Here is a 56,068-nt window from a genome sequence, read left to right on the forward strand (position 1 = left end):
CCAAGGTCGTCCAGAACAAGAAGTTCCACATCGACGCCACCCAGGACAACCCGCCGTCCTGGGGTCTGGACCGGATCGACCAGGCCGAGACCGCCGGTGACGGCGCGTACACCTACCCGGACGCCGCCGGCGGGGACGTCACCGCGTACGTCATCGACACCGGTGTCCGCGTCACCCACAAGGACTTCGAGGGCCGCGCCACTTCGGGCTTCGACGCCATTGACAACGACGACGACGCCGACGACGGCAACGGACACGGCACCCACGTGGCCGGAACCATCGCGGGCGCGTCCCACGGGGTGGCCAAGAAGGCGAAGATCGTGGCCGTCCGCGTCCTGGACGACGCGGGTTCGGGCACCACCGAGCAGGTCGTCGCGGGCATCGACTGGGTCACCGCGAACCACGAAGGCCCGTCCGTCGCCAACATGAGCCTCGGTGGATCCGCGGACCCGGCCCTCGACGCCGCCGTACAGAAGGCCATCGCCTCCGGCGTCACCTTCGCGGTCGCCGCGGGCAACGAGTCGAGCGACGCGGGCGAGGGCTCGCCCTCCCGCGTCCCCGAGGCCATCACCGTCGCCTCGTCCACGGTGGACGACGAGCAGTCGTCGTTCTCCAACTTCGGGTCGGTCGTGGACATCTACGCCCCCGGTTCCGACATCACGTCGGACTGGAACGACAGCGACGACGGCACGAACACCATCTCGGGCACGTCCATGGCGACGCCGCACGTCGTCGGCGCCGCCGCCGTCTACCTCGGCGGACACCCGGACGCCACGCCCGAGGAGGTCGCCACGGCGCTGACCGACGGAGCCACCCCGGACGCCATCTCCAACGCGACCGAGGGCACGGCGAACAAGCTCCTGAAGATCGTGGAATAGGCCGGGCAGGCCTGGTAGGACTGCAGGAGGCCGCCGCGCCCTCCCCCACGGGGCGCGGCGGCCGTTGCCGGTGGAAGATCTAGGGTGGGGGCATGAGCACGATGTACGCGGCGCTGCTGCGCGGGGTCAACGTCAGCGGTCACCGGCGGGTTCCCATGGCGGAACTCCGCACGCTGCTCGGGGAGCTGGGGCACGAGGACGTCGCCACCCATCTGCAGAGCGGCAACGCCGTGTTCCGCAGTGCGTCGGGCGACGAGAGCGCCCTGGCCGCCGAGCTGGAGCGGGGGATCGAGGAACGGTTCGGCTTTCCGGTCGACTGTCTCGTCCGCTCGGGCGCCTATCTCGCGGGCGTGGCCGACGCCTGTCCCTTTCCGGCAGCCGAGCTCGAGGCGAAGCAGCTGCACGTCACCTACTTCGACCAGGCCGTGGACGCCGCGCGGTTCGCCTCGCTCGACGCCGACGCCTTCCGCCCCGAAGAGTTCCGGCTGGGGAACCGCGCCCTCTATCTGTACGCGCCCGACGGGCTCGGGCGCTCCAAGCTCGCCGTGGCGCTCGGACGGCCCGCCTTCACCCGTGGCCTCGTCGCCACGAGCCGTAACTGGAACACCGTGGTCAAGCTTGTGGAGATGACGCGTGACTGAGTACTCGCCCGCCGTGGCCACAGCCATCGAGGGCGAGCTCCGCCTCCTCGACCCCGTGGTGCGGGCCTCCGCCGATGTGCTGGCCACGCTGCTGCACCCGGACTTCCGGGAGATCGGCACCAGCGGCCGCCTCTGGCAGCGGGACACGATCATCGCCATGCTCACGCAGACGGACGCGGGCCCGGGTGCTCCGCCTCCCGTCCCGCTCACCGCAACACGGATGCGGGGGGACCAGCTCGCACCGGACCTGGTGCACCTCACCTTCGACACGGAGTCCCAGGGCCTGCGGTCCCACCGCAGTTCACTGTGGCGGCTGACGGGGGACGGCTGGCTGCTCTACTTCCACCAGGCGACGCCCTTCATCGACGATCCGTTCGCCGAGGTCTGAGCCGGCGCTTCCCGCCGGTTCCCACACACCCCCCGCAGCACACGCCCGGGCGGCCCCGCAAGAGTGCCGCGCCGGTCTGATCTGTGCCCGGCGCCCGGCCGGTTTTCGCCGGAGGGGCTGATTCCGGCCACCTGGAGCCGCCGGGCAAAACGCCGGTAAGCCACCCGAACGGGCCGCGCCCCGACGGGCCCGGTCCGGGCTGCGGAGAACCGCGCCGCCGCGCTTTCCGGGCGGGGGTGGTGTGTGTGAACGCGATGCGCGTAGACAGCGGCCGACGTCCGCTCCCCGTTGCGGGCTTTGCTGCAATTCGCTGCCCTCCTCCGTTCGGTGAGCGGACGCCGTTGTTCGGAGGTCATCCGCACGCATATCGGAGTTCAGGGTCCGTTCTCCGTCCCGGTCCGGAAGAAGTCCTTGTCACCGGTTCAAGCGGAGTCAAGGATTCGAGGCGTGCGGTTGGCAGGTCCACGACTAGAACCCACTGGTCGCGGACAGCCGCATACTCCGGCCCGCCCACCCAGCGGACCGGACACCCCCCAATGACGGAGGATCCTGTGACCTTCAAGCGCTTCGCCCCCCTCTCCTCGATCTCCAGACGCGCCCGTCTCATCGCCGCGACCTCAGGTCTGGTCACCGCCGTGGCGCTCGCGGCGCCCACCGCGGTCGCCCAGGCGGCACCGGACACCACCGTGACGAAGGCCGAGCTGGCCGACGCCAGTTCCGCCGTACGCGGTGCCGACATCGCGGGCACCGCCTGGTACACCGAGGCGAGCACCGGCAAGGTCGTCGTGACCGTCGACAGCACGGTCACCGCCGCCGAGATCGCCACGATCAAGAAGTCGGTCACCGACTCGGGCGCGAAGGCCGACATCAACCGCACGGAGGGCACGTTCAACAAGCTCATCGCGGGCGGCCAGGCGATCTACGCCGGCGGCGGACGCTGCTCACTCGGCTTCAACGTCCGCAGCGGCAGCACCTACTACGCGCTGACCGCCGGTCACTGCACCGAGATAGGCAGCACCTGGTACACCAACTCCGGCCAGACCACCACCCTCGGCACGAGGGCGGGCTCCAGCTTCCCGGGCAACGACTACGGTCTGATCCGCCACTCCAGCTCCGCCGCGGCGGACGGCCGGGTCTACCTCTACAACGGCAGCTACCAGGACATCACCTCCGCCGCCACCCCCAGCGTCGGCCAGTCCGTCAAGCGCAGCGGTTCCACCACCGGCGTCCACAGCGGCACCGTCACCGGCCTCAACGCGACGGTGAACTACGGCGGCGGTGACATCGTCTACGGCCTGATCCAGACCAACGTCTGCGCCGAGCCCGGCGACAGCGGCGGCTCGCTCTTCTCGGGCACCACGGCCCTGGGCCTCACCTCCGGCGGCAGCGGCAACTGCTCCTCCGGCGGCACCACGTTCTTCCAGCCGGTCACCGAGGCGCTGAGCGCCTACGGCGTCAGCGTCTTCTAGACCTCACGCACCGCACCACCTGCCGACGGGCCGCGCTCACCGAGCGCGGCCCGTTGTCGTGGCCGCTTCCCGTGCGGGCGGGCGCTGTGCCAGGCTCGCAGGCATGCGTTACATCATCGTGGGAACCGGCGCCGTCGGCGGCGCCATAGGCGGACGGCTGGCGGAAGCGGGCCACGAGGTGGTGCTCGTCGCGCGCGGAGCGCAGTACGAGGCCCTGCGTGAGGACGGGCTGCGCCTCACCACGCCCGAGGGCACCCGCACCCACCGCCTCCCCGTCGTCGACGGCCCGGAGGCACTGGACCTCGCCCCGGACGACGTCCTCGTCCTCGCCGTCAAGACCCAGGACAGCGTCGCCGCCCTCGACGCCTGGAGCGTACGGCCCGTGGCGGGCGGCGGAACCGCGGGGGAGCGGCTCCCCCTGATCTGCGCGCAGAACGGCGTCGAGAGCGAGCGCCTGGCCCTGCGCCGGTTCCACCGCGTCTACGGCTGCTGCGTCTACCTCCCCGCGAGCTTCGTGGAACCGGGCAGGGTCCTCGCCGCCGGAGCCCCGCTCACCGGCATCCTCCACCTCGGCCGGTATCCGTCCGGCGACGACGGCACGGCGCGCGCCGTCTCCGCGGACTGGGAGAAGGCGAAGCTGGAGGCCCCCGTCGTCCCCGACGTGATGCGCTGGAAGTACGCGAAGCTGCTCTCCAACCTCGCCAACGCGATCGAGGCGGTCACCGGTGTACTCGACGGTCCCGACGGATTCGCCCTCTTCGACCGGGCCCGGGCGGAAGGGCGGGCGGTGCTCACGGCGGCCGGCATCGAGGCGACGGGAAGCGCGGAGCAGGAGGAGGCCCGCGGCGGCAGGATCCGCTTCGACCCGTTCGACGGGGCCGAGCGCGGCGGCGGCTCGTCCTGGCAGAGTCTCAGCCGGGGCACGGGCACCATCGAGGCCGACTACCTCAACGGCGAGATCGTCCTGCTCGGCCGGATGCACGGTATCCCGACACCGGTCAACGAGGTGCTGCGTCGCACCGCGAACTCCTTCGCCCGGGAGCGGCGCGCCGCCGGCTCGATGACGGTCGCCGAACTCACCGCCCTGGTGGACGCGGCCTCCTGAGCCCCGAGGGCGCTGTCGCATTTCTTCAAGACCCGGCCGCCGGGCGGAACGCACGATGGGCGCATGCAGAACGCGTACACACACATGGCCGAATGCGCCACGGAGTCCGCCCGGGTCGCCCGGGGCATCGAGGCCACGCTGCCGCTCTCCTCCACGACCCCCTGCCACGGCTGGGACCTGCGGGAACTGATCAACCACTGGGTGCTCTACAGCGCGTACGGCCTGGAGCACCGGGCCCTGCGCACCCCCATCCCCGACGAGCTGACGGCCCGTGACTTCACGGCCGACCCCGGCTGGCCCGAGCGGTACGCGGCCCAGCTGGAACGCGCGGTCGCCGCCTGGTCCGACCCGGCGGCCCGGGAGGGCACCGTCGACACCGGGCACGGCTCCACCCCCGCCGAGGAGATGGCCGCGATGCTCCTCATGGAGATGGTGCTGCACGGCTGGGACGTGGCCCGGGCCACCGGACAGGAGTTCCGGCTCTCCGGACCGGCGGCGGCCTGCCTCCTCGGAACGGTCGAGGGGACGGCCGCGCTCTACCGGCAGTACGAGGGATTCGCCGCTGAGGTCACCCCGCCCGGCGCCGCCTCCGACTTCGAGCGCGCTCTCGGACTCAGCGGCCGCGATCCGCGCGGGGCCGCCGTGGTCTGATGCGTCACGTGGCACCGGTGGCCCAGCGGAATGCCGTCCGAATGGCCCAGAACCGTGGGCCGCGGTCTCCCTAGGCTCCTCGCATGAGCACTCACGTGAACGAGACAGCGGGCAGGACGGCGGTCGACTTCTACTTCGACCCCGCCTGCCCGTTCGCCTGGATCGCCTCCCGATGGATGCTGGAGGTGGAGCGCGAGCGCGACATCGAGCTCCGATTCCACGTCATGAGCCTCCATCTGCACAACACCGGTAACGAACTCCCTGCTTGGTACCGGGAGCTGGTCGACCGGTCGATCGGCCCCGTCCGGGTCGCCGCCGCGACGGCGGCGGACCACGGGCCCGGCGTCCTCAGGGAGCTCTACACCGCCCTGGGCACCCGCATCCACCAGGGGAAGAACGAGGACTTCGACGCCGTCGTCGCCGAATCCCTCGCCGAACTGGGCCTGCCCCCCGCCCTGGCGGAGGCCGCGCACACCGACACGTACGACGAGGCCGTTCGGCGTAGCCACGACCGGGGGAAGGACCCCGCTGCCGGTTCCTACGTCGGCACTCCCACGATCCACGTCGACGGCACCGTCTGGTTCGGCCCGGTGCTCAACTCCGTCCCACGCGGCGAGGTGGCGGCACGGCTGTTCGACAGCTTTCGCGTCCTCGCCGGTCACCCCGACTTCTTCGAGCTGAAGCGCGAGCGGACGGGCAGTCTCGATCTCGGGTGAGTCCTGGCCGTACTCCTTGGACCAGCCCTGCGGGAAGCGACAGGGCCGTCGGCCTCGCCGGGGCACCCGGCCCTCATGACGGAGGTTCCACCGACACGGTGGGCTCCAGCCGGACCACGATGCCCTTGGCGGTCGGCTGGTTGCTGGTCACGGCCACGCTGTCCAGCGGCAACAGGACATTGGTCTCCGGGTAGTAGGCGGCGGCGCATCCGGCCGACGTCGGGTAGGGCACCACCTTGAAGTCCTCCGCCCGGCGCAGGACATCATCGGCCCACACGCTCACCAGGTCGACACGCTGACCTTCCGTCAGGCCGAGCCGGTCCATGTCGTGCGGGTTCACCATGACCACCCGGCGGCTTCCGTGGATGCCCCGGTAGCGGTCGTTCTCCGTGTAGGGGATGGTGTTCCACTGGTCGTGGGAGCGCAGGCTCTGCAGCAGCAGATGGCCCTCGGGGGCGTGCGACATCTCCCAGGCGTTGCAACTGAACAGGGCCTTGCCGACGGGGGTGGGGTAGATCCCTTCGTTGACGGGATTGGGCAGCCTGATGCCACCGGGGCGGATCACGCGGCGGTTGAAGTGGTGCAGCCCTGGCACGACGTGGGAGATGCGGTCACGGATGGTCCCGTAGTCGGCCTCGAACTGCTCCCACGGAATTCCGCCCTTGCCGTCGAGGGTCCGGACGGCGAGCCGGGCCAGGATGGCGACCTCGCTGAGCAAAAGCTTGGAGGCCGGCTTCAGGCGCCCGTGGGAGGTGTGCACCTCGCTCATGGAGTTCTCCACGGTGACGAACTGCTCACCCGTCGCCTGGGTGTCCAATTCGGTACGGCCGAGGGTGGGCAGAATGAGAGCGGTCCGGCCGCAGACGGTGTGGGACCTGTTGAGCTTCGTGGAGATGTGGGCGGTGAAGCCGCATCGCCGCATGGCGTTCTCGGTGTAGGTGCTGTCCGGAGCGGCTCGGACGAAGTTGCCGGCGACGCCGAGGAAGACCTTGATACGGCCTTCCTGCATGGCCCTGATCGAGTTCACCGAGTCGAGTCCGTGGGCGCGGGGCGGTTCGAAGCCGAACTCCTGCTCCAGCGCGTCCAGGAACGAGTCGGGCATCTGCTCCCAGATTCCCATCGTCCGGTCGCCCTGCACGTTGCTGTGCCCCCGGACCGGGCAGGTGCCGGCTCCGGCCTTGCCCAGGTTGCCGCGCAGAAGCAGGAAGTTCACGATCTCCCTGACGGTGGGGACACCGTGCTTCTGCTGCGTGACCCCCATGGCCCAGCAGACGATGACACGTTCGCTGCGCAGGACCTCGTCGCGGACAGCCTCGATCTCCTCGCGAGTGAGATCCGTGGCGGTGAGGATGTCCTCCCAGGCGACGGTCCGGGCGTGCCGGGCGAACTCCTCGAATCCGCTGGTGTTCGAGCTGATGAATTCATGGTCGAGCACGGTGCCCGGCCGTTCGTCCTCCGCTTCGAGCAGAAGCCGGTTCAGGCCCTGGAACATCGCGAGGTCGCCGCCGCTGCGGATGTGAAGGAAACGATCGGCGATCTGGACGCCGTCGCCGATGACGCCACGGGCCTTCTGAGGGTTCTTGAACCGCAGCAGTCCGGCTTCCGGCAGGGTGTTCACCGCGATGACGCGGGCGCCGTTTCCCTTGGCCTCCTCCAGCGCGGAGAGCTGCCGCGGATGGTTGGTGCCGGGATTCTGTCCCACCAGGAAGATCAGATCGGCATGGTGGATGTCCTCGAGGCTCACCGAGCCTTTGCCCGTGCCCAGGGTCTCGTGCAGAGCGAAGCCACTGGACTCATGGCACATGTTGCTGCAGTCGGGCAGATTGTTGGTGCCGAAGGCCCTGGCGAAGAGCTGCAGGAGGAACGCGGCCTCGTTGCTCACCCGGCCCGACGTGTAGAAGACCGCCTCATCCGGCGAGTCCAGTGCCTTCAGTTCCTCGGCGAGCAGCCCCAGGGCGTCGTGCCAGCTGATCGGCTCGTAGTGGTCCGAACCGTCCCGCTTGACCATCGGCTCGGTGAGCCGGCCCTGCTGGTTGAGCCACAGATCGGACCGCTTCCCCAGTTCGGAGACCGAGTGCCTGCGGAAGAAGTCGGCGGTGATGCGGCGAGTCGTGGCCTCGTCGTTGATGTGCTTGGCGCCGTTCTCGCAGTACTCGTTGAGGTGCCGATGCCCCGGGGAGGGGTCCGCCCAGGCGCAACCGGGGCAGTCGATGCCACCCACCTGGTTCATGGTCAGCAGCGTCGTGCCTGTCCGCCGGACCGATGTCTCCTCCAGGGAGTACTCCAGGGCGTGCGTCACCGCGGGCACTCCGGCCGCCCACCTCTTGGGCGGAGTCACGCTGAGTTCGTCATCCGGTTCACGGCTCGGGGGCTTCTTCATCGGGCGTCTCTCGCTCTCTTGCGCTGAAGGGAGGCGGGTCAGCCGACAGGCCAGTGGGCAACCCGGCTTCTGGGCGGTTCCGGCTCCATCGGCTGGACGTGGCCGTTGCGGATGGAGCCTCGCCAGGCACCGCCCTCCTGGCCCAGCCCCTCGATGAATTCCTTGAAATGCGCGAGTTCGGACCGGACCACGCGATGCGTGAACCTGCCGAAGAGGTCTGCGACTTTGTGCTGCTTCACTCTTATGCGTACGGAGATCTCGGTACGGTCCGGCCCCGTCGTACGGAATGACACCTCACCCTGATGGCCGGAGCGCCCCCCGAGGCTTCGCCACACCACATGCGAGTCGGGAACCTGCTCCACGATCTCCGCCGCGAACTCGCGTCGCACCGGGCCGAAGCCGATCACCCAGTTGGTGAGATTCGGCCGGATCTGCTCGACCTTCTTCACCGTGGACATGAATCGCGGGAAGCTTTTGAACTGCGTCCACTGGTTGTAGGCGGTGCGAACCGGCACCGCGACTTCAATTGTTTCTTCAACGATATTCATGTCCCACCTGTCTTGCCGCGCGGCCGCTCCGGGTGTCACCGATTCCGTCCACGGCGAAGCCGCTTCCGCGCACGCCTCGTCAATTCCGTTCCGAGCCCCTGTCGTCGTTCGAGGCGCTCCGATCCGCGGTCCGGTGCACCTGACGTCGATCCTCCTCCACGCGCTCTTCGAGCTCCTCCTTGTCCGGGCGCCTGGGCATGCCGCGGCCGTGCCCGGAGTCGGGGTCGCCTTCAACTGCTCCGTTTGACTTGTGGTGATGTGTCATCGGGTTCTCCTCGTGGCGTCGCGAGCACCTTGCATGGGCATGAGGCCGGGCAAGGAAATATTCACCGACCACCGGCGGAGTCGCTGACTCCCCGGGTTCCGCCCCCCGCAGGCACAACGCGGGACAGGGATACAGACAGTCAAACCTGCCGCATATCGCGCCGCAAGTGGCGGAGCCGGTGTCAGGGCCCGGCCGGGTACTTCCTTGCCGGAAAGCACTCATTTCTTGCGAATGTATTTATCGGCGGGCGGCACCGGATCATTCATCCTTCCGCCCTCACGACGGGAGCAGGAATGGTCGGCGGCCCCGAACCCATCAGCGCCGGCGCCCGTGAGGCGTTCGAGCGAGAACTGGCCGGTCTGCGCGTCGAACGCGAAAGAGCCGCCACCACTCTGCGAGGCGGTGAGGAGGTGGGTGACCGGGGCGACGAGGCCGACGAGCTGGAACGCGCCACGGAGCTCCAGCACCTGGACACCCGCATCGCCGAGATCGACGGGCGGCTCCAGGAGGCCGCCGTGGCGGGGCCTCCCCGGACCGGGACGGCCGGCGTGGGCAGTACCGTCACGGTGCGGTTCGCGGACGATGCCGCAGAGGCGACCGTCCAGATCCGCGAGGTCGCCGAGAATCTGGACCGGACCATGGTCACCGCGGACAGCCCGCTCGGGCACGCGCTCCTCGGCCACCGGGCGGGCGACTCCGTCACCTACGACGCCCCCGAGGGGCCAACGAGCGCGCTCGTGCCCTCCGCCGGCGTCGAGGGCGACGAGCCATAGCCGCACGCCGTACGCAGCGCGGCCCCGTCGGCGGTCCTGACCGGCCCACGGGACCGCGCTGCGTGTCAGCCCGTGACGATCCCGGTCACGAGGTTGATGGTGGTGGCCAGGATGCTGGCGCCGAAGACATAGGACAGCAGGCAGTGCCGGAGGGCGACCGCGCGAATCGTGGACGTGGAGACATTGGTGTCGGAGACCTGATAGGTCATGCCGAGGTTGTAACTGAAGTAGAGGAAGTCGCTGTACCGCGGCGGTTCGTCGGTGTTGAAGTCGATCCCGCCTTCGGGAGACCGGTAATAGATGTACGCGTAGCGGGTGGCGTACATCAGATGCAGCGCCGCCCAGGCTGTGAACACACCGCAGAGCGCCGTCGCGGCAGCGGCGTGGCTCAGGTCCGTATCGCTGACGAGGAGCAGCACCACGATGCCGACCAGGCCGCACGAGGCGGACCCGACGACGGCGAGTTCCTCGGTGACGGGACGGAACTCCTCGCGTCGGGCGTTGTGGTGTGTGGTGGCGGCGTTCATGGGCCACAGAACGATCCATCCCGCGACGACGAAGATCGTCTCCGCTGCGGCGATGCCGACGAGGATGCCCAGCGGCGTATTGGTCAGACCGCTGACGATCGCCCCGGCAACCGCTCCGAGGATCGACGCGCCGGTGAGCCGGGGAACGGCGGAAAGTAGCAACTTGCGGATCATGGGGACCTCGAAGTGGTGCCTCGGCTGCACAGAAAGGGGCCCTGGCCTCCCCGTCTTTTCAGCGTATCCGCGCTCGGGCCGGGCGGCAGTCCGGTGGGTCGTGAAGTCACCGCCGTCGGACGAGGCGCTCCAGGAGCAGGTAGGCACGCTGTTCGGCCGTGGCGAGCTCGGTGGGATCGATCTCCGCCGGCCAGAGCTCTCCCGCCGCGGCGTCGTCCGCCTCGCGCAGCTCCACCACCGCTGCCGCCAGACGCGCCTGGACGACCGGGAACGATGGTTCGGAACGGGAGTCCAGCGCACGCTCCGCGCACCCGGACGCCGCCGTGCACGCGGCCAGCGCACGCTCCGCCCGTACCGCGGCCCGGTCATGGACCACCAGGAGCGCACAGCCCAGCGCGATGACGATCCCGAGAGCGCTGCTCAGTGCCCGGTCCTGGACGAGGGCCGCCGCTGACGAGGGATCCTCCAGATCGGACAGCAGCAGCGCCAGAGGGGTGAGGAAGACGACGCCGAGACCGTAGTTGCGGGCCACGACGTACTCCAGGAGGAACTCCAGAAGAACGATCACGAGAACGAGCACCACCGGATTGGGGCGCGCGGCCAGCACTCCGAGAGCGAGGGCGAGCCCGGCCGCGGTGCCCAAGGTGCGCTGTACGGCGCGCTGTGCCGCCGTACGCACGTTGACCGAGTGCAGCACCGCTGCGGCGGAGATCGCCGCCCAGTAGCCGTGGCCGAGGCCCAGCAGAAGGGCCGTGCCTCCGGCCAGCCCGGTGCCGAGGGTCATCCGGAGTGCGGGAACGAGCAGGACCGAAGCGTGATCCGGGCGTCCGTGGAGCCGACCCGTCACCAGCTCCGTCGCGCGCAGCCCGGCGCCGCGCCAGGTCGTGCGGTCGGCCCGGGGCTGCTCGGGCCCGAGGGCGGGGACCGTGCCGGCCCGGACGGCCGCGGAGGGCGGCGACAGCTCGGGCAGCGGTCGTGGAGGCCCGGGACGGTGGTTCACGAGCAGGCGGCCCTGGCGGCGGAGGTGCCGTGCCAGCTCGGTGGGGTCCTTCGGCGGCCGGCGGGTGGAACCCGTCAGCAAGGACCAGCAGAGGTCGGTCAGGCGCACGCAGACGTCGTCCCGGCCGTCCCGTCCGGAAGCCGTCGGAGGCATGACACCCAGCGTGCGGTACGCCTGGAGAACGGCGGCGGTCGCCCGGTGCCGGACGAGGCCGCCTCCGTCCCCCGACCCGATCGCCTCCAGCAGGCCGGCGAGCTCGCGCAGAGCCGCGGCCACCGCGAGACGCTCCGGGCGGTCCGGGTGCACGAACCAGCCCGATACGGCCAGCACCCAGGCCACAGCCGCACCCGACGCGGCCAGGGCGGTCTGCGGCAGGACGTCGGACGGAGCCGGTGAACCGTTGGCCGCCACGGCGAAGGAGAGGAGCTGCAGCACCGCACCCAGCCCGCTCAGACGTGCCGCGTCGCAGGCGAGCTTTGCGATCCCCGCCACCGCGGCCGTGGCCACGACCACCGAGGCGGCGGCCGCCCCGTCCCGTGGCCACGCCCACGCGGCGAGAGCCGACCCGCAGCCCACAGCCGCCGTCATGGCCACCGCGACCACGGCCAGCACGCGGGCACGGCGCTTGTACGGCAGGTTGCGGCCGAACGTGGTCGTGAAGGAACCCAGCATCGCGTAGACGGCCAGATCGGCCCGCCCGGCCAGTGCGATCGGCAGCGCGGGCAGCGCCATGGCGAGTGCGGCACGCAGGGCGAAGGAGACGGCACCGTCCACGCTCTGCAGGGCGAGCGCGCCACGCGGGGAGAGAGCCCTCCGCAGGTGGCCTGCCGGGCGCCGCCGGCCACTCCTGGTGACAACAGGAATCGGAAGACGAAAACGGCGCATACGCGGTATATATCGCATATTGACTGGTTCCGTCTTCGGCCGGGTCATCGGACGGCCCACGCCGAGAGGCCCTAGGCGCTCAACGCCCCGCCCACCGGAACGAGTGCCTCGTCGTACCGGTTCAGCAGCAGCCGGGCCAGCGCGGGGGACGGCCCGAGGACGTCGGCCAGCACATCCGCCCCGGCCTCCTCCGCCCCCGCCGCGATGCGGTCGGGGAGACGGCCGGGGGCGATGACGTACGGCGCGACCGCGACCCGCCTTACGCCGTCGGCCCGCAGGGCGCGTACGACGTCGGCGGTGCGGGAGGAGCCCCCGGCAACTGCAGCGGAGGCGAACGCAGGCCGCACGGCGCACCAACCGGTGTGCCGCAGCTCCCGCGCGATTTCAGCGATCACTGCGATCGCCTCCGGGTCTGTGGAGCCCGCCGAGGCCAGGACCAGCCCGGTCGAGCTCTTCTCGCCGGGGGAGACCCCGGCCTCGTACAGCCTCTGTTCCAGTGCCGCGTTCAGCAGCGGGGACGGGCCGAGGACCTCGGCCTGGCCGATCCGCAGCCGCGGCAGTCGTGCGCGGGCCTCGCGCAGCACCGAGGGGATGTCCGACTTGGCGTGGAAGGCCCGGGTCAGCAGCAGGGGGAGCGCGACGACCTCGCCCGCCCCCTCCGCGGCCAGGCGCTCCAGCACCCTGGGCACGGACGGGGCGTTGAACTCCAGGAAGCCCGTCTCCACACGCAGCCCGGGCCGCAGCGACCGCACCCGCGCGGTGAGCGCGTGGACGGTCGCCGCGTGCCGCGGGTCGCGGCTGCCGTGGGCGATGACGAGCAGGACGGGGGAGGACATGAGAACTCAGCTCTTCACGAGGAGACCGCGGCTGCGCAGCACCCGCCGCTCCAGCGGGCTGAAGATCAGCAGGTCGATGGCGATGCCGACGAACAAGATCAGGAGGATCGCCAGGAAGATCCCCGGCATGTCGAAGTTGTTCCGGCCGTTCTCCAGCAACTGGCCGAGCCCCAGGCCCAGGTCGGGCGAGGACGCGATGATCTCGGCGGCCATGAGCGAGCGCCAGGAGAACGCCCAGCCCTGCTTGAGCCCCGCCAGATAGCCGGGCAGCGCGGCCGGCAGGACGATGTGGATCGTCCCGCGCAGTCCGGTGGCACCGATCGTGCGGCCCGCGCGCAGGAACAGCGGCGGCACCTGGTCGACACCGGAGACCAGACCGTTGGCGACGGACGGCACCGCGCCGAGCAGGATCACCGCGTACATCGTCTTGTCGTCGAGGCCGAGCCAGATGATGGCCGGCGCCACCCATGCCACGGACGGCAGGGACTGCAGCCCGGAGAGGATCGGGCCGATCGCCGCCCGGACCACCTTCACCCGTGCGACCAGCAGACCCAGCGGGGTGCCGATCGCGACAGCCATCACGAAGCCGAGCAGACCGCGCGACACACTGGTCCAGATGACCTCCAGCAGGGTGCCCTGCATCCACATGTCGGTCAGGCTGTCCCAGACGGCCGCGGGCGGCGGGAGCTTGTAGTCGTCGGTGACCTTCGCCCAGACCAGCAGCTGCCAGACGAGGACCACCAGGACGACCGCGACGACCGGCGGCAGGACCTTGTTGAGCAGGATCTCGCGGGTCGGCGTCCTGCGTACCTGTACGGCGTCGAGGGCGTCCAGGCCCGCCTCGAGACCCGCCAGGTCGTCGGCCTTCGTTTCAGTGCTGGCCATGTCGGCGGATCTCCCCACGCAGTTGTTCGGTGATCTCGACGGACAGCTCCGCCACGGCGGTGTCCTCGATACGGCGAGGCTGCTCGATGTCGACCGTCCACTCCCGGGCGATCCGGCCGGGGCGCGACGACAGCAGGATGACGCGCTGGGCGAGCCGCACCGCCTCCCGCACGTTGTGGGTGACGAAGAGGACGGAGGCGTTCGTCTCGCGCCAGATCCGGGTCAGTTCGTCGTGCAGCACATCGCGGGTGATGGCGTCGAGCGCGGCGAACGGCTCGTCCATCAGCAGCAGCTGGCTGTCCTGGGCGAGCGCCCGGGCCATCGCCACGCGCTGGCGCATCCCGCCCGAGAGCTCGTGCACCCGCTTCCCGTACGCCCCACCGAGGCGTACGAGTTCGAGCAGCCGCTCCGCCTCCGGCCGGCGGTCCGACTTCGGTACCCCGCGCAGCCGCAGGGCGAGTTCGATGTTCTTGCCCGCGGTCAGCCACGGGAAGAGGGCGTGCTCCTGGAACATCAGGGCCGGCCGCCCGCCGGGGGTCTCGATGGACCCCGCGGTCGGGCGGTCGAGTCCGGCCACCAGGTTGAGCAGGGTCGATTTGCCGCACCCGGATGCTCCCAGGAGGGTGACGAACTCGCCGGGAGCGACATCGAGCGTGATGTCGTCCAGGACGAGCTGCTGCCCCGTGGGCCCGGCGAAGGACTTGGACACGTTCGTGATGCGAGCGGCGTGCTCGACCGCTGCACGGTCCTCGGCCTTGGTGAGGGTGGTGGTCGCCATGGTCGTCACCTCCTGGGAGTCGTGATCCTGATGCGGTCGGGCTTACTTGACGCCGAGACCGGCGTCGGCGACCTCGGGCTGCCCCGCGGCCTTGAGGATCTTGTTCAGCGGCTTCAGGTCGTAGATGCCGTTGAGGTCGGGCTTCTCCAGCAGGCCGGCCTTGACCGCGTGGTCCGCCTGCGCCTCGAGCGTGGCGGCCAGCGGGTCGTCGGTGATCTGGATGGACTTCCAGGCCGGGTCGAGGACCTCGGCGGGCAGGGCCTTGCCGCTCAGCTCCTTGAGCGCCGCGTTGGCCGAGGCCTTCGCCTTGTCCGGGTTGGCGTTGATCCACTTGTTGGTGCTCACCGTGCCGCGCAACACCGCGTCGACGACGTCCGGGTGCTCGGAGAGGAACTTCTGCGACACGATGATGTTCGTGATGACGAACTTGTCGTCCGGCCACAGGGACGACTCGTCGAGCAGGACCTTGCCGCCCTCGGCCACCAGTTTCGAGGCGGTCGGTTCCGGAACCCAGGCGCCGTCCAGGGACCCGGCCTTGAAGGCGTCCGGAGTCACCTTGTTGTCCGAACGGACCACGGAGACGTCGCCCTTGCCGCTCTGGGCGTCGACCTTCCAGCCCTTCTCGGAGATCCAGTTGAGGAACGCCACGTCCTGCGTGTTGCCGAGCTGCGGGGTCGCGATCTTCTTGCCCTTGAGGTCGTCCAGGGTCTTGATCTTCTTCGGGTTCACGACGAGCTTCACGCCGCCGGAGGCCGAGCCGCCGACGATCCGCAGGCTCTGGCCCTTGGACTTGCTGTAGCCGTTGATCGAGGGCGAGGGGCCGATGAAGCCGATGTCGATCGAACCCGCGTTGAGCGCCTCGATCTCGGAGGGCCCGGCGTTGAACGTCGAGGGCTTGACCGTGGTGCCGCCCAGCTCCTTGGCGATGAGGCCTTCCTGGATACCGACCAGGGCGGTGGCGTGCGTGAGGTTCGGGAAGTAACCGATCTTCACGGTGTCGGCCGAGAGCTTCTTCCCGCCGGCTGAGACGTTCGACTTCGCGGAGTCGTCGTCCTTCGCCTCGGAACCGTAGCCGCAGGCGGTGACCGCCACGGCGAGCAGCGGCAGAGCGGCGGCAGCGGCGAGGCTGCGGCGGAGAGTGGTACGGGTGGCAGGCACGGGAGGCTTTCCTCTCGTTGGCCCGGTGCTCACGTCCCCCTGGGACCAGGTGGCGCGGCCGGGCGATCGGCAGGTCTTCGTCTGAACTGGCGGTGCGGTCGGTGCGAGCGGGCGCGCAGGCAGTGCGCGTACGTCATCACGCACATCGCCCGACCCCGCCCTGGCCGCTGCCGAGGGCGCCGCTGCCGACCCGGCCGCCCTCCTTCGCGAAGGTCGAGAAGAAGTCGGTGATCATCAGAAGTCCCACTCCGCGTCCTCGGCGGAGGTGTCCTCGTCCGCGTCCCCCTCGGTCACGGCGGCGAACGAGGCGCCCGCCATGCCGGCCGTCAGCGTCGTGCCGTCGGCCGGGTCGATCAGCAGGAACGAGCCGGTGCGCCGCGAGTCGGCGTAGGCGTCGAGCGCGAGCGGCTCGGCGGTACGTACGACGACCCGGCCGATGTCGTTGGCCACCAGCTGCCCGGGGGCCGGGTGCTGGGAGAGGTCGTCCAGCGTGAGCCGCGACGGGATCTCCTTGACGATCGCCTTCACCGTGCGGGTGGTGTGCTTGAGCAGTACCCGCTGGCCCACCGTGAGCGGCTGGTCGGCCACGTGGCAGACGGTCGCCTCGACGTCCTGCGTGGTGGCGGGCACGTCCGCGCTGGGCGCGATGAGATCGCCGCGGGAGATGTCCAGGTCGTCGCTGAGCCGCAGTGTCACGGACTGCGGCGCCCAGGCGATGTCGACGCTCTCACCGAGCGCGTCGATCCCCTCGATCGTGGTGGTGCGTCCGGACGGCAGCACGGAGACCGACTCGCCGACCCGGAACACCCCGGCGGCGATCTGACCGGCGTACCCCCGGTAGTCGGGGTGCTCGGCGGTCTGCGGGCGGATCACGTACTGGACCGGGAAGCGGGCGTGGCACTCGGTCAGGTCGTGGCTGACCGGCACCGTCTCCAGGTGCTCCAGGACGGTCGGGCCGCCGTACCAGTCCATGTGCGCGGACGGCTCCACGACGTTGTCGCCGGCCAGTGCGGAGATCGGGATCGCGGTGATCTCCGGGACGCCGAGCGAGGCGGCGTACGCGGTGAACTCCTCCGCTATCGCCGCGAACACGGGCTCCGCGTACTCCACGAGGTCCATCTTGTTGACGGCGAGGACGACGTGGGGGACGCGCAGCAGGGCGGCGACGGCGGCGTGGCGGCGGGTCTGTTCGACCACGCCGTTGCGGGCGTCGACCAGGACGACGGCGAGTTCGGCGGTGGAGGCGCCGGTGACCATGTTGCGGGTGTACTGCACATGGCCGGGGGTGTCGGCCAGGATGAACCGGCGGCGGGGCGTGGCGAAGTAGCGGTAGGCCACGTCGATGGTGATGCCCTGCTCGCGTTCGGCGCGCAGCCCGTCGGTCAGCAGCGCCAGGTCGGGTGCGTCCTGGCCGCGGTTGGTGGAGGCGAGCGCGACGGCTTCGAGCTGGTCGGTGAGGACCGACTTGGAGTCGTGCAGGAGGCGTCCGACGAGGGTGGACTTGCCGTCGTCGACGGACCCCGCGGTGGCGAACCGCAGCAGGGTGGTGGCCGAGAGCTGCTCGGTCGTGGTGCTGGTCATGGTTAGAAGTACCCCTCGCGCTTGCGGTCTTCCATCGCGGCCTCGGACATCTTGTCGTCGGCGCGGGTGGCGCCCCGCTCGGTGAGCCGGGAGGCGGCGATCTCGGTGATCACGGCGTCCAGGGTGGTGGCGTCGGAGTCGACGGCGCCGGTGCAGGACATGTCGCCGACGGTGCGGTAGCGCACCTGGCGGGTCTCGACCTTCTCGTGCTCCTTGGGGCCGCCCCAGTCGCCCGCGGTGAGCCACATGCCGGAGCGGCTGAAGACCTCGCGCTCGTGGGCGAAGTAGATCTCCGGGAGCTCGATGCCCTCACGCTCGATGTACTGCCAGACGTCGAGCTCGGTCCAGTTGGAGATGGGGAAGACGCGGACGTGCTCGCCGGGGGCGTGGCGGCCGTTGTAGAGCTGCCAGAGCTCGGGGCGCTGCCGACGGGGGTCCCACTGGGAGAACTCGTCGCGCAGGGAGAAGACGCGTTCCTTGGCGCGGGCCTTCTCCTCGTCGCGGCGTCCGCCGCCGAAGACGGCGTCGAAGCGGTGCTGCTGGATGGCCTCGGTCAGCGGGACCGTCTGGAGCGGGTTGCGGGTGCCGTCGGGGCGCTCGCGGAGCTTGCCCGCGTCGATGTACTCCTGGACGGAGGCGACATGCAGGCGCAGCCCGTGCTTCTCGACGGTGCGGTCGCGGTATTCGAGGACCTCGGGGAAGTTGTGCCCGGTGTCCACGTGCAGCAGCGTGAAGGGGATCGGGGCGGGGGCGAACGCCTTCAGCGCGAGGTGCAGCATCAGGATCGAGTCCTTGCCGCCGGAGAAGAGGATCACCGGCCGCTCGAACTCACCGGCCACCTCACGGAAGATGTGCACCGCCTCCGACTCCAGGGAGTCCAGGTGGCTCAGCGCGTACGGGTTGACGGTGCCTTCCGGCACGGTGGCGACAGTGCTCACGCCAGGCCCCTCTCGGTGAGCAGCGCACGAAGCGCCGCTGCGGACTCCTGCACGGTCTGCTGGTGCGACTCGATCCGCAGATCCGGCGACTCGGGTGCCTCGTAGGGGTCGTCCACCCCGGTGAGACCACTGATCTCGCCCGCTGCCTGCTTGGCGTACAGCCCCTTCACATCGCGCTCGGAGCACACCTCGACCGGGGTCGCGACGTGCACCTCCAGATACGCGGTGCCCTCCTGCTGATGACGCTTGCGCACCGCGTCACGGCTGTCGGCGTACGGCGCGATGACCGGGACGAGCGCCTTCACACCGTTGGCGGCCAGCAGTTCGGCGACGAAGCCGATCCGCTGGACGTTGGTGTGCCGGTCCTCGCGGGAGAAGCCGAGGCCCGCGGAGAGGAACTCCCGGATCTCGTCACCGTCGAGCACCTCGACCCGGTGCCCGTCGGCACGCAGCCGGCCGGCCAGCTCGTAGGCGATGGTGGTCTTGCCCGCGCTCGGCAGACCGGTGAGCCAGACGGTGGCTCCCGTCTCCGTCACGCTCATCGATATCTCCTGATCAGTCGTCATCAGCCGTGCAGCCCGCACTCGGTCTTGCCCCGCCCGGCCCAGCGGCCGGCCCGTGCGTCCTCGCCCTCCAGCACCCGGCGGGTGCAGGGCGCGCAGCCGACGGAGGCGTAACCGTCCATCAGCAGCGGGTTGGTCAGTACGCCGTGTTCGGCGACGTACGCGTCCACGTCGTCCTGGGTCCAGCGGGCGATCGGCGAGACCTTGACCTTGCGGCGCTTCTCGTCCCAGCCCACGACGGGGGTGTTCGCCCGGGTGGGGGACTCGTCGCGGCGCAGGCCGGTCGCCCAGGCCGCGTACGCCGTCAGCCCCTCCTCCAGCGGCTTGACCTTGCGCAGCGCGCAGCACAGGTCGGGGTCGCGGTCGTGCAGCTTCGGTCCGTACTCGGCGTCCTGCTCGGCCACCGACTGACGCGGGGTCAGGGTGATGAGGTTGACGTCCATCACGGCGTCCACCGCGTCCCGGGTGCCGATGGTCTCCTCGAAGTGGTAGCCCGTGTCCAGGAAGACCACGTCCACGCCGGGGAAGACCCGGGAGGCGAGGTGCGCGACGACCGCGTCCTCCATGGAGGAGGTGACGCAGAAGCGGTTGCCGAAGGTGTCGGCCGCCCACTTCAGGATGTCGCTCGCGGAGGCGTCCTCCAGGTCGCGCCCGGCCCGCTCGGCCAGGTCCCTCAGTGCCTCGTCGGTGAGCTCGGCGGCGTGCAGCGTGTCCGTCATGTCCCGTCCCCTTCCACGTCGTTGCGCTGGAGCCCCTGGGCCAGCAGGCCCAGGAACTTCAGCTGGAACGCGCGATTGCAGGAAGCACATTCCCAGGCGCCGTGCCCCGCCTCGTGCGGGCGCAGGTCCTCGTCGCCGCAGTACGGGCAGTAGAACGGCGCGGCTCGCTCGCTCATGACAGCGACTCCGCACTGGCCCGGGCGGCCCAGGTCGCGAAGCGCTCGCCGTCCTCGCGCTCCTCCTGGAACGTGCCGAGCACCCGCTCGACGTAGTCCGGGAGTTCGGCCGAGGTGACCTTAAGGCCGCGGACCTTGCGGCCGAAGCCGGCCTCCAGGCCGAGCGCACCGCCGAGGTGCACCTGGTAGCCCTCGACCTGGTTGCCGTCGCCGTCCAGCATGAGCTGGCCCTTGAGGCCGATGTCCGCGGTCTGGATGCGGGCACAGGCGTTGGGGCAGCCGTTGATGTTGATGGAGAGCGGCTCCTCGAAGTCCGGCATGCGGCGCTCCAGTTCGTCGATGAGCGCGGCGCCGCGCGCCTTCGTCTCGACGATCGCCAGCTTGCAGAACTCGATGCCGGTGCAGGCCATCGTGCCGCGCCGGAAGGGTGAGGCGTGCACCTGGAAGTCCAGTGCCTCCAGCCCTTCGGTCAGCGACTCGATCCGGTCCTGCTCCACGTCCAGGATGAGCATCTTCTGCTCGACCGTGGTGCGCACCCGGCCGGAGCCGTGTGCTTCGGCCAGGTCGGCGATCTTGGCCAGGGTGGAGCCGTCCACGCGGCCGACGCGCGGGGCGAAGCCGACGTAGAAGCGGCCGTCCTGCTGGGCGTGCACGCCGATGTGGTCGCGCCAGCGGGAAGACGGCTGCGCGGGCGGCGGTCCGTCCAGCATCGGACGCTTGAGGTACTCGTCCTCGAGGATCTGGCGGAACTTCTCCGGACCCCAGTCGGCCATCAGGAACTTCAGGCGGGCACGCGTGCGCAGCCGGCGGTAGCCGTAGTCGCGGAAGATCCCGACGACACCCGCCCAGACGTCGGGAACCTCGTCCAGCGGCACCCAGGCGCCAAGGCGCTCGGCGAACCGCGGGTTGGTCGAGAGCCCGCCGCCGACCCAAAGGTCGAAGCCGGGGCCGTGCTCGGGGTGGTCCACCCCGACGAAGGCGATGTCGTTGATCTCGTGCACCACGTCCTGGACCGGCGAGCCCGAGATCGCGGTCTTGAACTTGCGGGGCAGGTTGGAGAATTCCTTGCTGCCGATGTAGCGCTCATGGATCTCGTCGACCGCGGGCGTGCCGTCGATGATCTCGTCGGCGGCGATCCCGGCCACCGGAGAACCGATGATCACACGGGGGCAGTCGCCGCAGGCCTCGGTCGTCGAGAGCCCGACGGCCTCGAGCTTCTCCCAGATCGCCGGGACGTCCTCGATGCGGATCCAGTGCAGCTGGACGTTCTGCCGGTCGGTGACGTCGGCGGTGCCGCGTGCGTACTCCTGGGAGATCTCGCCGATGACACGAAGCTGCTCGGTGGTCAGCTTCCCGCCGTCGATGCGGACGCGCAGCATGAAGTAGCGGTCGTCCAGCTCCTCCGGCTCCAGGACGGCGGTCTTGCCGCCGTCGATGCCGGGCCGGCGCTGGGTGTACAGCCCCCACCAGCGCATACGTCCGCGCAGGTCGTTCGGGTCGATGGAGTCGAACCCGCGCTTCGAGTAGATCGTCTCAATGCGCGTCCGCACGTTGAGACTGTCGTCGTCCTTCTTGAACTGCTCGTTCCCGTTGAGCGGGGTGTAGTGACCCATGGCCCACTGACCTTCACCACGGTGACGTCCGGCCTTGCGGCGGGGCGTGGCGGTAGCAGGCTTCTCGGGGATGGCGGCCATGGCTATACGTCCTTCGGGACTGCAGGAGGGCGGCTCTGAACTGCACACTCGCGTGAGGCGCGGCGGTGCGCAGGGGTGGAGCGGACTTCAGGAAATCGCGGTGCTGGAGACTCTCAGCGGACCGGACAGATGGCGCTGGACATGCGGCCGAGGTCGACGTGCCGCCGACTCACCAAGGCAATTCCAGTTCCAGACATGACGGAAGCGTGTCACGCGAATCTCTGACCAGTCCACCACGATCCATTATGTGGACGAGATGGTCCCGAGGCGTGAGACGCTGTGGTGTCGGTCACGCCCTCGCTGTCGACAAAGCGATATGAGGGCGTGCGATCAGGCGTGCGCGCCGGGCCACGGACCGGGGTGGGCGACCTGGAGCTCCTGCTCGATCTTCGTGTCGAACAGCCGGAACCCCCGCCGCAGATAGTTGTCCATCGCGTGCGGGCCGTCGTCGGAGCACGTGTGCAGCCACACCCTCTTGGTGGGGGTCCGCTCCGGGTGGCGCTCCGCGAGGTCCCAGGCGCGCGCCACGCCGTACGACAGCAGGTGCCCGCCGATCCGGCGGCCCCGGAAGGCCGGGATCAGACCGAAGTAGGTGATCTCGACGGCCCCGTCCTCCTGGGGGTCGAGCTCGATGAACCCCGCCGGGGTCCCGTTCTCGTACGCCACCCAGGTCTCGACCCCCGGTCGCTCCAGGAACGCCCGCCACTGCGCGTGGGTGTGGTCCAGCCGGTCGGTCCACCGGACGTCCGCGCCCACCGCCGTGTAGAGGAACCGGCTGAACTCCGGCAGCGGTATCTCCGAGCGTGCGACCGTCACTCCGTCCGCGGGGAGAGCGGCGGGGCTCAGGTCGGCGGGCGACGTCTGTTCCAGATACCAGACGGTCACGTCGGAGACGGCGGGGGCGGAGTGCGTGGAGTCGCTCATGGCGGTCAGAAAACCACGGCCGCGACCTCCGGCCAAACCCGGCCGGGTCAGAGCGTCCCCGCGGGCGTACGTGCCCTGAGCACCACCGGAGCCGTCGAACGGGGCAGCAGATCGGCCGGCACGTCCGGATGGACCACCTCCACCTCGACGCTCTCGCGGAAGCGGTACGGCCGATGGGTCAGCACCTCCGCGAGATGGCGGCGCATCCGGGATATCTCGGCCCGCACCGTCACCGTCCTGGAGGCGTCACCGAAGACGTCCTCGGCCAGCTCGGCCGCGGTGCGCCCCTCCCTGTGCAGAGCCAGGGCGTACAGCAGCTCCGCGTGACGGGGCGAGAGCGGGTGCGTCCAGCTGCCCACGGGGCCCGTCACATGGATCGTGAGGCCCCCCTCCCGGCTCAGGTCCAGGACCGCCCGGCGCGGCGGGCGGTCGTGCGCACCCTCAGCGACCTGGACCAGCCAGCCGCCGGGCAGCGGCTCCACCCGGCACATCCCGAGCGCGGCCAGCCACACCGTGCCCGGCTGCAGCGATTTCGGCAGTGGAAGCCGGTCCACGGGCGGCATCCCGCTGACGGCGGCCAGCCAGCCGTGGGTGTCCACCACCAGCGCCCGGCCGCCCAGCCGGCACAGGAGCGGCGCGGCCACCGAGCGCAGCCGCTCGATCGCCACCAGATGACGGCCGCGCAGCTCGCTCTCCGCCAGCGCCGCCACCGAACCCACCAGCGCCAGCGTCGCCGGATGGAAGGTGGAGGCGGGCCCGCTGACGTCGACGATGCCCATCAGACGGCCGTCCCGGGGGTCTCGCACCGGGGCCGCCGCGCAGGTCCAGGTGTGCAGGGCGCGGATGAAGTGCTCGGCGGAGTGGACCTGGATGGGCGTGCGTGCGGCGAGTGCCGTACCGATGGCGTTCGTGCCGGTCGCCGACTCCGCCCAGGCGGCACCCTCCTCCAGGCAGATGTCCTTGGCCCGGCGCATCACGGCCGAGTGTCCCTGACGCCACAGGACCCGGCCCTCGGCGTCGGTGACGACCATGATCTGCTGCGTCGCGTCCGCGATCGTGGCCAGGCCCTCCCGCAGCACGGGCATGACCTCGCCGAGCGCCGTGTCCCTGCGACGGTGCTCGATCTCGTCGGTCTCCAGCAGCCTGCTCTCCGGCGACTGTTCGGGATCTATCCCGCTGCGCAGTACACGGTCCCAGGACGCGCCGATCTCCGCGCGCGGAGCGGCCGCCGTTCGCTCGCCCGCCAGCCGGGCCTCCCGTGCACGGTGGACCAGGCGCTCGGTCAGCGCCGGGTGCGAGGCGTTCTCCGGCCGCGGTCCCGCGACAGGGTCTGCTTCCATGACGGTCCCCCCAACACGACATGGGCCCGGTCCGGAAGAGAAACCCGGCCCAAAGGACACATCCTGCCGTGCAGGGTGCCCGTTGACTCGTACTCCGCGCAATGGTTGCAACCCTTTGCAACTCTGGTGAACAGGCCGCAGACCGTACGAGAGTGGCGGAACGCCGTGCGGGGGTCCTCGACCCGCCGTGCGGTGGTGCACAAGCGTGGAGGGTGGTGCCGTGTCGGCGCAGCACCACCCTCCGTCGTTTGTCACCGTTTCTCCGGAATCACTACCCCTCCTGCGCCCGCGCCCGCTCCACGACCGCGGCCAGATCCAGACTGTGCGGCAGCGTCCCGAAGGCCGAGCCCCAGTCCCTGCCCAGCCGTGAGGCGCAGAACGCGTCCGCGACCTCCGGCGGCGCCCAGCGCAGCAGCAGCGAGCCCTGCAGCACCAGGGCCATCCGCTCCACCAGCCGCCGGGCACGTGCCTCGACCGCGTCCAGGTCGGCCAGTTCCGTCAACAGGTCCTTGATCGCCGCGTCGAGCCGGTGGTCAGCGCCCCGCGCCTTCCCGACCTCCTTGAGGAAGGCGTTGAGCGCCTGCGGCTCACGCTGCAGCGCCCGCAGCACATCGAGGGCCTGCACGTTGCCCGAGCCCTCCCAGATCGAGTTGAGCGGCGCCTCCCGCAGCAGCCGGGGCATTCCGGACTCCTCGACGTAACCGTTGCCGCCGAGGCATTCGAGGGCCTCCCCGACCACCGCGGTGCACCGCTTCGTGACCCAGTACTTGGCCGCGGGCACCGCGATCCGCAGGAAGGCCCGCTCCTCCTCCGTGTCCGCGTCGTAGGCGGCGGCCAGCCGCAGCGCGAGCGTCGTCGCCGCCTCCGACTCCAGGGCCAGGTCGGCCAGCACGTTGCGCATCAGCGGCTTCTCGATCAGCAGCCCGCCGAAAGTGCTGCGGTAGGCGCTGTGGTGGATCGCCTGCGCCACCGCCTGGCGCATCAGAGCCGCCGAACCGACCACGCAGTCCAGCCGGGTCGCCGCCACCATCTCGATGATGGTGCGCACTCCCCGCCCCTCCTCGCCGACCCGGCGGGCCCACGTCCCGTCGAACTCGACCTCGCTCGATGCGTTGGACCTGTTGCCCAGCTTGTCCTTGAGGCGCTGGATCGCGAAGACGTTGCGCGCACCGTCCGGCAGGACCCGCGGCACGAGGAAGCAGCTCAGCCCGCCCGGCGCCTGCGCCAGCACCAGGAAACCGTCCGACATGGGCGCCGAACAGAACCACTTGTGGCCGGTGAGCAGATACTCCCCGTCGCCGGCCAGCGGCTCGGCCCGGGTGGTGTTGGACCGTACGTCGGTGCCGCCCTGCTTCTCCGTCATGCCCATCCCGAAGAGCACACCGGCCTTCTGCGACGCGGGACGCAGCCCCTCCTCGTACACGTGCGACGTCAGCAGCGGCTCCCACTCCGCGGCCAGCGCGGGGTCGGTCCGCAGCGCCGGGACCGCCGCGTGCGTCATCGACAGCGGGCATCCGTGGCCCGCCTCGGCCTGCGTCCAGACCAGGAACCCGGCAGCGCGCCTGACATGGCCGCCCTGCCTGCCCCAGGCGTCCGTGAGCCCGGCCGTGACCGCGTGCCCCAGCAGCCGGTGCCAGGCCGGGTGGAAGTCCACCTCGTCGATGCGGTGGCCGTAGCGGTCGTGCGTACGCAGCTCCGGCGGGTTCTCGTTGGCCTGCGCACCCCATTCCTGGGCCTGCACGGAGCCGGCGGACCGGCCCAGCCCGTTGAGCTCCTCCCGGGCCTCGTCGAGGATTCCGGGCGCGAGGTGCCGCTCGACGGCCTCCGTCAGCGCCCGGTCGGCCGCGAAGACGTCATAGCCGACCAGCGGCGGAACCTGGTTGGTCACTGTGTGGGTGCTAGGTGCCATGCCGATACGGTAAGGAGGTGCAGGCAGCAAATGAAACACCCGAGCGGCCACCGGGTCGGCTCCACCGGGCTCGAGTTCTCTACCGCAACGTCTCGAAGCGGCAGATGGCGTGGCAGTTGCTCAAGGACACGGTCAATTCGTGCATCGAGTACCGCATCCTCGGCCTCGCGGCCGAGGCGGCGTTCTTCACCCTGCTGTCCCTGCCGCCGCTGCTGCTCGGCCTGATCGGGCTGCTCGGCTACGTCGACGACTGGACGTCCACCACGACGGTCGCCTCCATCGAGCGCAACATCCTGGGCGCGGTGCAGACGGTGCTCTCCGAGCGGGGCGTCAAGGAGATCGCCGAGCCCCTCATAGCCGACGTGACCACGGGCGCGCGCCCCGACGTCATCTCCATCGGGTTCGCGATCGCGCTCTGGTCGGGCTCGCGCGCGGTGAACGTCTTCATCGACACCATCACCGTGATGTACGGGCTCGACGGCCACCGCGGCATCGTCAAGACCCGTCTGCTCGCGTTTCTGCTGTACGTGGTCGCGCTGTTGCTGGGCGCGGTGGTGCTGCCGCTGCTGGTGGTCGGCCCCGACCGGGTGGTGGAGTTCGTCCCCTGGGGCACCGAGGTGCTCGCGGTCATGTACTGGCCGCTCGTGATACTGCTGTCGATCGCCTTCCTGACGACGCTCTACCACGTGTCCGTCCCCGTCCGTTCGCCGTGGATAGAGGACGTGCCCGGGGCGCTCGTGGCGCTCGGGATGTGGGTGCTGGGGAGCTTCCTGCTGCGGATCTATCTGACGAACACGGTGGAAGGCCCCACCATCTACGGTTCGTTGGCGGCGCCCATCGCGGTCCTGCTCTGGATAGGAATCTCCGCCTTCGCCGTGCTCGTGGGTGCCGCGGTGAACGCGGCGATCGACCGTGTCTGGCCCTCGCTCGCCACGGCCGCCGCCCGCGCCGCCAGTGACCGGATCAAGGCCGCCCAGGCCGCGGAGCTCGTGGCACGGGCGGCGAACTGGGACGCGTACGCCGACGATGACGACGAGGAGGACGTGTCCATGCCGTCCGAATTCCCCGAGCGCTGGTCACGCTTCCTGCCCCCGGACGACGTGAAGTCCCGCCTGCACGGGAACCGGGACAAGGATTCCCCCTGATGACCCGGGGGCTCTCCCGATAGCCTGGTGACATGGGCGCACGGTACGAGGAGCGGGCATCGCGCTTCGACGGCGCGGTCCTGTGGACCTGGTCCGGGCCGCGCGAACCCTCACGGCCCGTCCTGCCCGACGGCTGCATGGACCTGCTGTGGGCCGGCGGGCGGCTGCTGGTGGCAGGCCCCGACACCCACGCCTTCACCCCCGCCGCGGCGCTCTCCGGCAGCTGCGCGGGCATCCGCTTCGCCCCCGGCACGGCACCCGCGCTCCTGGGCGTCCCCGCGCACGAGCTGCGGGACCGGCGGGTCGCGCTCGACGCCCTCTGGCCGGGCCCCGAGGTCCGCGGGCTCACCGAGCGGACCGGCGAGGCCGACGACCCGGCCGCCGCGCTGGAGGACATCGCCCTGCGCCGGGCAGCCGGCACCGAGCCCCCTGACCCGCTCACGGCGGCCGTCGCCGCACAGCTGCGGCAGGGGCGTTCCGTCGCCGCCACCGCGCGGGAGGTCGGGCTCGGCGCCCGCCAGCTGCACCGGCGCTCGCTGGCCGCGTTCGGCTACGGCCCCAAGACGCTGGCCAGGGTCCTCAGGCTGCAGCGCGCCCTGGACCTCGTACGGGCGGGAACGCCGTACGCCGAGGCCGCGTACACGGCGGGCTGCACGGACCAGGCGCACCTGGCCCGGGAGATGCGGGACCTGGCCGGGACGACCCTCGGCGGCTATCTGGCCGCGACAGGTCAGGAGCTGTTGGCGGCGAACAACGAGACCCCGCAGCCGTCCGGGTCGAGGACGACCGCGTAACGCTGGCCCCAGACGGCGTCCCAGGGCTCCAGGCCGCCCTTGTAACCGGCGGCGGTCAGTTCGGCGTACACCGCGTCGACCTCCGCCGGGCTGTCGCAGAGGAAGGCGAGGCCGAGGCGCTCACCGCCCTTCGGAGCCGTCCAGCCGGGGTCGAACGAGCGGATGACGTCCTCGGTGTCCCACAGCAGGCGCTGCCCGCCCGGAAGGGTTACTTCGACATGGGGTGCCGATTCGGCCCCGGCGGGGATGTCGAGCCCGAGCCTTCGGTAGAAGGCGAGCGATGCGGCCATGTCGGCGGTGACGACGGAGATCGCGTCGAGTCGTGGAGTCATGGGACGACCGTACGGCGGGGGCCGTGACCGGGTCTTGTACGAAACGGTCACGGCCCCCGCCGTACGGCTCAGGCGCAGTCGGCCGGCGAGGTGCCCGGGTCCGTCAACGGCAGCCCCAGCTGAGCGCGCTCGGTGAGCCAGCGGGTCGGCCGGTGACGCTGGTCGCCGGTCGTGGCGTGCAGGGACCGCTGCAGCTCCAGCATCCGCGCGGCGCCGACCCGGTCGCCCCAGGCGAGCGGGCCCGCGGGGTACCCGAGGCCCGTCGTGACGGCGAGGTCGATGTCCGCCGGGGTGGCCAGCGAGCGTTCCGCGATGGAAGCGGCGACCGACACCACCGACGCGAGCAGCCGTTGCGCCACCGAGCCCGCGGTGTCCCGCACCACCGACACGGCCCAGGGGTCCTCGCCGTCCGCCGCGCGGGCCAGGACGGCGCGGGCGTCCCGCGCGGCGGCCGGGTCGGCCGCGGGCGTCACCGCGAGCACCCGCCGGCGGCCCGCCGGGGCCAGCGGGTCGACGCCGAAGGTGCGTGCGACGGGGAGTCCCGTCGAGGCGACCGCGGCAGCCACCGTCGTGCCCCAGACCGGGACGAGGACCAGAGCGCGGTCGGAGGGCTCGGCACCGCTCTCCACCGCCGCACCGGCTTCGGACAGCGCGGTCCGCAGCCCCTCGGCGCCCTCGCCGCCCGCGACGAACACCGGCCGGTCCGCGTCACCCGTCACCGGCGCTTCCGGGGCGGGGGCGGGCGCCTCGGGGCCGTACGCGAACCAGCCCTGCCCGGTCTTGCGGCCGTGCAGGCCCGCGGTCACCCGGTTCGGCGTCAGGTACGAGGGGCGGAGCCGGTCCTCGTGGCGGAAGCCCTGCCAGATCGAGTCGATCACGGCAGCCGTGACGTCGAGGCCGGTGAGATCCATCAGTTCGAAGGGGCCCATGCGCAGCCCCAGCACGTCCCGGGCGATCCGGTCGATCCCGGCCGGGTCGGCGACGGACTCCTCCAGCAGCGCCAGGGCTTCGGTCACCAGCCCCCGGCCCGCGTGGTTGACCAGGAAGCCGGGGGTGTCGGCGACGGTGACCGCGCGATGGCCGCAGCTCTCGACCAGCTCCGTGAGAACCGCCGGGATCCCGGGACGGGTGGCGGCGCCCGGCACGACCTCGACGATCCTCATCAGCGGCACGGGGTTGAAGAAGTGGAGCCCCGCGAGCCGCCCCGGATCCTGGAGCGACGCGGCGATCCGGGTCACCGACAGGGACGAGGTGTTGGTCGCGAAGACCGCCGACTCCGGCAGGACCTGCTCCAGCTTCCCGAAGACCTCGGCCTTGGTGTCCAGGTCCTCCCGTACGGCCTCGATGACCAGTCCGACCTCCGGGCCGGGTGCCCATGGGTCGTCCAGCGGGACCAGCCGCTCCAGGGCCGCGTCCCGGTCTCCGGCGGACATCCGCCCCTTGTCCACCGCGCGCTCCAGCATGGAGCGTACGAAGCCGACCGCCGCCGTCACCGCCTCGGTCCGGACGTCGCAGAGCTCTACGGTGTGTCCGCCGGCCGCCGCCCACTGGGCGATACCGCGTCCCATGGCTCCGGCGCCGACGATCCTGATACGCATGGCAGTTACGGTCCTCTCGGGGTGGGGATCGGGGAAGTGCTCCCCGGGATCGGGGTGCCCTCAGCGAAGATAGACGCGGCCGGGGTCGACGTCCTCCCGGAGGAGCCGCAGCTCCGCGGCGGTCGGGGGCGGCACGGTGCCGACCTCGTCGGACACCTTCAGGTCCCAGCCGGTCGCCTCCCGGACCTGCTCGACCGTGACACCCGGGTGGACCGCGATCAGCTTCAGCTCCTCGCCGACGCCCTCGCGTGCCAGGATGCCCAGCTCGGTGATGACACGGGTGACTCCCGCGCCCAGCGGCCTGATGCCCTCGGCGAGCGCGCGGTCCGGTCCCGGGGTGGTGCAGAAGTCCAGGGTCCCGGTGAAGGAGCGCGGGTTGTGACGGCGCATCACCACGAACACCTCATGGGAGTTGGCCATCACCTCGATCGCGCCGCCGGAACCGGGGAGCCGCACCGTGGGACTGTCCCAGTCGCCGATGACGGAGGTGTTGAGGTTGCCCCACCGGTCGATCTGCGCGGCGCCGAGGAAGCCCACGTCGATGTGGCCGCCCTGGAGCACGCAGCCGAACAGCGCCGGCATCGACAGCACGGCCTCCGCGCCCGAGATGAGTACCGCGTCGGCGATCGTCTCCGGCAGGTGCGAGGGGTGCGCCCCGCAGACCCCGGACTCGTACACGACCTCGATCTGCGGCGCGACGGTCAGATGGGCGAGCTCGGTGGCGAGCGTCGGCAGTCCGATGCCGGCGAACACCGTGCGGCGGGAGGCAAGTTCGCGGGAGGCGACGACGGAGAGCAGCTCGGACGAGGTGACGTTCTCCGGTGCGGTGGTGGTCATGGTCCGTTCCTTCCTCTGCGGCGCGCTCACAGCCGCCGCCCGTAGTTCACCGGTTCGCTGAGCGCCTCGCCCACCGCGAGCCCCGCCCAGAAGTCCTCGCCCAGCTTGTCGACGTACTCGGCGTGGTCCGCCGTTCCGTACACCCACTCGTCCAGCCACGCCCGCAGGCGCTCCGGGTCCTTGCTGATGTGCGACCAGGCCCGGTAGAAGGCGTTGTCACGGTCGTAGTACCCCTGCGCGAAGGACGGGTGCGCGCCGCGCGGACAGACGACCACGGCGTCCACGGCGTGGGACGGGACGAGCGTGCGGTTGGGGTCCGAGCGGACCACCTCGTCCCCGACGACCTCCTCGACGACGACGATCGCCTTGTCCGCGGCGTACACCGCCTCGGCCTGGATACCGGTCAGTCCCCAGATCTGGGTGTTGCCCCGGCGGTCGGCCCGCTGGGCGTGGATGATCGTCACGTCCGGGTTCACGGGCGGCACCACGTAGATCTGCTCCGGCTCCCCGTCGGGCCCGGGGTAGGGCGAGGTCACCTTGCGCAGGTCGCTGTTGACGGACGGCAGATCGCTGCCGCCGTAGCTGCGCAGCGGATAGAACGGGAGGCGCTGGGAGCCCGCGAGATAGCGGCAGACCATCCCGTAGTGGCTGTACTCCTCGAAGGCCAGCGGAGCCGGGTCGGCGCGCTCGATCCTGCGCCGCAGCTCGCCGAGCGAACCGGCTGAGGAGTTGCCCACGAAGGAGGAGACCAGCCGCGAGACGCAGCCCGCCGCGATCATCTGGTCCACCACGATGTCCGCCGTCATCCGTACGACGGTGAGGTCCTTGCGGCCCTGCCGGATGATCTCGTGCCCTGCGGCGGTGGGGACGAGATGGGTGAACCCTTCGAGGCTGACGGTGGCCCCGTCGTGCACGAAGGAGGCGACGGCCTCCTTCATCGACATGACTTTGCCGGCCCCGTCGGCCGTATCCGTCCACTCCACGGTGCTCCTCGGGCGAGTGCGTGCTGGTCGCCCTTACCGTGTCAGCGGCCATTGATTGCTGTCCAATACCAAATTAAGGTCGGATCAAGACTGATCGTTAATGAATGGAAGTCCCGATGGAACTGCGTCATCTGACCGCGTTCACCGCCGTCGCCGAGGAGCTGCACTTCGGCCGCGCCGCCAAGCGGCTCCAGATGGCGCAGCCCCCGCTCAGCCAGCAGATCCGGCAGCTGGAGAAGGAGCTCGGCGTCCAGCTCTTCGAGCGCAACACCCGCTCGGTGAGGCTCACCAGTGCGGGGGAGTCCTTCCTCGAACCCGTACGGACCGTGCTGGACGACCTCGACATCGCGGTACGCGCCGCGAAGGCCGCAGGGCGCGGGGAGTACGGCCGGGTCACCATCGGCTTCGCGGGAGCCTCGAGCCACGAGACGCTGCCCCTGCTGACCCGGGCCGTGCGGGCCGCCCATCCCGGGATCGAGCTGGCCATGAAGGGCCAGACCTATGCCAACGTCGCCCTGTCCCGGGTCGCCGACGGCTCCCTCGACCTGGGATTCGTCCGGCTGCCGGTCACCCAGCCCGGGGTGGCCTACCGGGTGATCGACGAGGAGGAGCTGCTCTGCGCGCTGCCCTCCGACCACCCGCTCGCCCGACTGGAGAGCATCCCGATCGGGATCCTCGCCGAGGAACCCTTCGTCTCCTTCCCCGCGAACGCCGGCTCCACGGTGCGCGACGCGATGGTGCAGGTCTGCGAGGCCACCGGCTTCAACCCGCGCGTGGTGCAGGAGGCCCCCGACTCGTACACGATCCTGGCCCTCGTCGCCGCGGGCGTAGGCGTCACGCTCACGGTCTCCTCCGTCCGCCACATCCAGCAGAACGGGCTGGTCTACCGGCCCCTCGCCGGCCCGCCCGTCCGGCGTCAGGCAGCGCTGGCCTGGCGCACGGACAACCCCTCGGCCGCGCTCCGGGCGGTGCTCGCGGTCGCCGAGGAGGCCCTGCCCACGCCGTAGGGCTTCCCGTCCGGATCAGGCCGGGCCCCCGTGACAGGCCTCCTCAGACCGCGGACCTCGCCGCGAGTTCCTGTCGTGCCCGTGCGGCGGCGCCGACGGGCACGGCGTCGGCGCCCAGGGCGGCTTTGACCAGCCGGACGGGGTGGCCGCTGACCGGCGGGTCGGCGGCCAGCGACGCGAGAACGATGGGGTTCAGCAGGTTCCAGGCGTGGCTGACCCCGCCGCCGACCACCACGGTCGTGATGTCCACGAGACCCGCCGTCATCACGATCGCCCGGGCGATGCCGGCACCGGCGGCCCGGTATACAGCGAGGGCGTCCCGGTCACCGTCGTCCGCCGCCCGCGCGACCTCGCGGGCGGTCAGCCGTCGGCCGGTGCGGTCCGCGTAGCGTGCGCCGATCGAGCGGCCGGAGGCCAGGGTCTCCAGATGGCCCCGTCCGCCGCACGTGCAGAGCAGGTCACCGAAGCCGGGAATGTGCCCGATCTCGCCGGCCGCGCCGTGCGGCCCGGTGTACAGGGCGCCGGAGGACCACAGGGCGCCACCGACCCCGGTGCCCAGGGTGATGCCGAGTACGTCCGACTCGCCCCGTGCGGCGCCGCCCGACACCTCCCCGCGGAGAAAGGCGTTGACGTCGTTGTCCAGGAAGGCCGGGACGCCCAGGGCGTCCTCGACGGCGTCCGTCACTGCGAAGCCGGCCCAGCCGCTGAAGGAGTCGCTGGCCGGGGAGGGACTGCCGGTGCAGGTGCTGGTCAGATGCCGGCCCGGAGATTTCGTCCACGACGCGGAGGAGATCGCGCTCATGGCCGCCGAGGTGCGGTCCGTCATCGCCTCCGGCGCCTCCGGCGTGGTGATCGGCGCTCTGACCGCCGACGGTGCCCTGGACACCGCGGCGGTCGCCCGTCTCGCCGAGGCGGCCCGCGCCCCGGGCCGCCCCGTGGACATCACCCTGCACCGTGCCGTCGACCAGTCCGCCGACCCGGTCGCCACCGTGGCGCTGCTGCCGGCGCTCGGCCTGACGCGGGTCCTCACCTCGGGTGGCGCTCCCGCCGCGGCCGACGGGCTGGCCGCGATCGCCGCGATGGCCGCGGCAGCACCCGGGGTGCAGGTGATGGCCGGCGGCGGCGTGCGCCCCGCCGACATCCCGGCCCTGACGCGGGCCGGTGCCGCCGCCGTCCACCTCTCCGCCAAGACCAGGGCGCCGCGCCGGCGCGGCGGGAGCTGGGTACCGCTCGGCGCCGGGGGAACGTCGGCCGAGCAGGACACCCACTTCGTCACCGACCCCCAAGTGGTGGCCGAGGCCCGACGGGCGGTGGAGGCTGTGGGCTGACCTCGGACCCGGGCGCGACGGTGTGGCAGCGCGAGGCTCAGCATTAAGACGCGTGGCGTCTTGAATGTGCGGTAACTCGATATTGGACCGACTCAGTGGTCCAGTGCGAAAGTCACCCCACACACCCGAGCCGCCGAAAGGTGTTCCGCCGTGCCCGACCAGACCGATGTCGTCATCTGCGAACCGCTGCGCACCCCCATCGGGCGGTTCGGCGGAGCCTTCGCCCAGCAGACGCCCGCCGCGCTCGCCGCACGCGTCATCGCCGAGGTCGTCGCCCGTACGGGAATCGACCCGGACCGGGTGGACGACGTGATCCTCGGACACGCCTACCCCTCGTCCGAGGCCCCCGCCATCGGCCGCGTCGCCGCCCTGGACGCCGGACTCCCCGACACCGTCACCGGCTCCCAGATCGACCGTCGCTGCGGCTCCGGGCTCCAGGCCGTCCTCGACGCGGCCATGCAGATCCGGGCAGGCTTCAGCGACGTGGTCGTCGCGGGCGGTGTCGACGTGATGAGCGCCGCTCCCTACTACACGCACGACGGACGCTGGGGCATCAAGGGCCCCGGCCTCCAGCTCCACGACTCCCTGGCCCGGGGCCGCGTCACCGCCGGTGGCGTCCACCACCCCGTCCCCGGCGGGATGATCGAGACCGCCGAGAACCTGCGCCGCGAGTACGGGATCAGCCGGGCCGACCAGGACGCCCTCGCCCTGCGCTCGCAGGCCCGCGCCGCCCGCGCCGTGCGGGAGGGGCGCTACGACGCGGAGACCGTCCCCGTGACCGTACGCACCAGCCCCCATTCTCGGCTTCGCTCGAGCGGGGGGACCCCCACGGGCGAGACGGTCGTCACGGCCGACGAGCACCCCCGCCCCGACACCACCGCCGAGCAGCTCGCCGCGCTGCGCCCGATCATGGCCAAGACCGACCCGGAGGCAACCGTCACCGCGGGCAACGCGAGCGGACAGAACGACGCGGCCGCCGCCTGCCTGGTCACCAGCGCCGCCACCGCCGAACGGCTCGGGCTCACCCCGCTCGTCCGTCTGGTCTCCTTCGCCCGCGCGGGTGTCCCCGCCGCGACGATGGGCATCGGCCCCGTCCCGGCCACCCACGCGGCCCTCGGCCGTGCCGGTCTCACCCTCGCCGACCTCGACCTGATCGAGATCAACGAGGCGTTCGCCGCCCAGGTCCTGGCCTGCACCCGGGAGCTGGGACTCGGCGAGAAGGACCACGAGCAGCGGATCAACGTCAACGGATCCGGCGTCTCGCTCGGCCACCCCGTCGGCGCCACCGGCGCCCGCATCCTCGCCACGCTCAGCCGGGAGATGCACCGCAGCGAGGCACGCTACGGCCTGGAGACCATGTGCATCGGCGGCGGCCAGGGCCTCGCCGCGGTCTTCGAACGCATCGCCGCCTGACCCCTCCCCGTCCCCTTTCTCCGTCCCCTCTCCACCACGCGACCCAAGGCGTCTCGGGCGACGCCGGGTCAGCCGTGTCCATCCGCTCGATCAACCATGTTCACGGGAGCCACCATGAGTGCGAACACCGCAACCGCACGCGAGCGAACGAAAGCCGCCAACCGCGCAGGGTTCGGAGCCTTCATCGGCTCCACCATCGAGTGGTTCGACTTCTACATCTACGGAACCGCGGCAGCGCTCGTCTTCGACAAGGTGTTCTTCCCCGAACTCGAAGGCCCCATAGGCACCCTGGTGGCCTTCGCCACCTTCTGGGTCGGCTTCCTCGCCCGCCCCCTCGGCGGCATCATCTTCGGCCACTACGGCGACAAGCTCGGCCGTAAGAAGACCCTCGTCATCACCCTGCTGATGATGGGCATCTCGACCACCGCGATCGGTCTGCTGCCCGGCTACGCCTCCATCGGCATCGCCGCCCCGATCCTGCTGGTCTGCATCCGCATGATCCAGGGCATCGGCCTCGGCGGGGAGTGGGGCGGCTCCGTCCTGATCGCCTCCGAGCACGCGCCCAAGGGCAAGTCCGTGCTGTACGGGGCGTTCGCCCAGCAGGGCTCGCCCGTCGGCAACACCCTCTCCACCGTGAGCTTCCTCGCCATCAGCCAGCTGCCCGACGACGCCTTCGTCTCCTGGGGCTGGCGGGTGCCGTTCCTCGCCTCCGCCGCACTCGTCATGGTGGGCCTGCTGGTCCGCCTGAAGGTCACCGAGTCCCCGGCGATGGCCAAGCTCATCGAGAAGAAGGAAGTCGTCAAGCTCCCGCTGACCGAGGTCCTGCGCAGCCACCCCATGCTGATCGTCCTCGGCATCGGCGCCTGCACCATCGGCCTCTCGGCCACGTACTTCAAGTCGACGTTCGCCCTGTCCTGGGCCACCACGTCCCTGGACTTCGACCGCAGCTCGTTCTTGACGATCATCCTCGTCGCCAACGTCACCCAGATCATCGTCCAGCCCTTCGGCGCCCTCATCGCCACCCGGATGAAGAGCTGGTCCCGCGCGGTGACCGTGATGCTGCTTCCCGAACTGATCCTGATGCCGGTGATGTTCCTCCTCATCAGCACCGAGAACTACGGCCTCGCGATGCTCGGCGTCGCCGTCGCCACGATCCCGCACTGCCTCTACTACGCGGCCCTCGCCGGCATGCTCGCCAGCCGCTTCCCGGCCCACCTGCGCTACACCGGCATCTCGCTCTGCTACCAGCTCTGCGGCACGCTGCTCGGCGGTACGACCCCGATCATCGGCCAGTTCCTGCTCAACCGCACCGGCTCGATCACCGCCGTCATCGCGTACGCCGTCTTCCAGGTGGCGCTGACCCTGGGCTGCATGCTCCTCCTGCTCAAGCGCCCCAACCACGACGAGCAGTCCGCGGAGCCCGTCGCCGCGCCCCGCACCGAGCCCGTCACCGCCTGACCACGCCCCCGTACGAGCAGAACGGAGCACCACCGATGGCCCTGACCGTCAACGGCATCCCGGAGATCCTCGCCCTCGGCGGGCGCGACCTCGGGCACTCGGAGTGGAAGGAGGTCACCCAGGAGCTGATCGACGCCTACGCGTACGTCTCGGGGGACCACCAGTGGATCCACACCGACGTCGAGCGCGCGGCCGCCGGTCCGTACGGGCGCACCATCGCCCACGGCTACATGGTGCTGAGCTGGGGCATCCCGATGTTCGGCGAGCTGCTCCAGGTCCACGGCGTGGGACGCGCGCTCAACTACGGGGTCAACCGGGTCAGGTACCCGGCGCCCGTCCCCGTCGGCAGCCGCGTACGCCTGCACGCGTCCGTCGCGGAGGTGACGGAGGTCGCGCGGGGCGGCGTGCAGATGACCCGGGCCTTCACCTTCGAGCTCGAAGGGTCGCAGAAGCCGGCCTGCGTCGCGGAGTCGCTGACGCACTTCTACCCCTGACGGCCGTTGCTCCCGTCAGGGGCGCCCTGGGGGAGTTCGCGCGCGAGGAGCTCCGCCAGGTGCAGGCCGGTCCGGCCGGTCAGATCGGCGATCTGGGTCCGGCAGGAGTAACCGTCGGCGAGGACGGCCGTGCCCTCCCGCGCACCGCGCAGGGCCGGCAGGAGCTGCTGCTCGGCCACCGCGACGGACACCTCGTAATGGCCCTTCTCGGCACCGAAGTTGCCGGCCAGCCCGCAGCATCCGCCCAGGCGCCGGACCGTGGCACCCGCGGACGCCAGGAGCTCCGCGTCGGTGTCCCATCCCATCACCGCGTGGTGGTGGCAGTGGGGCTGGGCGACGACCTCGCGTCCGCTCAGATCCGGGGGTGCCCAGGCCGGGGTCGCCGCCAGCAGTTCGGCGAGGGTGCGGGTCGCTTCGGCGACCGGCCGGGCCCTGTCCCCGCCCAGGAGCTCCAGGGAGTCCGAGCGGATCGAGGCGGTGCACGACGGCTCCATGCCGACGACGGGCGTGCCAGGGGCCGCCGCGGTCCCCAGGACGTCGACCGTCCTGCCGAGGAGTCTGCGTGCGGTGTCGAGCTGCCCCGTGGAGATCCAGGTGAGACCGCAGCAGAGCTGTTCCCGGGTGATCTGCGGGCGGTACCCGGCGTCCTCCAGGACACGGACGGTGGCGATGCCCACGCCGGGGGAGAAGTGGTCGGTGAAGGAGTCAACGAAGAGCAGCACCGGTCTGCCGCCCGCTTCGCGCCCGGGCCGGGTCCGCTCGAACCACTTCCGGAAGGTCTCGCGCGGGAAGGACGGCAGGTTCCGCCGGCCGTCCACGCCGGCCGCCGCCAGCGCGAGCGGTGCGACGCCGGGAAGCCGTGCCACCCGGTTGACCAGGCCGGGTGCGTGACCGGCGAGGCGCGCCCAACGGGGGAGCCGTCCCAGGGAGTAGTGGATGGCGGGGCGGATCCGGTGCCGGTAGCTCTGGTGGAGCACCTCGGACTTGTACGCGGCCATGTCCACGCCCGTGGGGCAGTCCGAGAGGCAGCCCTTGCACGACAGACACAGGTCGAGGGCCTCGTGGACCTCCGGCGACCGCCAACCCGACCCGACCAGCGTCCCGTTGACCATCTCCTGGAGGACCCGGGCCCGGCCGCGGGTGGAGTCCTTCTCCTCCTTCGTCGCCAGGTACGACGGGCACATCACGCCCCCGGCGGAGGTGTTGTCCGCCCGGCACTTGCCGACGCCCGTGCAGCGGTGCACCGCCTGGGTGAAGTCGCCGCCGTCCTCTTCGTACAGCAGGGCGAGCCGGCGGCTCACCCGTTGCGCGGCGGGGACGCGGAGGTCGGCGTCGACGGGCCGCGGATCGACGAGGACACCGGGGTTCAGGATGTTGTCGGGGTCGAACACGGCCTTGACGCCGGCGAACAGCTCCAGGGCCTCGGGGGAGTACATGGCGGAAAGGAGTTCGCTCCTGGCCCGTCCGTCACCGTGCTCACCGGAGAGCGATCCGCCGTACCCGGCGACGAGTTCGGCGGCCTCGCCGAGGAACGCGCGAAGGACGGAGCTGCCCCCGGGTCTGTCGAGAGGCAGGTCCAGCCGGATGTGGAGACAGCCGTCGCCGAAGTGGCCGTAAGGCAGCCCGGTCACGCCGAACCGGTCCATCAGCCGCTCGAAGTCGCGCAGATAGCCGCCGAGTGCCGCAGGGGGGACTGCCGAGTCCTCCCACCCGGCATGCGCGGGAAGGCCCGCCGGACTGCGTCCCGACAGGCCCGCGCCGTCCTCACGGATGCGCCAGAGCGCCGCTGTCCGGGCGGGGTCGGGGACGACCAGGCTGTCCTGCGCGCCGCATTCGCGGCCCACCGTGCGGGCCCTGTCGGTGAGTTCGCCGAGGGAGTCGCCCGACACCTCGACGAACAGCCACGCCCCGCCCGCCGGCAGCGGGGGCACGGCACCGGCTCCGTGGCGCGCCCGGACCACGTCGACGATGCGTGAGTCGATCGCCTCGCACGCCGTCGGCCGGTGTGCCGCCGCCCCGGGAGCGTGGTCCGCCGCCGTGGCGATGTCCGGGTAGCCGAGGACCACCAGAACGCGGTGGCGCGGGTCGGTGACCAGGCGGACGGTGGCCTGTGTGGACACGGCCAGCGTTCCTTCGCTGCCGACGAGGAACCGGGCGACGTCGAAGCGGTTCTCCGGCAGGAGGTGTTCCAGCGCGTACCCGGACACCTGGCGGCCGAACGTGCCGAACTCGGTCCGGATGGTGGCCAGGCCCGCGCCGACGACGCTCCGCAGCGCGGCCAGCTGCGTGCTCCCGGGCACCCGGCCGGGCGGCGAGGTGAGGGCGAGTGCGCTGCCGGTGCCCGTCAGCACGGTGAGCCCGAGGACGTTGTCGGACGTCCTGCCGTACGCCAGCGTCCGGGAGCCGCACGCGTTGTTCCCGATCATCCCGCCGATCGTGCAGCGGGTGTGGGTGGACGGGTCGGGGCCGAAGCGCAGACCGTGGCCGGCGGCAGCCCTCTGCAGGGTGGCGTGCACCGTGCCGGGTTCGACGGTGGCGGACCTGGTGACCGGGTCGATCTCCAGCACGCGGTTCATGTGGCGGCTGAAGTCCATGACGACGCCAGGCCCGATGGAGTTTCCCGCCACCGAGGTCCCAGCGCCCCGTGAGGTGAGGGCGACACCCCGCCGCCGGCAGACCTCCAGCGTCGCGGCGGCCTCCTCGGCCGAACGCGGCCGGACGACGACGAGCGGCGGCACACGGTAGAGGGAGGCATCGGTGGAGTGGGCGGCCCGCGACATCGTGTCGGTGAGGACGTCGAGGACGCCCGCCCGGCGCAGGTCGGTGCGGACCGCTGCGCCGAGACGGGGGTGGCGGGGCTCAGTCGTCGACAAGGGCCACTTCCGACGGTTCCGGGCTTGCTCGTGGTGAACGCGATGGCCAGAGCATAGGGGAAGGAGAAACCGGTGGCCCGGAACCGCGTGGGGAAGTGCTCAGATCACCTCCCGGCCCACCGGCTCCTTCCGTTCGGTCCCTGCCGTCCCGGGGGGCGCGGCCAGATGGTCCCTCGGGGCGTCGGGGTCCGTCAGCCGGTTCAGCCGGGCGGGTATGTCGAAGCCGACCAGCAGCACCACGATCACCGTCCCCGCGAAGGTCAGCACCGCCAGGGCCTGTCCCAGGTCCATCCCGGACGCCAGGTGCGCCCCGAGGACCGGCGCGACGGCCCCGCCGAGCGCCCCCACGTTGTACGTGAAGCCCAGCGCGGCACCCCGGTTCGCGGTCGGGAAGTGGCCTCCGATGTAACGCGGCAGCAGCCCTGAGATGCCGAAGCTGGTGGCCTGCAGCAGGAACAGCAGACAGCCGAGCACCAGCAGGTTGTCCCGCACCGCGAAGACCGGGTAGACGAAGGCCAGCGAGGCCAGCAGCGTCAGCGCGTACGCCTTCTTCGCCCCGATCCGGTCTCCCAGGAAGCCCGCACCCCAGCAGCCGGCCATGGTGCCGAAACCGGCGAAGTAGAGGACGTCGGTGACCTGGTCGGTGCTGTAGCCCAGTTCGGACTTCAGATACGTGGGCAGCAGGGCCTGGATGGGCCAGGAGTAGAGGAACGCGAAGAACAGCGTCACGATCATCGAGACGTACAGGAGCCAGCCGCGCTTCCCGCCCAGTTGCACCGCGAACGCCACGAGGGCGAGTCCGGCGACCACCGACAGGACCGGGACCATCCCCTCGCCGCTCGGGGTGAAGACCATGAAGAGCGCGAGGGTGGCGACGACGATCAGGACCGTGTTGACCAGGGCCAGTCGCGGGGTGCGGAACAGCGGCTGGAAGGGGTTGGGCCTGGCGCCCCGGTCCGCGACGTCCGCGGTCCACTCCTCCGCCTCCGGCAGGGCCCGCCGCATCCACAGCGCGACCGCGATCGGGATCAGGCCCAGGTAGAACATCCACCGCCAGCCCAGCGAGGGCACCACCCAGTTGTAGACCTGCGCCGCGAGGACCGAGCCGACGGAGAAGCCGGAGATCAGGAAGCCGCTGGCGCGGCTGCGCAGGCGGGCCGGCCAGCTCTCCATGACGTACGTGGCGCTGGCGCTGTACTCCCCGGCCATGCCCATGCCGATGGCGAGCCGGGCGGCGAAGAGGCTGTGGTAGTTCCAGGCGAAGCCGCAGGCGAAGGTGCCCAGCGAGTAGAGAAGGATGCTCAGCACCATGGAGAGCTTGCGGCCGTACCGGTCGCCGATGGCGCCCAGGACCGCGCCGCCCAGCCAGCGGGTGATGAAGGCACCGGAGATCAGGCCGGCCGCCTGGACGGTGCTCAGTCCGAACTCGTCACTGATCTCGGTGAGGACGAGCGTGATGAGGACGAAGTCGAAGCCGTCGAGGACGTACCCGATCCAGGCGGCGAAGAAGGACTTCCACTGGGTACCGCTCACCTCGCGGTACCAGGGGAGCGTGGGAGAGGATTTCTGCACGGTGCGCTCCATGGTGCGGGACGGCGAGGCGCCGCCGTCCCGCGTGGTGAGGGCTGCTCAGGGCCGGGCGAGACCGGCGACGAAGCGGGACGTCAGGGCGGTGGGTGCGGTGATGGCCGTGCCGACCACGACGCTGTGGGCGCCGCGGGCGAGGGCCTCGGCAGCCTCCTCGGGGGTATTGATACGGCCTTCGGCGACGACCGGTACAGAGACCGCGGCCGAGAGAGATGTCACAAGGTCCAGGTCAGGGCCGGTCTGCTCCGGGGGCCCGGGCACGTAGCCGGACAGGGTCGTGGAGACGAAGTCCGCTCCCTGCGCGGCGGCGGTGACCCCCTCGGCGAGCGTGGAGACATCGGCCATGACCAGGGCGCCCGCCGCGTGCACGGCGGTGACCAGCTCGGCGAAGGACGAGCCGTCGGGGCGCGGCCGGTCGGTGGCGTCGGCGGCGACGACGGCCGCGCCCGCCTCGGCGATCGCCAGGGCGTGTCTGACGGTCGGGGTGATGTAGACGCCGGTGTCGCCGTCCTTCCACAGGCCGATGACCGGCAGGTCCACGGCCCCGGCGATCGCGGCGACGACCTCCGGCTCGTTGGCGCGGATGGCGGAGCCGCCGCCGGCCACGGCCGAGAGGGCGAGGCGTACGAGGGTGGCGGTCTCCCGCATCGGGTCGCCGGGAGGCGCCTGGCAGGAGACGATCAGCCGGCCCCGGAGGGTGTCGGCCAGGTCCTGTGCGGTCATCGGAGAGCTCCCGGGTGGTGGAGGGGAAGGGTGGTGGTCAGAGCCGCGGCGCCCAGGACGGCGGCGTCGTGGCCGAAGCGCGGGGGCTCGGGGACGAGCCCGCGCAGCGGAGGCATCAGTTCGGCGGCGAAGGCGGCGGCCAGCGCGTCGCCGTACAGTGCACCGATCCGTGGGACCCCGCCCCCGACGACGACCCGGTCCGGGCCGAGCGCGTTGGCGAGGCCGCCGAGGACCCGTCCGGCGGCGGTCGCGCCGGTGGTGACGGCGCGTACGGCGTCGTCGTCGCCACCGGCCGCCCTGAGGGCCACCGTTTCGAGCCGGTCCACCGGGGCGCCGGTGAGCCGCTCGTAATGGGCGGTGATACCCGGGCCGGAGGCGATGACCTCCAGGTGCCCGGTGGCCCCGCAGGTGCAGGGCAGTCCGGCCGCCTCCGGGCTGGGGAGGTGGCCGAGGTGGCCCGCGATGCCGGACGCGCCGTGCAGCATCCGCCCGTCGACGGCGAGCGCGCCGCCCACGCCCGTACCGACGGCCGCGAACAGCAGCGAGCCGCGCCCGGCCGGCAGCTGGGCGAGCTCCGGTCCCGCGGTGGCGCGTACGTCGTTGTCGCAGGCCACCGGCAGACCCGTACGGTCCGCGAGACCCGCGCCGAGCGCGGTTCCCGCCCAGCCGCTGATCGAGTCGGTGGCGCTGGTGACCATGCCGCTGCGGGGGTCGACGACCCCCGCAGCGGCGATGCCGAGCACCGTGGCCAGGCGGCCCGGGTCCACCGAGGCCGCCGCCGCGGCGAGCGCGTCGAGCACCGCCACGGCGCCGTCCCGGGCGGGGGTGGGCCGGGTGTGCCGGGCCAGCACCGTGCCGTCGGCGGCGAAGAGCGCGGCCGCGATCTTCGTACCGCCGAGGTCGAGGCCGATCACCACGGCCCCGGTCGCCCGCTCGCTCATCGGACCGGCGGCAGACCGGCGGCGCGCAGCCGCTCGGCGATCAGCGCGACGGAGCCGTCGGAGAGCTGGATCTGCGGGAAGGCGGTGGCACCGTTGGCGATGACACCGAGCAGCCGCAGCGCCTGCTTGAAGGAGCCGAGCGCCGAGGAGCTGCGGCCCATGTCCTGCTCCGGGCCGACGTCGACCATGGCGAACAGCTCGACGAGACGCTCCTGCTCCCGGGCGGCGAGCTCCCAGTCACCGGCGCGCGCGGCGTCGTACAGCCGGACGTAGCCGGCCGGGTCCACGTTGCCGATGCCGGGCACCACACCGTCCGCGCCGGCCAGCAGCGCCGCGTCCACGGTGAGTTCGGAACCGGTCAGCACGCTGAAGTGCGGTACCGGGCCACGCGCCCGGCCCTCGCGTCCGCCGAGCTCCACGACGAGCCGGCGGAGCCCGCCCTCGTCACCGCTGCTGTCCTTGAGGCCGTCCAGGGTGCCGTCCTCGGCGAGCTCGCGCACCAGGGCGGCGGAGAGCTTGGAGTGCACGGCCACCGGGATGTCGTAGGCGAACAGCGGCAGGTCGACGGCTCCGCGCAGCCGGCGGAAGTGCCCGGCGATCTCCTTGGGGTGCGTACGGGTGTAGAAGGGCGCGGTCGCCACGAGGGCGTCCGCGCCGAGCTTCGCCGCGGTCCTGGCGTGCTCGACGACGCGGGCGGTCGTCGTGTCGATGACCCCGGCGAGGACCGGGACCCGGCCGGCGGCCGCGGTGACCACGGTCTCCAGCGCGGTGGCGCGCTGGTCGTCGGTCAGATAGGCGACCTCGCTGGTCGAGCCGAGGGCGAACAGACCGTGTACACCGCCGTCGACGAGGTGGCCGACGAGCCGGGTGAGGGAGGCCGTGTCGACCTCCCCACGGTCGTCGAGCGGGGTGCAGACCGGCGGTACCACGCCGTGCAGCGGTGCGGTCAAGGACATGGTGAGGGGCTCCAGCTCGTTCGGAACATTGGCCCGTCGCCCGGGAAGGGAGGCGGGACCGAGACATGGGACGTAAGATGTCCTATGTCTGGACTCACCTTAAACAGATGCCCCGGCGACCGGTCAAGAGGTCCCGTCGGCCGGCGACACCGCAGGAGGACCGTTGTGGCCCGCCCCACCATGGCTCAGGACATTGAGCGAAAGATCAAGGAACTGATCCTCGAACGCAGGCTGGGACCGGGCGACCCGCTGCCCACCGAGACCGAGTTGATGGAGCTGTACACGGCCGGACGCGTCTCGGTGCGCGAGGCGCTCAAGGCGCTCCAGGCCATGAACGTCGTGGAGATCCGCCGCGGCTTCGGGACCTTCGTCGGCTCCCTCTCCCTGTCGCCCTTCGCCGAGGGGCTCGCCTTCCGGGCCGCCGTCCGGCACAGGCAGGGCGAACCGGGCCTGCTGGAGCTGATGAAGGTGCGCGAGGCACTGGAGACCGGGCTGGTCGGCGCCGTCACCGCCGGCGTCCCCGCGGAGGATCTGGCCGTGCTGCGGGCCCTCGTCGTGACCATGGAGAGCGAGGCCGCCCGGGACGGCCGGGTCGCCCGCGCCACCGACCGCGCCTTCCACCTCGCGCTCTACGCCTCCCTCGACAACCACCTGCTCAGCGAGGTGCTGGACGCGTTCTGGGCGGCGATGGACCGGGTGCGCGAGGACATGGACGACGGCCACCAGGACCCGGCCGTCACCTGCGCCCAGCACCACGAGATCGTCGAGGCGGTCGCGGCCGCCGACGGAGCGCGTGCGGTGCGCGCGATGAGCACCCACTTCGACGGGATCCGCAACCGCCTGGAACCTCAGTCCGCGTCCGCGCCCGTGTCCGCGTAGAGATAGCTGCTCGTGCCCGCCAGGGTGGCGCGGCACCACGCGTCCACCGCACCCTGGTCCATCGCGGTCCAGTCCGGGGCCAGCTCCACCTGGGCGCGGCCCAGTCTGCGGCCCAGCTCCACCAGCCGGGCCCCCTCCGGGGTGCGCTCACGGGCGTAGTGCCGCAGCGCCCCGGCGGCCGACGCCGACGTCCGCAGCGCCTCCTCCAGGCAGAGGGCGTCCTGCAGCGCCTTGACCGCTCCGCTCGCCGTGTGCGGGCGGGTGACCCCCGCCGCGTCGCCCGCGAGGAGGAACGGGTGCTCCGCGGCGAGGGGCGCGTGCAGATCGGCGACGGGGTGGCAGGTCGTCGCGGTGTGCTCCCCGCGGGCCACGATCTCGGCCCACTCCCGGGGGAAGTGCTCCTCGGCCAGCTGCCGTACGTACCCGGCCTCGCCCGGTGCCCGGCCGGGCGGGATCGCGTAGATCGCGTAGGCGAGCAGGCGGTCGTCCGGGCCGGCACCCCCGCCCCGGGGGATCAGGTAGAAGATGCCGTGCCCGCCGGGGAAACCGATCGTCACCCAGGCGCCGCGCAGCAGCTCCAGGGGGCGGCGGTGCTCCGCGAGGGCGGACAGGGGGAGCGTGCCGCGCCACACGGCGTACCCGGCGGGGGTGGGCCGCAGGTCCGGGGCCAGGACGCGGCGGGTGAGCGACTCGTGCCCGTCGGCGCCCACGACCATGTCGTAGGTGGCCTCGCCCACTGCCGTACGGACGACGCCGCCGCCGGAGGGGGCACGCTCGACGGAGATGACGGGGCGTCCGCGGTGATGGCTCGCGCCGGCGGACGCGGTGCGCAACGCCTGCCACAGCAGACCCCAGTTGCACGGGGTCACGGGGCTGGGCTGCCGGGCGAACTCGCGTGCCGAGCGGTCGCCGGGGGCCCGGGTCAGCCAGACGCGGGTCGTCACGGGAGCGGTGGGCATGTCGGCGTCGAGATAGCCCGTGGCGACCAGCCGCTCGTGCAGGGCGGGCGGGATGACGATGCCGAGCCCCCGGTCCTGCAGTGCGCCCGCGCTGCGCTCGTACACGGTGACGTCGGCCCCCGCCCGGAGACCCGCGACCGCCATCGCGCACCCGGCGATGCTGCCGCCGACTACGCCCATCCGTAAGCCTGTTGCCGCCATGCCGCTACCGCCTGTCCGTCGTCCCGGGTCCAGGGAGATGTCGTCCCCCATCGTCGCAGCCGTGCGGGCGCGGACGGGGGAACAACACCACCCTCGGGACGGGGCGTCACGGGGTGACGGTCACCGTCCGGCTCCCCGACGCCTGTTTGCCGTCGGCCCTGTAGGTCACGGTGAGCCTGGCGTCCCCGGAGGCGCCGGCCGGGATCGTGACCGGGACCTTGATGTTCGCGCCCTCGCCCGGCCGCGTCGCCGGGAAGGCCACCTGCTTCGTCGTCCAGCCGCCGGGCACCGTCAGGTCGAGCGTTCCCGCGCTCCGGGTCACGTCCATCCGGTTGACGACCCGGACGGTGACCTCCGTGGTGGTCCCCGCCCTCAGTGTGGCCGGCGGGGTGATGGTGATGTCCGCGCAGGTGCCGCCGAGCCACTGCAGGTCGAAGGAGGAGTGGGTGATGTTCTTGTAGTTGTCGCGCTCGTAGAGCAGGCCGACCCGGCCGTTCGACAGCTTCGTCATCGTGGAGTACGCGGCGCTGCCCGCGTCGACGACCTTCCGGATCGGCCAGGACTTCCCGTTGTCGCAGGACATCTTCACGGTGAGGTTGCTCCGGGAGGAGGTGCTCTCGGTGTTGCTGAACAGCAGCCACGAGGACTGCGGGTCGGACGCCGCGGCGTCCGGGGCGTAACGGATGACGGAACCGTTGTTCGCCGGGTCGGGCAGGTTGGTGTCCTGGGTGAACGGCGTGTAGTTGACGCCACCGTCGGTGGAGTAGGCGATCGTCCGGTACGGCGCGGAACGGTTGTTCAGCATGATCCGGCCGTCGTTGAGCTCGACGGTCTTGTTCTCGTCCCCGCCGGGGCCGACCGGGTTGCCCGTCCTCCAGGTCGCGCCGTGGTCGTCGCTGTACGCGCTGACCGCGTAGTTGGCCCCGTTGTCGCGGATGGCGTACTGCTGGATCAGCCGCCCCTTGTACGCGCCGTTGCGCACCTGGATGCCCTCGCCCGAGGCGGCGAACATCCCGGCCCAGGCCGGGTTCTTGATCTGGCCGGTGATCCGGCGGTGGGTCCAGGTCAGCCCGTCGTCGTCGGAGTAGCTGTAGTCGGCCTGGAGGATGTCCGGGTCCGTCTCGTCGTTGCCGGTGCCTGATCCGAAGAAACCCTGGTTCACGGAGCCCGCGTAGAAGACGAAGATCCGGCCCGTGGTGCGGTCCACCAGCAGGCTCGGGTCGCCGAAGCCCTTGGGTGCGGCCTCCTTGCGGACGACCTGCTGGGTTCCCCAGGTGGTGCCGCCGTCGGTGCTGCGGCGCAGCACGATCCCGAGGTTGCCGGGCAGGTCGCCGAGGGTGGGACGGGCGTCGTAGGCGGCCAGCAGCGTGCCCTTGGTGGAGGTGGTCAGCGCGGGGATGCGGTAGTAGGGGGATCCGGCGCCCGCGGTCGCGATGTCCTGGGAGGTCAGTTCGCCGGCGGCGGGGGCGCCGTGCGCGGTGCCGGCCGCGGCGGCCACCAGGACGGCGGCGGACAGCATGGCGAGGGTGACTCTGCGCTGCATGTACGGTCTCTCTTCTCGTGAGGGGGGAGAGCTGCGGAGATGGAGCGGGGCGCGTGGCCTCAGGTCAGGAGCGGTCGGCCCGCCCGGTCGGACGGCCGGAGAACAGGGAGCGCACCCAGGCCAGTTGCTCGGCCCGATGGTGCTCGGCGCCGCCCTCGTGCCCGTTGAACTCGTAGACGCGCACGTCCTTGGGGCCCGCATAACGGTTGTAGGCCGTGAAGCACGTGGAGGGCGGGCAGATCTCGTCCGTCATCGCGATGGAGAACAGTGCGGGCGCCGTCGCGCGGGTGGCGTGGTGCGCGGCGTCGAAGTACGACAGCGTGCGGAAGGCCGACGCGGTGCGGTCGCGGTGGAGGCGGAGGTAATCGGTGATCTCGGTGTACGGCGCCACCCCTGCGATCCGGGCGGCCCGAAGGATGTTGCACAGGAACGGCACGTCCGGCATCACTCCGGCCGGCCCCGGCCCCGGCCCCGGCAGGAGCCCGGCCACGGCCAGCGCGATGCCGCCGCCCTGGCTGAACCCGGTCACCACGATGCGGGCGGGATCGACCTCCGGGTGTTCGAGCATCGCCTCCACGCAACGGACCGCGTCGGTGAACACCCGCCGGTAGTAGTAGGTTTCGGGGCTCTCGATGCCCCGGGTCACGAAGCCCGGCACGGTCCCGGCGGCCCCGGCGTCGGTGTCCGCGGTGACGCCGCCGGCCGCCGACCATCCCTGGCCCCGGGTGTCCATGATCAGGTGCGCGTATCCGGCGCAGGCCCACATCAGCTGCTCGTGCGCGAGCCCCCGGCCGCGTCCGTACCCCAGGAACTCGACGACACAGCCGAGCGGTTCTGTGGCACCGGCGGGCATGTGCAGCCAGCCGCGCACCGGCCGGCCGCCGTACCCCGGGATGCTCACGTCGTACGTGCGCACCTGGGTCAGCCCGCAGTCGACCGGCCTGTAGCGCGGCTTGTCCGGGACGCCGTCGTGAGGGGCCTCGCTCAGAGTGCTGGACCAGAAGGCGTCGAAGCCGTCGGGCAGCGGCAGTCCGGGCCGGTAGGTGAGGCATTCCTCGAGCGGGAGATCGGCCGACGGCATGGCTGTGCCCTCCTGGGGGACGGGAAGCGACAAGACAGAAGACGTCAGATGTCCTGGCGGCATCCGGACCCTAGGGAGCCTTGCGGCCGGCCGTCAAGGGTGGGGCGGCGCCGGGAACCCCCGCCCCCGGGGTGGGGCGGGAGGTGGGGGGCCCTCGGTCAGAGCGGGTTCGCTCCGCGCGACCTGGCCTCGGCGATACGTCGCCTGACAGGTGCGTAGTGCTCACCGAGAGCCTTCAGGAACGCGGTCGTGTCGCCCGCGCGGGCCGCGTCCACGATGTTCTGGTGGGCGGTGATCGTCGCCGTCTCGTCGGCGTGCGTGAATCCGTCGAGGTGCGGAGCGACGATCGTGTACACGTCCCAGAAGGCCATCGAGAGCTGGCCGATCAGGTCGTTGCCCAGCGGGGCGACGAGCAGGGCGTGGAACGCCCGGTCCGCCGCGACGAAGCCGTGGCCGTCGCCCGCACCGGTGGCGCGCATGGTCGCCACCAGGCCTTCCAGGGAGTCGAGCTGCTCGGCGGAGAGCGACGAGATGATCCGGTCGGCCATGCCCCGCTCGAAGAGCTCGCGCACGTCGACGAGGTCGGCCATCACCTGGAAGTCGTCGTCGGGGGAGAGGAGGCCGCGGAAGGTGAGGCTTTCCACCAGCGCGGACAGGCTCAGCCGGCCGACGTACGTCCCGTGGCCGTGGCGCACCTCGACGATGTCGAGGGCGGCGAGGATCTTGACGGCCTCCCGGACGCTGGACCGGCTGGCGCCGAGCGCCTCGCACAGGGCCGGCTCCGTCGGGAGCGGGTCCCCGGGGCGCAGCCGCTCGTCGAGGATGTAGCGCTTGATGCCCTCGACGACTTCCTGCCGCAGCAAGGTGCGACCGGGGCGTGTGCCGGACATATGTGAACTCCCCACCTCTTGACCCTTCTCGATTGTCAAGCTACGTTCCCACGCTATCAAGGCATCAGACATCTGACGTCTGATGCTTGGCGCCCCATAGGGCTGCCGAGAACCGCCAAAACACCCTTCTTCACCTCTTTCCTCATCCTCAACGTCCCTTGGAGGACCCGTGCCCGAGCTGAGGCCAGCCGGCGTCGAGCGCCGCACCTTCCTGCGTTACACGAGCGCCATCGGGGCGGCCGCCGCCATCACGGCAGGACTTTCGGCGTGCGGCGGGCCCTCCTCGACCGCCGACGGAACGGCGGGCAGGAGCGACGGCAACGGCACCATCGAGGCCGGTCTGTCGTACCCCTTGTCGACCGGATTCGACCCGATGATCACATCGGGTGCCACGCCGTACGCGGCCAACATGCACATCTTCGAGGGCCTGGTCGATCTCGATCCGGCCACGCTCGTGGCCGCTCCCGCACTCGCCACCGAGATGCCGAAGAAGATCAACGCCACCACCTACCGCGCCACCCTCCGTGACGGCGCGACCTTCCACGACGGCTCGGCGGTCACCGCCGAGGACGTCGTCTTCAGCTTCGAACGCATCCTGGACCCGAAGAACTCCTCGCTGATGGCGCAGTTCGTGCCCTTCATCGACACCGTCACCGCGGTCGACACCAGGACGGTCGAGTTCAAGCTCAAGTACGCATTCGCGCTGTTCCCCTCCCGCATCGCCGTCGCCCGGATCGTGCCGAAGAAGATCGTCGAGGCGGACGTCAAGGGGTTCGACGCCAAGCCCGTCGGCTCGGGCCCGTACAAGTTCGTCGAGGCCACCCGCGAGGACAAGATCGTCTTCGAGAAGTACGACAAGTACAACGGCTCGCACCCCGCCAAGGCCGAGAAGATGGTCTGGCGCCTGATGTCGGACCAGTCGGCCCGCGTCAGCGCCATGGAGTCCGGACGCGTCCAGGCCATCGAGGACGTCCCGTACATTGACGTCAAAAGGCTCTCCGCGACCACGAAGACCGAGTCCGTGCAGTCCTTCGGCCTCCTCTTCCTGATGTTCAACACCGCCGACGAGCGGTTCGCCGACAAGCGGGTCCGCCAGGCCCTGCACTATGCGCTGGACACCGAGAAGATCATCTCCACCGCGATGGTGGGCAACGCGGCGGCCGCGACCGGGTACGTCCCCTCGACCCACCCCGACCACCACAAGGCCGCCACCGTCTACACGCACGACGTGGCCAAGGCGAAGAGGCTGCTCGCCGAGGCGGGCGTGGGCAAGCTCGAGTTCACCGTCCTGACCACCGACACCGGCTGGGTCAAGGACATCGCCCCGCTGCTCAAGGAGAGCTGGGCCGCCGCGGGCATCGAGGCCACCCTCGACATCGCGCAGTCCCCGGCCCAGTACGCCAAGGTCGACGGCGGCGACTTCGAGGTCATGGTCGCCCCCGGCGACCCCTCCGTCTTCGGCAACGACGTGGACCTCCTGATGCGCTGGTTCTACTACGGCTTCTGGCCGGAGAAGCGCTACGGCTGGGCGAAGTCCACCGAGTACAAGAAGGTCAAGCAGCTTCTCGACAAGGCCGCCCAGGCCGCCGACGAGACAGCGCGCAAGCAGCTCTGGGGCCAGATCACCGACGTCGTCGCCGACGAGGCCGCGCTCTACCCGATCCTCCACCGCAAGCTGCCCACCGCCTGGAGCGAGAAGGCCCTGCCCGGCTTCAAGCCGCTGCCCACCACGGGCCTGTCCTTCGTGGACGTCGGCCGCGCCTGACGTCCACCGGTCCGGGCCGCCCTCCCCGGCGGCCCGGACCCGCTGTCCGCCCAATCACAAGGAACCCGACGATGGTTGCTTTTCTCCGGCTCGCGCTGCGCCGCGTCGCGATGATGCCGGTGATGATCCTCGGCATCGCGCTGCTGGTCTTCGTGGTGCTGCAGTTCTCGCCGGCCGACCCGGCCTTCAACGCGCTCGGGGAGAGCGCCACCCCGGAGGCACGCGAGGCCTTCGCCGAGGCGAACGGGCTCAACGACCCGCTGCCCGTACGCTACTTCGACTTCCTCGGCCAACTCCTCCACTTCGACCTCGGGGTGACCGTCCCACCGAGCCAGCCAGTGATCGACCGGATCACCGCGGCCTTCCCACTCACCCTCCAGCTCACCTTCCTCGGGCTGCTCCTCGCGATCGTCCTCGCCGTCGTCGGCGGCGTCCTGGGCGCCATGTACCGCGACCGCTGGCCCGACCAGCTCTTCCGGATCCTCTCCATGGCCGGCGTCGCCGTCCCGTCGTTCTGGCTCGGCGTCCTGCTCATCCAGCAGTTCGCGCTGAACACCCGGATCTTCCCGACCGGCGGATACACCAACCCCGCCGACTCGTTCAGCGGCTGGCTCACCACGATGGCGCTGCCCGCGATCTCGCTCGCCGTGCCCGTCGCCGCTTCACTCGCGCGCCTCGTCCGCACGTCGATGGTCGCCGAACTCGACCGCGACTACGTCCGTACGGCCCGGGGCAACGGGCTGCCGGTCCTCCTCGTGATCCGCTCGGTGCTGCGCAACGCGCTCGTCACCCCGCTCACCGTGCTCGGCGTCAAGGTCGGCTACCTGCTCAGCGGGGCCGTCGTCATCGAGGCGATCTTCGACCTGCCCGGCATGGGCAAACTCATCCTCGAAGGTGTCACCGGCGGCGACGTCGCCCTGGTCCAGGGCACCGTACTGACCATCGCCATCGCCTTCCTGGTGGTCAACGTCATCGTCGACCTGCTCTATCTGCTGGTCAACCCGCGCATCAGGACGGTGTGACATGTTCGCCACGGGCCGTCTGGCCGACAAGCTCTCCCGACCGGGCATCGCCTTCCGCGCCCTCCCGGTCACCTCCCGCATCGCCCTCGGCGTGCTGATCGTCGTCGTCCTCGGCGCCGTACTCGCCCCTCTCCTCACCCAGGACCCGCTCACCACGGGCACCCCCGTCCAGGCCCCGAACGGCGACCACTGGTTCGGCACCGACCGTGCGGGACGCGACGTCCTCGCCCGTGTGGTGCACGGTTCGCGCTACTCGCTGGTCATCGGCCTCGGCGCGACCGCCGTCGCCCTGGTCGCCGGAGCCCTGCTCGGCTCGCTCGCCGCCACCTCGCGCAAGCTGGGCGACGAGTCCGTCATGCGCACCCTCGACGTCGTGATGTCGTTCCCGCCGATCGCACTCGCGGCCGTCCTCGTCGCCGTCTTCGGCACCAGCGTCCCGGTCATCATCTTCACCATCGCCTTCGTCTACACCCCCTCCCTCGCCCGCGTCGTACGCGCCAACGTCCTCGCCCAGTACGGAGAGGACTACGTCGCCGCCGAGAAGGTCATCGGGGCCCGCCGCGGCTACATCGTGCTCCGTCACGTCGCCGTCAACTGCATGGCCCCGGTCATGGTGTTCGCGACCGTCATGGTGGCCGAGGCCATCATCTTCGAGGCCAGCCTCTCCTTCATCGGAGCGGGTGTGCAGGACCCCGACCCGAGCTGGGGCAGTGTCCTCGCCTACGGCCGGCAGATCCTCCTCGCCGGCGGATGGTGGGCCACCTTCTTCCCCGGCCTGGCCCTCCTCGTCACCGTCCTCGCGCTCAACATCCTCTCCGAAGGCCTCACCGACGCCTCCGCGGCGCCCAGGAGCGCCCGCCCCGCCGCCGAGCCGGCCGCCACCACGGCACCGGACCCGGTCGAGGCCGCCTCCACCGTCGACATCGACGCCGCCCTCGCCGAGCTCGCCCGGCACATCGACGCCACCGAACCCACCATCACCCCCGTATGCGAGGACGCCGACGACCTACTCGTCGTACGCGACCTGGCGATCCGCTTCCCCGACCGCTACGGCGACATCCCGGTCGTCGACAAGCTGAACTTCACCGTCCACGAGGGCGAGACGCTCGGCCTGGTCGGCGAGTCCGGCTGCGGCAAGTCCATCACCAGCCTCGCCGTGATGGGCCTCCTCGCCCGCAACGCCGAGGTCAGCGGCGAGATCCTCTACCGGGGCCGGGACCTGCTGAAGCTCCCGCCCAAGGAACGCCACGCCCTGATGGGCCCCGAGATCGCGATGGTCTACCAGGACGCGCTCTCCTCCCTCAACCCCTCCGTGCTCGTCGGCACCCAGCTGCGGCAGCTGACCTCACGCGGCGGCACGAAGACCCCCGCCGAACTCCTCGAACTCGTCGGCCTCTCCCCTGAACGCACCCTGCGCAGCTACCCGCACGAGCTCTCCGGCGGGCAGCGCCAGCGCGTCCTCATCGCCATGGCCCTGTCCCGCAGCCCCCGCCTCCTGATCGCGGACGAGCCGACCACCGCCCTCGACGTCACCGTCCAGGCCCAGGTCGTCGAACTCCTCGTCCGGCTCCGCGACGAGCTCGGTTTCGCCATGGTGCTGGTCTCCCACGACCTGGCCCTGGTCGGTGACCTCTCGCACCGGGTCGCCGTGATGTACGCGGGCCGGCTCGCCGAGGTCGGCGACACCAGGTCCGTCCTCACCGACCCCGCCCACCACTACAGCCGCGGCCTCCTCGGATCCGTCGTATCCCTGGAAGCCGGAGCGAACCGCCTCCACCAGATCCGCGGCGTCGTCCCCGCTCCCCAGGGCTTCGGCGGGGGATGCCGCTTCGCCGGGCGCTGCGGTGCCGCGACCGACCTCTGCCGTACCTCGCCACCCGCACTCACCGGGCGCGGCACCAAGAAGGACCACGGCTTCGCCTGCCACCACCCGTCCGGGGCGGACGCCGCGAAGAAGCTGGAAGGGAGCGCCCTGTGATCAGGCTCGACGGAGTTCACGTACGCCACAAGGCACGCGGCGGAGGCCTCTTCAGCCGCGACGCGGTCCACGCCCTCACCGACGCCACGCTGGAGGTCAGGCGCGGCGAGATCGTCGGGCTGGTCGGTGAGTCCGGCTGCGGGAAGTCCACCCTGGCCCGGGTGCTGACCGGACTGCAGAAGCCCACCGAGGGAGAGGTCCGCTTCCACGGGCGCGACCTGTGGGAGATGACGGGCGCCGAGCGGCGTGACGGCTTCGGCTCGGCCGTCGGCGTCGTCTTCCAGGACCCCTCCACCGCGCTGAACCCGCGCCTCACGGTCCGGCAGATCCTGCGCGACCCGCTGGACGTGCACAAGCGCGGCACCCGCGAGGAGCGCGAGGCCCGCGTCGAGGAACTGCTCGACCTGGTCGGACTGCCCGGCCACACCCTCGCCGCGCTGCCCGGGCAGCTCTCCGGAGGCCAGCGCCAGCGCGTCGCCATCGCCCGCGCCCTCGCCCTCGAACCGCAGCTGATCGTCGCCGACGAACCGACCTCCGCGCTCGACGTCTCCGTACGCGCCCAGGTGCTCAACCTCCTCGTCGACCTGCGCGAACGCCTCGGCCTCGGCATGGTGTTCATCTCTCACGACATCCAGACCGTGCGCTACCTCGCCGACCGCATCGCCGTCCTCTACCTCGGCCGGATCGTCGAGGAGGGCCGCGCCGCCGACGTGGCGGGCGCCCCCAGGCACCCGTACACCGAGGCGCTGCTCTCCGCGACCCCCAGCCTGCTGGTGGCCACGGAACGCATCGTGCTCACGGGCCCGGTGCCCTCCGCGACCAACCCGCCGCCCGGCTGCCCGTTCAGCACCCGTTGCCGGCATGCGGACGCGGAGTGCTCCACGGCCTTCCCGGCCGGGACCTTCGGGCCCGGCGAACACCTCTGGCACTGCGTCCACCCCCGGACCCCCGTCTCCCTCACCGGGGACCTGACCCCCGTACCGCCCGCAAGGAGCACCGCATGACCGCCTCCACCACCCCGTACTCCGGTGTGATCCCGCCCGTCGTCACGCCGCTCACCGCGGACGGCGAACTGGACAGGGCATCCCTGGAGCGGGTCGTCGGCCACCTCCTCGAAGGGGGAGCAGGCGGACTCTTCGCCCTCGGCAGCTCCGGCGAGACCGCCTATCTGACGCCCGCGGAGCAGGACGAGGTCATCAAGGTGATCACGTCGGCCGCCGCAGGACAGGTGCCCGTCCTCGTCGGCGCCATCGAGACCACCACCAACCGGGCGATCGAGCGGGCCCGCGTCGCGGCCGGTCTCGGCGCCGACGCGGTCGTGGCCACCGCGCCCTTCTACACGCGCACCCACGCCACGGAGATCGACCGCCACTTCCGCGA

The 56,068-nt window shown here is 71.3% G+C and carries 53 protein-coding genes and 1 pseudogene (2 of these 54 only partly in view); 21 read left to right on the forward strand and 33 right to left on the reverse strand.

The genetic code is table 11. The annotated features are described in order from the left end of the window. The 7 genes from OG379_RS30240 to OG379_RS30270 form a co-directional block, all read left to right on the forward strand. Window positions 1–878 carry the 3' portion of a S8 family peptidase gene (locus tag OG379_RS30240; protein ID WP_405666144.1) on the forward strand. Its footprint begins 325 nt before the window's first position, so the window shows 878 of its 1,203 coding nt (coding positions 326–1,203); its start codon lies beyond the left edge, outside the window; it ends in the stop codon at window positions 876–878. Window positions 879–970: 92 nt separating this feature from the next. Then, complete coding sequence (locus OG379_RS30245; RefSeq protein ID WP_405666145.1) at window positions 971–1,519, forward strand: DUF1697 domain-containing protein; 549 nt, start codon at window positions 971–973, stop codon at window positions 1,517–1,519. Further along, entirely contained in the window at window positions 1,512–1,907 is a 396-nt protein-coding gene (locus OG379_RS30250; protein ID WP_405666147.1) for a DUF4440 domain-containing protein, read from the forward strand. The genes OG379_RS30245 and OG379_RS30250 overlap by 8 nt, the downstream gene beginning before the upstream one ends. 551 nt (window positions 1,908–2,458) lie before the next feature. After that, a complete protein-coding gene (locus OG379_RS30255; protein WP_405666148.1) occupies window positions 2,459–3,376 on the forward strand; it encodes a S1 family peptidase in 918 nt (305 codons plus the stop codon). A 103-nt stretch (window positions 3,377–3,479) separates the two neighbouring features. Continuing rightward, the gene (locus tag OG379_RS30260; RefSeq protein ID WP_405666149.1) at window positions 3,480–4,481 is read left to right on the forward strand and encodes a ketopantoate reductase family protein; all 1,002 of its coding nucleotides are present in this window, start codon (window positions 3,480–3,482) and stop codon (window positions 4,479–4,481) included. Window positions 4,482–4,544: 63 nt separating this feature from the next. Next, complete coding sequence (locus OG379_RS30265; RefSeq protein WP_405666151.1) at window positions 4,545–5,132, forward strand: TIGR03086 family metal-binding protein; 588 nt, start codon at window positions 4,545–4,547, stop codon at window positions 5,130–5,132. Between the two features lie 83 nt (window positions 5,133–5,215). Continuing rightward, window positions 5,216–5,848 (forward strand): DsbA family protein, encoded by a 633-nt coding sequence (locus OG379_RS30270; protein WP_405666152.1) that lies wholly within the window; start codon window positions 5,216–5,218, stop codon window positions 5,846–5,848. Window positions 5,849–5,921: 73 nt separating this feature from the next. Here OG379_RS30270 and OG379_RS30275 read toward each other — a convergent pair whose 3' ends face one another. From OG379_RS30275 to OG379_RS30285, 3 genes are all read right to left on the reverse strand, one after another. Further along, complete coding sequence (locus OG379_RS30275; protein ID WP_405666153.1) at window positions 5,922–8,228, reverse strand: FdhF/YdeP family oxidoreductase; 2,307 nt, start codon at window positions 8,226–8,228, stop codon at window positions 5,922–5,924. A 38-nt stretch (window positions 8,229–8,266) separates the two neighbouring features. Further along, entirely contained in the window at window positions 8,267–8,776 is a 510-nt protein-coding gene (locus OG379_RS30280) for an SRPBCC family protein (protein ID WP_405666154.1), read from the reverse strand. Window positions 8,777–8,855: 79 nt separating this feature from the next. Continuing rightward, window positions 8,856–9,041 (reverse strand): hypothetical protein, encoded by a 186-nt coding sequence (locus tag OG379_RS30285; RefSeq protein ID WP_405666155.1) that lies wholly within the window; start codon window positions 9,039–9,041, stop codon window positions 8,856–8,858. 293 nt (window positions 9,042–9,334) lie between these two features. On the opposite strand from OG379_RS30285, the gene OG379_RS30290 reads away from it, so the two are divergent. Further along, the gene (locus OG379_RS30290; protein WP_405666156.1) at window positions 9,335–9,814 is read left to right on the forward strand and encodes a GreA/GreB family elongation factor; all 480 of its coding nucleotides are present in this window, start codon (window positions 9,335–9,337) and stop codon (window positions 9,812–9,814) included. 65 nt (window positions 9,815–9,879) lie between these two features. Here OG379_RS30290 and OG379_RS30295 read toward each other — a convergent pair whose 3' ends face one another. From OG379_RS30295 to OG379_RS30370, 16 genes are all read right to left on the reverse strand, one after another. Then, on the reverse strand, window positions 9,880–10,515 hold the full coding sequence (locus tag OG379_RS30295) for a DUF1345 domain-containing protein (RefSeq protein ID WP_405666157.1): 636 nt from the start codon (window positions 10,513–10,515) through the stop codon (window positions 9,880–9,882). 106 nt (window positions 10,516–10,621) lie between these two features. Continuing rightward, a complete protein-coding gene (locus OG379_RS30300) occupies window positions 10,622–12,400 on the reverse strand; it encodes an FUSC family protein (protein WP_405666158.1) in 1,779 nt (592 codons plus the stop codon). A 71-nt stretch (window positions 12,401–12,471) separates the two neighbouring features. Continuing rightward, window positions 12,472–13,236 carry a sirohydrochlorin chelatase gene (locus OG379_RS30305; RefSeq protein WP_405666159.1) on the reverse strand — a complete coding sequence of 255 codons (765 nt, stop codon included), beginning with the start codon at window positions 13,234–13,236 and terminating at the stop codon, window positions 12,472–12,474. 6 nt (window positions 13,237–13,242) lie between these two features. Then, a complete protein-coding gene (locus OG379_RS30310; protein WP_405666161.1) occupies window positions 13,243–14,121 on the reverse strand; it encodes an ABC transporter permease in 879 nt (292 codons plus the stop codon). Continuing rightward, entirely contained in the window at window positions 14,108–14,899 is a 792-nt protein-coding gene (locus tag OG379_RS30315) for an ABC transporter ATP-binding protein (RefSeq protein ID WP_393765303.1), read from the reverse strand. Before OG379_RS30315 ends, OG379_RS30310 begins: the two co-directional genes overlap by 14 nt. A gap of 42 nt (window positions 14,900–14,941) precedes the next feature. After that, window positions 14,942–16,057, reverse strand: a complete 1,116-nt coding sequence (locus OG379_RS30320) for an aliphatic sulfonate ABC transporter substrate-binding protein (RefSeq protein ID WP_405666163.1) — start codon at window positions 16,055–16,057, stop codon at window positions 14,942–14,944. Window positions 16,058–16,291: 234 nt separating this feature from the next. Then, the gene (locus tag OG379_RS30325) at window positions 16,292–17,638 is read right to left on the reverse strand and encodes a sulfate adenylyltransferase subunit 1 (RefSeq protein ID WP_405666164.1); all 1,347 of its coding nucleotides are present in this window, start codon (window positions 17,636–17,638) and stop codon (window positions 16,292–16,294) included. A 2-nt stretch (window positions 17,639–17,640) separates the two neighbouring features. Continuing rightward, window positions 17,641–18,576 carry a sulfate adenylyltransferase subunit CysD gene (gene cysD, locus OG379_RS30330; protein ID WP_393765309.1) on the reverse strand — a complete coding sequence of 312 codons (936 nt, stop codon included), beginning with the start codon at window positions 18,574–18,576 and terminating at the stop codon, window positions 17,641–17,643. Beyond that, window positions 18,573–19,142: an adenylyl-sulfate kinase gene (gene cysC / locus OG379_RS30335; RefSeq protein WP_099174957.1), complete on the reverse strand. Its 570-nt coding sequence runs from the start codon at window positions 19,140–19,142 to the stop codon at window positions 18,573–18,575. Before cysC ends, cysD begins: the two co-directional genes overlap by 4 nt. After that, a complete protein-coding gene (locus OG379_RS30340; protein ID WP_405666165.1) occupies window positions 19,142–19,858 on the reverse strand; it encodes a phosphoadenylyl-sulfate reductase in 717 nt (238 codons plus the stop codon). The genes cysC and OG379_RS30340 overlap by 1 nt, the downstream gene beginning before the upstream one ends. After that, the gene (locus OG379_RS30345) at window positions 19,855–20,034 is read right to left on the reverse strand and encodes an IS1 family transposase (protein WP_147960010.1); all 180 of its coding nucleotides are present in this window, start codon (window positions 20,032–20,034) and stop codon (window positions 19,855–19,857) included. Before OG379_RS30345 ends, OG379_RS30340 begins: the two co-directional genes overlap by 4 nt. Next, a complete protein-coding gene (locus tag OG379_RS30350) occupies window positions 20,031–21,728 on the reverse strand; it encodes a nitrite/sulfite reductase (protein ID WP_405666167.1) in 1,698 nt (565 codons plus the stop codon). The genes OG379_RS30345 and OG379_RS30350 overlap by 4 nt, the downstream gene beginning before the upstream one ends. A gap of 113 nt (window positions 21,729–21,841) precedes the next feature. Next, entirely contained in the window at window positions 21,842–21,925 is an 84-nt protein-coding gene (locus OG379_RS30355) for a putative leader peptide (RefSeq protein ID WP_349817346.1), read from the reverse strand. Between the two features lie 133 nt (window positions 21,926–22,058). Beyond that, window positions 22,059–22,652, reverse strand: a complete 594-nt coding sequence (locus tag OG379_RS30360; RefSeq protein WP_405666169.1) for a GNAT family N-acetyltransferase — start codon at window positions 22,650–22,652, stop codon at window positions 22,059–22,061. Window positions 22,653–22,699: 47 nt separating this feature from the next. Further along, window positions 22,700–23,992: a GAF domain-containing protein gene (locus OG379_RS30365; protein ID WP_405666171.1), complete on the reverse strand. Its 1,293-nt coding sequence runs from the start codon at window positions 23,990–23,992 to the stop codon at window positions 22,700–22,702. Window positions 23,993–24,263: 271 nt separating this feature from the next. Further along, entirely contained in the window at window positions 24,264–25,901 is a 1,638-nt protein-coding gene (locus tag OG379_RS30370; protein WP_405666172.1) for an acyl-CoA dehydrogenase family protein, read from the reverse strand. A gap of 17 nt (window positions 25,902–25,918) precedes the next feature. Between OG379_RS30370 and OG379_RS30375 the strand changes: the two genes are divergently transcribed. Together OG379_RS30375 and OG379_RS30380 are read left to right on the forward strand one after the other, a co-directional pair. After that, complete coding sequence (locus tag OG379_RS30375) at window positions 25,919–27,046, forward strand: YihY/virulence factor BrkB family protein (RefSeq protein ID WP_393765323.1); 1,128 nt, start codon at window positions 25,919–25,921, stop codon at window positions 27,044–27,046. Window positions 27,047–27,078: 32 nt separating this feature from the next. Further along, window positions 27,079–27,840: a DUF6597 domain-containing transcriptional factor gene (locus OG379_RS30380; protein ID WP_405666173.1), complete on the forward strand. Its 762-nt coding sequence runs from the start codon at window positions 27,079–27,081 to the stop codon at window positions 27,838–27,840. On the opposite strand, the gene OG379_RS30385 is transcribed toward OG379_RS30380, so the two are convergent. The 4 genes from OG379_RS30385 to OG379_RS30400 all read right to left on the reverse strand — a co-directional run bounded on the left by OG379_RS30385 (window position 27,777) and on the right by OG379_RS30400 (window position 31,551). Further along, the gene (locus tag OG379_RS30385; protein WP_405666174.1) at window positions 27,777–28,172 is read right to left on the reverse strand and encodes a VOC family protein; all 396 of its coding nucleotides are present in this window, start codon (window positions 28,170–28,172) and stop codon (window positions 27,777–27,779) included. The two genes, OG379_RS30380 and OG379_RS30385, sit on opposite strands and share 64 nt — an antisense overlap. Before the next feature lie 68 nt (window positions 28,173–28,240). Continuing rightward, complete coding sequence (locus OG379_RS30390; protein WP_405666175.1) at window positions 28,241–29,770, reverse strand: 3-hydroxyacyl-CoA dehydrogenase; 1,530 nt, start codon at window positions 29,768–29,770, stop codon at window positions 28,241–28,243. Between the two features lie 60 nt (window positions 29,771–29,830). Continuing rightward, window positions 29,831–30,607, reverse strand: coding sequence for a CoA-transferase subunit beta (locus tag OG379_RS30395; RefSeq protein WP_405666176.1), 777 nt, complete (start codon window positions 30,605–30,607; stop codon window positions 29,831–29,833). Window positions 30,608–30,633: 26 nt separating this feature from the next. After that, on the reverse strand, window positions 30,634–31,551 hold the full coding sequence (locus tag OG379_RS30400; RefSeq protein ID WP_405668706.1) for a CoA transferase subunit A: 918 nt from the start codon (window positions 31,549–31,551) through the stop codon (window positions 30,634–30,636). A gap of 155 nt (window positions 31,552–31,706) precedes the next feature. Between OG379_RS30400 and OG379_RS30405 the strand changes: the two genes are divergently transcribed. Next, on the forward strand, window positions 31,707–32,597 hold the full coding sequence (locus tag OG379_RS30405) for a LysR family transcriptional regulator (RefSeq protein ID WP_393765472.1): 891 nt from the start codon (window positions 31,707–31,709) through the stop codon (window positions 32,595–32,597). A gap of 43 nt (window positions 32,598–32,640) precedes the next feature. On the opposite strand, the gene OG379_RS30410 is transcribed toward OG379_RS30405, so the two are convergent. Then, window positions 32,641–33,423 (reverse strand): ROK family protein, encoded by a 783-nt coding sequence (locus tag OG379_RS30410; RefSeq protein WP_405666177.1) that lies wholly within the window; start codon window positions 33,421–33,423, stop codon window positions 32,641–32,643. On the opposite strand from OG379_RS30410, the pseudogene OG379_RS30415 reads away from it, so the two are divergent. The 4 genes and pseudogenes from OG379_RS30415 to OG379_RS30430 form a co-directional block, all read left to right on the forward strand. After that, window positions 33,308–33,925, forward strand: a pseudogene (locus OG379_RS30415) (copper homeostasis protein CutC); the annotation flags it as partial. The gene OG379_RS30410 and the pseudogene OG379_RS30415 overlap by 116 nt on opposite strands. Window positions 33,926–34,075: 150 nt before the next feature. Further along, window positions 34,076–35,338, forward strand: a complete 1,263-nt coding sequence (locus OG379_RS30420) for an acetyl-CoA C-acetyltransferase (protein ID WP_405666179.1) — start codon at window positions 34,076–34,078, stop codon at window positions 35,336–35,338. Window positions 35,339–35,452: 114 nt separating this feature from the next. Next, window positions 35,453–36,796, forward strand: a complete 1,344-nt coding sequence (locus OG379_RS30425; RefSeq protein ID WP_405666180.1) for an MFS transporter — start codon at window positions 35,453–35,455, stop codon at window positions 36,794–36,796. A 35-nt stretch (window positions 36,797–36,831) separates the two neighbouring features. Further along, entirely contained in the window at window positions 36,832–37,290 is a 459-nt protein-coding gene (locus tag OG379_RS30430; protein ID WP_393765339.1) for a MaoC family dehydratase, read from the forward strand. Here the strand turns inward: OG379_RS30430 and OG379_RS30435 are convergent. The 5 genes from OG379_RS30435 to OG379_RS30455 form a co-directional block, all read right to left on the reverse strand. Continuing rightward, window positions 37,281–40,163 (reverse strand): FAD-binding and (Fe-S)-binding domain-containing protein, encoded by a 2,883-nt coding sequence (locus tag OG379_RS30435; protein ID WP_405666181.1) that lies wholly within the window; start codon window positions 40,161–40,163, stop codon window positions 37,281–37,283. The two genes, OG379_RS30430 and OG379_RS30435, sit on opposite strands and share 10 nt — an antisense overlap. Before the next feature lie 99 nt (window positions 40,164–40,262). Then, entirely contained in the window at window positions 40,263–41,747 is a 1,485-nt protein-coding gene (locus OG379_RS30440) for a sialate:H+ symport family MFS transporter (protein WP_405666183.1), read from the reverse strand. 45 nt (window positions 41,748–41,792) lie between these two features. Continuing rightward, window positions 41,793–42,473: an N-acetylmannosamine-6-phosphate 2-epimerase gene (locus OG379_RS30445; protein WP_405666185.1), complete on the reverse strand. Its 681-nt coding sequence runs from the start codon at window positions 42,471–42,473 to the stop codon at window positions 41,793–41,795. Further along, complete coding sequence (locus tag OG379_RS30450) at window positions 42,470–43,414, reverse strand: ROK family protein (protein WP_405666186.1); 945 nt, start codon at window positions 43,412–43,414, stop codon at window positions 42,470–42,472. The genes OG379_RS30445 and OG379_RS30450 overlap by 4 nt, the downstream gene beginning before the upstream one ends. Continuing rightward, window positions 43,411–44,370, reverse strand: a complete 960-nt coding sequence (locus OG379_RS30455) for a dihydrodipicolinate synthase family protein (RefSeq protein WP_405666187.1) — start codon at window positions 44,368–44,370, stop codon at window positions 43,411–43,413. The genes OG379_RS30450 and OG379_RS30455 overlap by 4 nt, the downstream gene beginning before the upstream one ends. A 165-nt stretch (window positions 44,371–44,535) precedes the next feature. On the opposite strand from OG379_RS30455, the gene OG379_RS30460 reads away from it, so the two are divergent. After that, window positions 44,536–45,249 carry a FadR/GntR family transcriptional regulator gene (locus tag OG379_RS30460; RefSeq protein ID WP_393765352.1) on the forward strand — a complete coding sequence of 238 codons (714 nt, stop codon included), beginning with the start codon at window positions 44,536–44,538 and terminating at the stop codon, window positions 45,247–45,249. On the opposite strand, the gene OG379_RS30465 is transcribed toward OG379_RS30460, so the two are convergent. From OG379_RS30465 to OG379_RS30480, 4 genes are all read right to left on the reverse strand, one after another. Next, window positions 45,219–46,409 carry an FAD-dependent monooxygenase gene (locus tag OG379_RS30465; protein WP_405666188.1) on the reverse strand — a complete coding sequence of 397 codons (1,191 nt, stop codon included), beginning with the start codon at window positions 46,407–46,409 and terminating at the stop codon, window positions 45,219–45,221. The genes OG379_RS30460 and OG379_RS30465 overlap by 31 nt on opposite strands. A gap of 106 nt (window positions 46,410–46,515) precedes the next feature. Beyond that, entirely contained in the window at window positions 46,516–47,952 is a 1,437-nt protein-coding gene (locus OG379_RS30470) for an exo-alpha-sialidase (RefSeq protein ID WP_405666189.1), read from the reverse strand. A gap of 64 nt (window positions 47,953–48,016) precedes the next feature. Next, window positions 48,017–49,033 carry an acetylxylan esterase gene (locus OG379_RS30475; protein WP_405666190.1) on the reverse strand — a complete coding sequence of 339 codons (1,017 nt, stop codon included), beginning with the start codon at window positions 49,031–49,033 and terminating at the stop codon, window positions 48,017–48,019. A gap of 158 nt (window positions 49,034–49,191) precedes the next feature. After that, window positions 49,192–49,923 carry a FadR/GntR family transcriptional regulator gene (locus OG379_RS30480; RefSeq protein ID WP_405666192.1) on the reverse strand — a complete coding sequence of 244 codons (732 nt, stop codon included), beginning with the start codon at window positions 49,921–49,923 and terminating at the stop codon, window positions 49,192–49,194. Window positions 49,924–50,092: 169 nt separating this feature from the next. On the opposite strand from OG379_RS30480, the gene OG379_RS30485 reads away from it, so the two are divergent. The 5 genes from OG379_RS30485 to OG379_RS30505 all read left to right on the forward strand — a co-directional run. Next, a complete protein-coding gene (locus OG379_RS30485) occupies window positions 50,093–51,688 on the forward strand; it encodes an ABC transporter substrate-binding protein (protein ID WP_405666194.1) in 1,596 nt (531 codons plus the stop codon). A 71-nt stretch (window positions 51,689–51,759) separates the two neighbouring features. Continuing rightward, window positions 51,760–52,710: an ABC transporter permease gene (locus tag OG379_RS30490; protein WP_393765364.1), complete on the forward strand. Its 951-nt coding sequence runs from the start codon at window positions 51,760–51,762 to the stop codon at window positions 52,708–52,710. 1 nt (window position 52,711) lies between these two features. Then, window positions 52,712–54,688 (forward strand): dipeptide/oligopeptide/nickel ABC transporter permease/ATP-binding protein, encoded by a 1,977-nt coding sequence (locus OG379_RS30495; RefSeq protein ID WP_405666196.1) that lies wholly within the window; start codon window positions 52,712–52,714, stop codon window positions 54,686–54,688. After that, window positions 54,685–55,692, forward strand: coding sequence for an oligopeptide/dipeptide ABC transporter ATP-binding protein (locus OG379_RS30500; RefSeq protein ID WP_405666198.1), 1,008 nt, complete (start codon window positions 54,685–54,687; stop codon window positions 55,690–55,692). Before OG379_RS30495 ends, OG379_RS30500 begins: the two co-directional genes overlap by 4 nt. Then, window positions 55,689–56,068, forward strand: partial view of a dihydrodipicolinate synthase family protein gene (locus OG379_RS30505; RefSeq protein ID WP_405666200.1) — the start only. The gene runs 556 nt beyond the window's last position; only the first 380 of its 936 coding nucleotides appear in the window; the start codon lies at window positions 55,689–55,691; its stop codon lies off the right edge, out of view. The genes OG379_RS30500 and OG379_RS30505 overlap by 4 nt, the downstream gene beginning before the upstream one ends.

Source organism: Streptomyces sp. NBC_01166, from assembly GCF_045039765.1.
GTDB lineage: Bacteria > Actinomycetota > Actinomycetes > Streptomycetales > Streptomycetaceae > Streptomyces.

What these genes read in the sequence shown, in the direction of transcription:
- OG379_RS30245 (WP_405666145.1), top strand. Translation starts at nt 971, where the DNA reads ATGAGCACGATGTACGCGGCGCTGCTGCGCGGGGTCAACGTCAGCGGT.
- OG379_RS30260 (WP_405666149.1), top strand. Translation starts at nt 3,480, where the DNA reads ATGCGTTACATCATCGTGGGAACCGGCGCCGTCGGCGGCGCCATAGGC.
- OG379_RS30265 (WP_405666151.1), top strand. Translation starts at nt 4,545, where the DNA reads ATGCAGAACGCGTACACACACATGGCCGAATGCGCCACGGAGTCCGCC.
- OG379_RS30270 (WP_405666152.1), top strand. Translation starts at nt 5,216, where the DNA reads ATGAGCACTCACGTGAACGAGACAGCGGGCAGGACGGCGGTCGACTTC.
- OG379_RS30275 (WP_405666153.1), bottom strand. Translation starts at nt 8,228, where the DNA reads ATGAAGAAGCCCCCGAGCCGTGAACCGGATGACGAACTCAGCGTGACT.
- OG379_RS30280 (WP_405666154.1), bottom strand. Translation starts at nt 8,776, where the DNA reads ATGAATATCGTTGAAGAAACAATTGAAGTCGCGGTGCCGGTTCGCACC.
- OG379_RS30285 (WP_405666155.1), bottom strand. Translation starts at nt 9,041, where the DNA reads ATGACACATCACCACAAGTCAAACGGAGCAGTTGAAGGCGACCCCGAC.
- OG379_RS30290 (WP_405666156.1), top strand. Translation starts at nt 9,335, where the DNA reads ATGGTCGGCGGCCCCGAACCCATCAGCGCCGGCGCCCGTGAGGCGTTC.
- OG379_RS30295 (WP_405666157.1), bottom strand. Translation starts at nt 10,515, where the DNA reads ATGATCCGCAAGTTGCTACTTTCCGCCGTTCCCCGGCTCACCGGCGCG.
- OG379_RS30300 (WP_405666158.1), bottom strand. Translation starts at nt 12,400, where the DNA reads ATGCGCCGTTTTCGTCTTCCGATTCCTGTTGTCACCAGGAGTGGCCGG.
- OG379_RS30305 (WP_405666159.1), bottom strand. Translation starts at nt 13,236, where the DNA reads ATGTCCTCCCCCGTCCTGCTCGTCATCGCCCACGGCAGCCGCGACCCG.
- OG379_RS30310 (WP_405666161.1), bottom strand. Translation starts at nt 14,121, where the DNA reads ATGGCCAGCACTGAAACGAAGGCCGACGACCTGGCGGGTCTCGAGGCG.
- OG379_RS30315 (WP_393765303.1), bottom strand. Translation starts at nt 14,899, where the DNA reads ATGGCGACCACCACCCTCACCAAGGCCGAGGACCGTGCAGCGGTCGAG.
- OG379_RS30325 (WP_405666164.1), bottom strand. Translation starts at nt 17,638, where the DNA reads ATGACCAGCACCACGACCGAGCAGCTCTCGGCCACCACCCTGCTGCGG.
- cysC (WP_099174957.1), bottom strand. Translation starts at nt 19,142, where the DNA reads ATGACGACTGATCAGGAGATATCGATGAGCGTGACGGAGACGGGAGCC.
- OG379_RS30340 (WP_405666165.1), bottom strand. Translation starts at nt 19,858, where the DNA reads ATGACGGACACGCTGCACGCCGCCGAGCTCACCGACGAGGCACTGAGG.
- OG379_RS30345 (WP_147960010.1), bottom strand. Translation starts at nt 20,034, where the DNA reads ATGAGCGAGCGAGCCGCGCCGTTCTACTGCCCGTACTGCGGCGACGAG.
- OG379_RS30350 (WP_405666167.1), bottom strand. Translation starts at nt 21,728, where the DNA reads ATGGCCGCCATCCCCGAGAAGCCTGCTACCGCCACGCCCCGCCGCAAG.
- OG379_RS30355 (WP_349817346.1), bottom strand. Translation starts at nt 21,925, where the DNA reads ATGTCTGGAACTGGAATTGCCTTGGTGAGTCGGCGGCACGTCGACCTC.
- OG379_RS30360 (WP_405666169.1), bottom strand. Translation starts at nt 22,652, where the DNA reads ATGAGCGACTCCACGCACTCCGCCCCCGCCGTCTCCGACGTGACCGTC.
- OG379_RS30365 (WP_405666171.1), bottom strand. Translation starts at nt 23,992, where the DNA reads ATGGAAGCAGACCCTGTCGCGGGACCGCGGCCGGAGAACGCCTCGCAC.
- OG379_RS30370 (WP_405666172.1), bottom strand. Translation starts at nt 25,901, where the DNA reads ATGGCACCTAGCACCCACACAGTGACCAACCAGGTTCCGCCGCTGGTC.
- OG379_RS30380 (WP_405666173.1), top strand. Translation starts at nt 27,079, where the DNA reads ATGGGCGCACGGTACGAGGAGCGGGCATCGCGCTTCGACGGCGCGGTC.
- OG379_RS30385 (WP_405666174.1), bottom strand. Translation starts at nt 28,172, where the DNA reads ATGACTCCACGACTCGACGCGATCTCCGTCGTCACCGCCGACATGGCC.
- OG379_RS30390 (WP_405666175.1), bottom strand. Translation starts at nt 29,770, where the DNA reads ATGCGTATCAGGATCGTCGGCGCCGGAGCCATGGGACGCGGTATCGCC.
- OG379_RS30395 (WP_405666176.1), bottom strand. Translation starts at nt 30,607, where the DNA reads ATGACCACCACCGCACCGGAGAACGTCACCTCGTCCGAGCTGCTCTCC.
- OG379_RS30400 (WP_405668706.1), bottom strand. Translation starts at nt 31,551, where the DNA reads ATGTCGATGAAGGAGGCCGTCGCCTCCTTCGTGCACGACGGGGCCACC.
- OG379_RS30405 (WP_393765472.1), top strand. Translation starts at nt 31,707, where the DNA reads ATGGAACTGCGTCATCTGACCGCGTTCACCGCCGTCGCCGAGGAGCTG.
- OG379_RS30410 (WP_405666177.1), bottom strand. Translation starts at nt 33,423, where the DNA reads ATGACGGACCGCACCTCGGCGGCCATGAGCGCGATCTCCTCCGCGTCG.
- OG379_RS30425 (WP_405666180.1), top strand. Translation starts at nt 35,453, where the DNA reads ATGAGTGCGAACACCGCAACCGCACGCGAGCGAACGAAAGCCGCCAAC.
- OG379_RS30430 (WP_393765339.1), top strand. Translation starts at nt 36,832, where the DNA reads ATGGCCCTGACCGTCAACGGCATCCCGGAGATCCTCGCCCTCGGCGGG.
- OG379_RS30440 (WP_405666183.1), bottom strand. Translation starts at nt 41,747, where the DNA reads ATGGAGCGCACCGTGCAGAAATCCTCTCCCACGCTCCCCTGGTACCGC.
- OG379_RS30445 (WP_405666185.1), bottom strand. Translation starts at nt 42,473, where the DNA reads ATGACCGCACAGGACCTGGCCGACACCCTCCGGGGCCGGCTGATCGTC.
- OG379_RS30450 (WP_405666186.1), bottom strand. Translation starts at nt 43,414, where the DNA reads ATGAGCGAGCGGGCGACCGGGGCCGTGGTGATCGGCCTCGACCTCGGC.
- OG379_RS30455 (WP_405666187.1), bottom strand. Translation starts at nt 44,370, where the DNA reads ATGTCCTTGACCGCACCGCTGCACGGCGTGGTACCGCCGGTCTGCACC.
- OG379_RS30465 (WP_405666188.1), bottom strand. Translation starts at nt 46,409, where the DNA reads ATGGCGGCAACAGGCTTACGGATGGGCGTAGTCGGCGGCAGCATCGCC.
- OG379_RS30470 (WP_405666189.1), bottom strand. Translation starts at nt 47,952, where the DNA reads ATGCAGCGCAGAGTCACCCTCGCCATGCTGTCCGCCGCCGTCCTGGTG.
- OG379_RS30475 (WP_405666190.1), bottom strand. Translation starts at nt 49,033, where the DNA reads ATGCCGTCGGCCGATCTCCCGCTCGAGGAATGCCTCACCTACCGGCCC.
- OG379_RS30480 (WP_405666192.1), bottom strand. Translation starts at nt 49,923, where the DNA reads ATGTCCGGCACACGCCCCGGTCGCACCTTGCTGCGGCAGGAAGTCGTC.
- OG379_RS30490 (WP_393765364.1), top strand. Translation starts at nt 51,760, where the DNA reads ATGGTTGCTTTTCTCCGGCTCGCGCTGCGCCGCGTCGCGATGATGCCG.
- OG379_RS30495 (WP_405666196.1), top strand. Translation starts at nt 52,712, where the DNA reads ATGTTCGCCACGGGCCGTCTGGCCGACAAGCTCTCCCGACCGGGCATC.